Annotated in this window: 38 protein-coding genes; 18 read left to right on the plus strand and 20 right to left on the minus strand. The window is 46.8% G+C overall.

The features are described 5' to 3' along the window. The first annotated feature begins 131 nt into the window (after positions 1-131). The 5 genes from JNN12_12295 (at position 132) to JNN12_12315 (ending at position 2,819) form a co-directional block, all read left to right on the plus strand. Positions 132-323, plus strand: coding sequence for a hypothetical protein (locus tag JNN12_12295; protein MBL7979113.1), 192 nt, complete (start codon positions 132-134; stop codon positions 321-323). Then, positions 323-742 carry a hypothetical protein gene (locus JNN12_12300; protein ID MBL7979114.1) on the plus strand — a complete coding sequence of 140 codons (420 nt, stop codon included), beginning with the start codon at positions 323-325 and terminating at the stop codon, positions 740-742. The genes JNN12_12295 and JNN12_12300 overlap by 1 nt, the downstream gene beginning before the upstream one ends. After that, positions 732-1,571 carry a hypothetical protein gene (locus tag JNN12_12305; GenBank protein ID MBL7979115.1) on the plus strand — a complete coding sequence of 280 codons (840 nt, stop codon included), beginning with the start codon at positions 732-734 and terminating at the stop codon, positions 1,569-1,571. Before JNN12_12300 ends, JNN12_12305 begins: the two co-directional genes overlap by 11 nt. Positions 1,572-1,648: 77 nt before the next feature. Beyond that, positions 1,649-2,329 (plus strand): hypothetical protein, encoded by a 681-nt coding sequence (locus JNN12_12310; GenBank protein MBL7979116.1) that lies wholly within the window; start codon positions 1,649-1,651, stop codon positions 2,327-2,329. Positions 2,330-2,435: 106 nt separating this feature from the next. Further along, positions 2,436-2,819, plus strand: a complete 384-nt coding sequence (locus JNN12_12315; protein MBL7979117.1) for a hypothetical protein — start codon at positions 2,436-2,438, stop codon at positions 2,817-2,819. 174 nt (positions 2,820-2,993) lie between these two features. Here JNN12_12315 and pyrR read toward each other — a convergent pair whose 3' ends face one another. The 5 genes from pyrR to JNN12_12340 form a co-directional block, all read right to left on the minus strand. After that, positions 2,994-3,503, minus strand: coding sequence for a bifunctional pyr operon transcriptional regulator/uracil phosphoribosyltransferase PyrR (pyrR, locus tag JNN12_12320; GenBank protein ID MBL7979118.1), 510 nt, complete (start codon positions 3,501-3,503; stop codon positions 2,994-2,996). 92 nt (positions 3,504-3,595) lie between these two features. Beyond that, positions 3,596-4,006: a hypothetical protein gene (locus tag JNN12_12325; protein ID MBL7979119.1), complete on the minus strand. Its 411-nt coding sequence runs from the start codon at positions 4,004-4,006 to the stop codon at positions 3,596-3,598. 56 nt (positions 4,007-4,062) lie between these two features. After that, complete coding sequence (locus JNN12_12330; protein MBL7979120.1) at positions 4,063-4,551, minus strand: transcriptional repressor; 489 nt, start codon at positions 4,549-4,551, stop codon at positions 4,063-4,065. Between the two features lie 106 nt (positions 4,552-4,657). Continuing rightward, positions 4,658-5,281, minus strand: coding sequence for a dTMP kinase (gene tmk / locus JNN12_12335; protein ID MBL7979121.1), 624 nt, complete (start codon positions 5,279-5,281; stop codon positions 4,658-4,660). 25 nt (positions 5,282-5,306) lie between these two features. Next, on the minus strand, positions 5,307-5,708 hold the full coding sequence (locus JNN12_12340) for a hypothetical protein (GenBank protein ID MBL7979122.1): 402 nt from the start codon (positions 5,706-5,708) through the stop codon (positions 5,307-5,309). Positions 5,709-6,023: 315 nt separating this feature from the next. Between JNN12_12340 and JNN12_12345 the strand changes: the two genes are divergently transcribed. Continuing rightward, entirely contained in the window at positions 6,024-6,275 is a 252-nt protein-coding gene (locus JNN12_12345) for a hypothetical protein (GenBank protein ID MBL7979123.1), read from the plus strand. Positions 6,276-6,449: 174 nt separating this feature from the next. On the opposite strand, the gene ftsZ is transcribed toward JNN12_12345, so the two are convergent. The 13 genes from ftsZ to JNN12_12410 all read right to left on the minus strand — a co-directional run bounded on the left by ftsZ (position 6,450) and on the right by JNN12_12410 (position 22,172). After that, entirely contained in the window at positions 6,450-7,892 is a 1,443-nt protein-coding gene (ftsZ, locus tag JNN12_12350; protein MBL7979124.1) for a cell division protein FtsZ, read from the minus strand. Between the two features lie 79 nt (positions 7,893-7,971). Next, a complete protein-coding gene (gene ftsA, locus JNN12_12355; protein ID MBL7979125.1) occupies positions 7,972-9,240 on the minus strand; it encodes a cell division protein FtsA in 1,269 nt (422 codons plus the stop codon). Between the two features lie 64 nt (positions 9,241-9,304). Further along, a complete protein-coding gene (locus JNN12_12360) occupies positions 9,305-10,174 on the minus strand; it encodes an FtsQ-type POTRA domain-containing protein (protein ID MBL7979126.1) in 870 nt (289 codons plus the stop codon). After that, on the minus strand, positions 10,155-11,585 hold the full coding sequence (locus JNN12_12365) for a UDP-N-acetylmuramate--L-alanine ligase (protein ID MBL7979127.1): 1,431 nt from the start codon (positions 11,583-11,585) through the stop codon (positions 10,155-10,157). The genes JNN12_12360 and JNN12_12365 overlap by 20 nt, the downstream gene beginning before the upstream one ends. A 28-nt stretch (positions 11,586-11,613) precedes the next feature. Continuing rightward, positions 11,614-12,729 carry an undecaprenyldiphospho-muramoylpentapeptide beta-N-acetylglucosaminyltransferase gene (gene murG / locus JNN12_12370; protein MBL7979128.1) on the minus strand — a complete coding sequence of 372 codons (1,116 nt, stop codon included), beginning with the start codon at positions 12,727-12,729 and terminating at the stop codon, positions 11,614-11,616. Beyond that, positions 12,726-13,940 (minus strand): FtsW/RodA/SpoVE family cell cycle protein, encoded by a 1,215-nt coding sequence (locus tag JNN12_12375; protein MBL7979129.1) that lies wholly within the window; start codon positions 13,938-13,940, stop codon positions 12,726-12,728. Before JNN12_12375 ends, murG begins: the two co-directional genes overlap by 4 nt. A gap of 5 nt (positions 13,941-13,945) precedes the next feature. Then, positions 13,946-15,304, minus strand: coding sequence for a UDP-N-acetylmuramoyl-L-alanine--D-glutamate ligase (locus JNN12_12380; GenBank protein MBL7979130.1), 1,359 nt, complete (start codon positions 15,302-15,304; stop codon positions 13,946-13,948). A 19-nt stretch (positions 15,305-15,323) separates the two neighbouring features. Then, positions 15,324-16,496, minus strand: coding sequence for a phospho-N-acetylmuramoyl-pentapeptide-transferase (locus JNN12_12385; GenBank protein ID MBL7979131.1), 1,173 nt, complete (start codon positions 16,494-16,496; stop codon positions 15,324-15,326). 28 nt (positions 16,497-16,524) lie between these two features. Next, on the minus strand, positions 16,525-18,003 hold the full coding sequence (locus JNN12_12390; GenBank protein ID MBL7979132.1) for a UDP-N-acetylmuramoyl-L-alanyl-D-glutamate--2,6-diaminopimelate ligase: 1,479 nt from the start codon (positions 18,001-18,003) through the stop codon (positions 16,525-16,527). Between the two features lie 29 nt (positions 18,004-18,032). Then, positions 18,033-20,204, minus strand: coding sequence for a PASTA domain-containing protein (locus tag JNN12_12395; protein MBL7979133.1), 2,172 nt, complete (start codon positions 20,202-20,204; stop codon positions 18,033-18,035). Between the two features lie 56 nt (positions 20,205-20,260). Then, positions 20,261-20,752: a hypothetical protein gene (locus JNN12_12400; GenBank protein ID MBL7979134.1), complete on the minus strand. Its 492-nt coding sequence runs from the start codon at positions 20,750-20,752 to the stop codon at positions 20,261-20,263. Further along, positions 20,749-21,717, minus strand: a complete 969-nt coding sequence (rsmH, locus tag JNN12_12405; GenBank protein ID MBL7979135.1) for a 16S rRNA (cytosine(1402)-N(4))-methyltransferase RsmH — start codon at positions 21,715-21,717, stop codon at positions 20,749-20,751. The genes JNN12_12400 and rsmH overlap by 4 nt, the downstream gene beginning before the upstream one ends. After that, positions 21,714-22,172, minus strand: a complete 459-nt coding sequence (locus tag JNN12_12410) for a division/cell wall cluster transcriptional repressor MraZ (protein MBL7979136.1) — start codon at positions 22,170-22,172, stop codon at positions 21,714-21,716. Before JNN12_12410 ends, rsmH begins: the two co-directional genes overlap by 4 nt. Positions 22,173-22,466: 294 nt before the next feature. Here JNN12_12410 and JNN12_12415 point away from each other — a divergent pair, with 294 nt between their 5' ends. Next, positions 22,467-23,108 (plus strand): hypothetical protein, encoded by a 642-nt coding sequence (locus tag JNN12_12415; GenBank protein MBL7979137.1) that lies wholly within the window; start codon positions 22,467-22,469, stop codon positions 23,106-23,108. Positions 23,109-23,228: 120 nt separating this feature from the next. Continuing rightward, positions 23,229-24,653 carry an isochorismate synthase gene (locus JNN12_12420; GenBank protein ID MBL7979138.1) on the plus strand — a complete coding sequence of 475 codons (1,425 nt, stop codon included), beginning with the start codon at positions 23,229-23,231 and terminating at the stop codon, positions 24,651-24,653. Here the strand turns inward: JNN12_12420 and JNN12_12425 are convergent. Beyond that, positions 24,650-25,375, minus strand: coding sequence for a methyltransferase domain-containing protein (locus JNN12_12425; protein ID MBL7979139.1), 726 nt, complete (start codon positions 25,373-25,375; stop codon positions 24,650-24,652). The genes JNN12_12420 and JNN12_12425 overlap by 4 nt on opposite strands. Before the next feature lie 434 nt (positions 25,376-25,809). Here JNN12_12425 and JNN12_12430 point away from each other — a divergent pair, with 434 nt between their 5' ends. The 9 genes from JNN12_12430 to JNN12_12470 all read left to right on the plus strand — a co-directional run bounded on the left by JNN12_12430 (position 25,810) and on the right by JNN12_12470 (position 40,962). Next, complete coding sequence (locus JNN12_12430) at positions 25,810-26,505, plus strand: hypothetical protein (GenBank protein ID MBL7979140.1); 696 nt, start codon at positions 25,810-25,812, stop codon at positions 26,503-26,505. A gap of 595 nt (positions 26,506-27,100) precedes the next feature. Continuing rightward, positions 27,101-29,002 (plus strand): glucosamine-6-phosphate deaminase, encoded by a 1,902-nt coding sequence (gene nagB / locus JNN12_12435; protein ID MBL7979141.1) that lies wholly within the window; start codon positions 27,101-27,103, stop codon positions 29,000-29,002. Positions 29,003-29,384: 382 nt separating this feature from the next. Continuing rightward, positions 29,385-32,492: a carboxypeptidase-like regulatory domain-containing protein gene (locus JNN12_12440; GenBank protein ID MBL7979142.1), complete on the plus strand. Its 3,108-nt coding sequence runs from the start codon at positions 29,385-29,387 to the stop codon at positions 32,490-32,492. A gap of 66 nt (positions 32,493-32,558) precedes the next feature. After that, positions 32,559-34,649, plus strand: a complete 2,091-nt coding sequence (locus JNN12_12445) for a hypothetical protein (protein MBL7979143.1) — start codon at positions 32,559-32,561, stop codon at positions 34,647-34,649. 84 nt (positions 34,650-34,733) lie between these two features. Then, positions 34,734-35,741: a PorV/PorQ family protein gene (locus tag JNN12_12450; GenBank protein MBL7979144.1), complete on the plus strand. Its 1,008-nt coding sequence runs from the start codon at positions 34,734-34,736 to the stop codon at positions 35,739-35,741. 53 nt (positions 35,742-35,794) lie between these two features. After that, positions 35,795-37,120: an IPT/TIG domain-containing protein gene (locus JNN12_12455; protein MBL7979145.1), complete on the plus strand. Its 1,326-nt coding sequence runs from the start codon at positions 35,795-35,797 to the stop codon at positions 37,118-37,120. Positions 37,121-37,175: 55 nt separating this feature from the next. Next, on the plus strand, positions 37,176-38,459 hold the full coding sequence (locus JNN12_12460; GenBank protein ID MBL7979146.1) for an MFS transporter: 1,284 nt from the start codon (positions 37,176-37,178) through the stop codon (positions 38,457-38,459). Between the two features lie 140 nt (positions 38,460-38,599). Beyond that, positions 38,600-40,111, plus strand: coding sequence for a trigger factor (tig, locus tag JNN12_12465; GenBank protein MBL7979147.1), 1,512 nt, complete (start codon positions 38,600-38,602; stop codon positions 40,109-40,111). Between the two features lie 170 nt (positions 40,112-40,281). Further along, on the plus strand, positions 40,282-40,962 hold the full coding sequence (locus tag JNN12_12470) for an ATP-dependent Clp protease proteolytic subunit (protein MBL7979148.1): 681 nt from the start codon (positions 40,282-40,284) through the stop codon (positions 40,960-40,962). A 145-nt stretch (positions 40,963-41,107) separates the two neighbouring features. Here the strand turns inward: JNN12_12470 and JNN12_12475 are convergent, their stop codons facing one another. Next, a complete protein-coding gene (locus JNN12_12475) occupies positions 41,108-43,030 on the minus strand; it encodes a M1 family metallopeptidase (GenBank protein MBL7979149.1) in 1,923 nt (640 codons plus the stop codon). 393 nt (positions 43,031-43,423) lie between these two features. Here JNN12_12475 and JNN12_12480 point away from each other — a divergent pair, with 393 nt between their 5' ends. Continuing rightward, positions 43,424-43,813: a DUF1801 domain-containing protein gene (locus JNN12_12480; protein ID MBL7979150.1), complete on the plus strand. Its 390-nt coding sequence runs from the start codon at positions 43,424-43,426 to the stop codon at positions 43,811-43,813. The last annotated feature ends 146 nt before the right edge of the window (positions 43,814-43,959 follow it).

The following is a 43,959-nucleotide window of genomic DNA, read 5'->3' on the forward strand; positions in this document are numbered from 1 at the left end:
TGAGCCGAAGTTCTTTACTAAAAAAATCTTGTAGCTCACTATATTGAGCCAGCTTTTTCGCTTTTGTTGCCATAATCTTGTAGATGTCAGAACCCACAAGATAGGCAACATGGCGGAAAAGCTTTTTTGTCATGTACTTAGGTAATAAACTTGTCAATTATGGTATTATGAATGTTGCACTTACTGTTTACGGTGAGATGAGTGGAAAAAGTAGAGAATTAATGCAGGTTGTTGCAGAATCAATACGTAATCGGGTTGTTGCTGCGAATGAAAAAAGCAAGGAGCCGAAGAATATGGAGGAAAAACCACATTTGATATTGTAATGGCTAAAGGTAGTGATGAAAAATCTAAATACCGCACATGGGATGACCATAGGGCAAAACTGGATTTTGCAAAAGAAGGGAAGTTTAGTACTTTTAGTGACAATGACACCAGAGCCCGTAAAAGTTTTGTACAAGCATTGTCTGTTTCATTGATGGTTTTTACCGTCAAAACAAATATTGCGGATGGGGCGACAGAGTACAACTCGCCAAGCAATGCCAACGTAGCAAAAGACCTCAGCACAATACCAGCCTATACAATTGTATATCCTTCTAATTTTTATAGCCTTACACCAGCACAACAAAAGGCATTACACATAGTAGGCGCTAAATATGCTAACGGGAAATATGATAAAGCAATTCAAGACTTTATGGGAGACCCAAAAAAACAAGTAAATCTTAATGGGGTATATGTTCATTAATAAACTACTTTTTACTTTCTGCATAGTGTTTAGCGCTCAGCTATTTACGAGTATTTTGGCGCAACCTATTTGCAAAGAAATACGTTTTGAAGAAGGATATGGGTTGGGCTACAATCGTATTGAATATGCCTCTTCCCAACAGTATTCTGAAAGATATGGAAAATTTTATGCTTATACCCCTTCTGCATTTATTTGGGGCAAATGGGGAAAAAATGTCGCAGATACTACATTCGATGCCCGTGCCCACTGGGAAAATGTAAAATTTTCTTGCGAAAGTAATGTTGGTATTGATAAGGATAAGGAGGATTCATCTTTTTTTGTGATCCATATTTTATCCGGACATTTCGGTCTGAACGAAGGAGAAATATTGTTGGTTAAAATAGATCCTAAAATTCAGTTCCCCCTATTAGGGCGTGTAAAATATCGTGAACCTTTAGGTGCTATTGAGAAAGTAGAACGTCATCAGCAAGATGGTATTATGTATTTATTTGTAACCACGCTTAATGATGAAGATACACTTGATAACGAATGGGCTAAAACACGTCCTTTTTGTGAAATCAGAAAAGAATTACATATTTACGCGATAGATGAAAAATTTAATATACACAAGTCTCCTTCTATTATTTTAAGCAAGACACCTTTCTATTCTATGGGTTGTATAAACCCTAATACTGGGCATGGCCTTAAAAGTTATTACTTTTTAAATATGTCTAATCCTCTTGAATTAAATGTTTTTTATGTGGATACGGAACGTCTTGAAAACAATAGCTATGAAGTGAAGTATGTCTTTAACAAAAAGGATAAGATATTTATAGAATATACCGATTAATCATTTAAGTCACATGAAGCGCCCCTTAAGTGTCACGTTTTCGCTCTATCAATCGGCTACACCCGCATAATTATGTGATGAACAACCCACTCGGCATGGTGGATCCGGATGGGAAAGAGGTAATTATTACTATAAAAAATGAGAATGGCACACGGTATGTGCATATCCAAGTTACAGCGACCTTAATAGACCTAACTGGAAACGCAGGTTTGAATAAACCAAGCTCTTTAACCAATGAGCAACAAGAAAAGATGGGTGGATATGCAGACCGGATAATGGAGTCTTTTAACGAGCTATTTTCTTTCGAGGATAAAGACGCTAAAACGGTTATTACAGCGAATTTGCAATTAACAGTTGCCAGTAGTGTGGACGATATAAAATCTACAGATCATGTACTTGCAATACGTGAAGGATTAGGAGCACACGGTTCTGCTGAACCCGGACAACGGTTTATTGAAGTGTCCAGTAAAATCTTGGATAATGCACGGGATAAAGAAAACAAAAGCGGGAAGACAAAAGACGGTAAAGCATCGCTTGAGCGGACAGCCGTTCATGAACTTGGGCATAGCATGGGGCTTGTGCGTCATCCTGGGGAGCGATATACGATGCCTAAAAATATTGATCCTAAAGGGAATCTTATGACCTCTACAGTTAAAAAAATAGCAGGGCTAAATCTTGTAATACCACAGATAAACCACATTATAAACCAATATGAAGGAGGAAAACTAAATGGGCGGAAACAGTTGCCATGGCATTAAGAAGAGTAAGTATATTCTTGTACTCATCTTTTCGTTCAGCCCTTTTATCAGTTGGGGGCAGTCTTTAATTTTCGAGATTGATTTACATGATACTATGGACAATAGAATGGTTACATTTGACCTAAATGGCCATTCTTTTTGGACCGTTTCTTCATTTAAGCGTACTGGACATGGCTATCTTTACATTAAAATAAAGGCATTTAAAATAGATGAACATACGATTTTAATCAGCATTAAAAATCAAATTCCTACCCTGAATGACGGAGTAGCCCAGAACCGTAATGAAAGGTTCCAAAGAAGCGAGCTTATTTTCCTCAAAAGACCTATAAAGGCATATAAAAAAAGGTTTGAAATAGGGATTACAGAAAATGGGTTCCGTCATAAAGTGAGATTAAATGTAAGGAGGGAGTTGTATTTTTTATTAGGCTACGTTGACGAGGAAAAAAAGTATTATGGGGACGCTTTGGGGTACTCTTTAGGATATGAATAACCTTCCGTAACGCACTAACCCCAGCAACGGGGTTGGTTAGATGGCAGGGCTACGCCCCTTTTTTGTGTCTTGTGGCCGTGTTTCCTACGAAGATGTCGGGGTTATTTTGCCGAACCCCCTATTGTATATAGGATTGCAAAGCATTTGGGTCGGTAAAATGTTCTTACAGGACGTCTATTCCTCCAAAAAAACGGCCAGATTCTGAGCGTCATCCACTAAAATTTGTTCTTGATGTTTGGTTGGGATATAACGTCCACAATAATCTGGCTGCAAGGGCCATTTTCGGTGGCCCCGGTCTATCAGGACAGCCAGTTGCACTGAATGGGGTCGTCCACTGGGTTTAATGGCTTCGAGGGCCGCCCGAATGGTTAGACCAGAGAACAATACGTCGTCCACCAATAAAAGATCTTTGCCTTCGGTAGAGGCTTGAAACGCGGGATAGGGTTTGCCGGAAGGAAGGGGTTGATACCGAAATGGGTTAACGTCTAAGGTCAATATTTCTGGCCGATGTCCGGTGATTTCGAAAATAGCTTGGGCAAAATGAAATGCAACAACAGCGCCACGTGGGATAATACCTAATAAAAGTATGTTTTCTGCACCACGGTTACGCTCCACCACTTCGTGTGCCATTCGGGCAATCATGCGTTGTACGATGGAAGCAGGAATCAAAAGATTTTTAGACACGTCTTTTTCTCCAAGTTTTTCACAAATCTACAACATAAACGGAGGTATTGAGTCGGGAAATCTGTAAGAATTGGAAAAACGATTGTGTCCAATTATTGGAACATGGCCTTGATGCTGCCCCAAGTGCGACGAATGGCGGTTGGGAAGTAATTGACATTTAAAATGGGACTGGTTGTAAGGGTTCCGTCTTTTTCGAGTATGCGCAGACGATATTGGACTTGTTCTGAAGAAAGCACATTGTCTTTGTAGAGGTCCGCATCTCGGTATTGATAAGAGCGTGAACCATCTGCATTGAGGCGTTTTATTTCGCGAAAACCGTTTTCGTAACGTGATTTCCGTTCCAAGATGTATTCACGTATAGGCATATCATCGCTCACTTGCCAGAATATGGTAACCTCTTCATTTTGGAAGCGCCCTTCGAATCGGGTGAGCGAAACCCCAAAAAAAGAGGCTCCTGTACCGATTGCGCTCAGGAATAATATGATCCAGAGATGTATTTTCATATCGCAGATTAAATTACGGAAAAGTTCCTTCGGGTTGCAAGTGAAGTAACAAAACATTAACCTCCCGCGAGTCCTTTTCTTGCCCTAAATTCGCAGTTGTCCCGTTTACAATGTCCGTACATATGAAGGGCATGGTGGGTGATTTCGAAGTTCAGGATTTGTGCCACCATTTCTTGTATGGCTTGGATGCGCGGGTCGCAGTATTCCAAGACGTGGTTGCAATCCAGACAAATCAGGTGATCGTGTTGGCGATACCGATAAGCCCCTTCATATTTGGCCTGATTTTGTCCAAATTGATGTCGGACCACTAAGTTGGAGGCCAAGAGTAGTTCTAAGGTATTGTAAACGGTTGCCCGGCTAATGTTCACGCCTTTGCCCTTTAGGTGTACATACAATTCATCGGCATCAAAGTGATCATTCAACTTATATATTTCCTCCAGAATGGTAAACCGTTCCGGTGTTTGTCGTTGGTTTCGGTTTTTCAGGAATGCCCTAAAGTGCTCGCGGATGTTGATCATGCGGGCCTCTTGTGGACTTGGGGACATATCGGGTAGGTTCATGGAGAAATCGGTTCTGGGCCAAAAAGTCTTGGGTGTAAGCACAGGTGAATTGGTATGCTCATTCATTTACGGACGATTTAAAGAATAACCTTCAATCCCGGTCTTCCGTTCCGAGCAGTGATTGAACATCCTGCCAAATTAAGTTGTGAATGGCTTCTGGAGACAAAGTTCCATCCAAAGACCTGAACCGATCCGCTTCTTGTTCTGCCATTTGGATATATGCACTTCTTACCCGTTCAAAAAAAGCTTGACCGGATTGTTCAATGCGGTCTGCTGTGCGGATCCTGCGTCTTTGGGTAGCAAGTGTAATCGGTACATCTACTAAATACGTGCGGGAGGGCAGTAGGTTGTCGGTAACAGCTAATTGGAACTGGTGCACCCAGTTGGGATCGGCCACCGTACGTCCATACCCTTGGTATGCGATGGTGGAGTCTAAGTAACGGTCGCAAATAACCACTTTTCCGGCATGAAGTGCGGGAAGAATGACCGTTTCGCACAGCTGCCGACGGGCAGCGGAGAAGAGTAGCATTTCGGAAAAGGGGACAATATGCAGGGAGGAATCCAACAAAATGGCTCGTACCTTCTCAGAAACGTCGGTTCCACCTGGCTCTCGTAATAACAGTACCTCCTTTCCCGACGCTTGTAGTCGTTTCGTAAGCAAGTGGGCTTGTGTGGTTTTTCCTGAACCGTCTATACCTTCAAAGCTGATAAACATGGTGATTTTAGGGGCTGGCTTTGTTTTAGGGGGTTGATGTAACAAGTTTACCGCCAGCATAGGCTGCAGGTATATACCCAATTCCAGCCAAGATCATCATCCAGATGGGGTGGGGCAGCATGGTCATATTCAAGAGGGCGCCAAACAATAAGATGCCACCACAGATCAGGCTGAGGGTTCTGGCAGCCGCCGGGGCAATACGTGCCGAGACATAGCCGGCTACAAGGGAGGAGGAAAGCCAGAAAAGCAGCATGAGCGCTAAAATAGGGTCAGGGATGCCTTGGATGTAGGTTTTTAGTGTATCCGGGTTTTTTAGGTCTGACCCAAAGGGTGGGGGGGCGAGGTATCCGGCTACTGCGTCTCCGATGGTAACGATGATGATGGCTGAAAGCAGCCCGGCCAACACGGCCAATATATTTTTAAGCATAGACAACCCCATATTTTTAAGCGGACAACGCTAAAATACAACATTCACCAGAGATTGTTTTCCGGATAGGTTACGTTTTTTAGGGAGCGTTCTTTTTTAGACACCACTGCCCATCAAATTATACACCTTTTAATGATCTGTGAGCCGTTGGTCTTCCTAAAAGAGGAGTTGACCGAAAAAAAAAGGGCTTTCACGGTATTCAGAAGGTCGTTTTGCAACCTCGTTTTTAGTTTCTCCGTAGAGAACGCAAAAAATGGCAGGGAAATTGAAATATTAACGGTAAAACCAATTGTAAACCGAAAAACCACTACGACCATGACCACTTCCTATCCTGTTTCGATGGATGCCGTAGCCGGCTCCGCCATGACCCTCCTCTTCGCCCGTTATCTGGCTGGCCAAATCTCGGAAACTGCCTGGAATAAATTAATGGGCTTTATGGATTCTGGTCGGCTGACTAAGGCCGAAAGAGAGGCACTTATTGCATCGGTCAATAAGGCACTGTCTGAAAAAAAAGGGGACTCCGACCGCAATGCGTGGCAGCAAAACATGATGGGAATCGCCGCATAATCTGAAAATTACTTCCTTTTGGTGTTTGGGTGAGAAAAAAGCCGTCGGGAACCAATAATGGCCCGATGGCTTCTTTTTTTATGTACAAGAAGCCCCGCTTGTGGAGGGATGGGCGGGGCTTCCTTCTTTGGAGGGTCCTTTTTTGAAGGAGAGGTGATGTACGGGGAGGCGGGCTTAGTCCATCATATTACGCAAGAACGTAGGATTGTCATCATCCCGCTTCGGTTGTGCTTTTTTTGCGTTCCGGTCTTCGGCGCTTAACCGGAGTATTTTCATGGCTGGGCTACGCTCATCTGGTGTGGGGGCGGGAGGCGGTTGAGGCGTTTCTTCCGCCGGATTCACGCCGAGACGGCGCTGATAAGCCGGGACATCCAAGTCTTTGAGCGCTTGCTCTCCTTTATACGCAGGAACTGTATGGTAAAACTCGCGGCGCGGCAAGGTTTCGGTCCGAGGAGCATGTTGGCCTGTTGTCGGCGGTTCTTGAACCGAAGGAGGCATCAATGGTTGGGCAGGGGCTGATACTTCTGGTATGGCAGTGGGAGTCGCCACTTCGGCGATGGATTTTTTAGGCTGTATCAGTATATCTTCGACTTCATCAAAGCGTGTTGCCACGACGGTAACCCGCAAGTCATCTCCCATCTCTTCTGAGACCACCATACCGAAGATGATTTCATCTTCGCCAATGTCGTCTCCCACTTCTTTCTTAATGATTTCGGTGGCCACCGTGGCTTCTTTAATGGTGAGTGAGCGGCCCGCTGTAATATTGACCAAAACACTTTTGGCATTTCGGATGGAGAGGCCATCTAATAGTGGGCTGCGAATGGCAGCCATAGCTGCTTTTTCGGCGCGGTTTTCTCCCGAAGCCACTGCCGAGCCAATCAAAGCCATTCCGCCATCTTTCATGATGGTTTTTACGTCTGCGAAGTCGAGGTTAATCAGACCATGCGTGGTAATGAGGTCACTGATGCCGCGTGTAGAATTATAGAGGACTTCGTCCACCTTTGCCAGGGCAACTTCCACAGGGGTGTTGGTCTCGATCACATCTACCACGCGGTCGTTTGGAATGACGATCAGGGCATCCACGTATTGTTTTAGGGCATCAATTCCTTGCATGGCAAATTGCATCCGTTTTCGTCCTTCAAAAGTGAATGGGCGGGTGACGATGGCCACGGTCAAAATGTCCATTTTTCGGGCGATCTGTGCAACGGCTGGTGCCCCTCCTGTCCCTGTGCCTCCCCCCATTCCGGCGGTAATAAACACCATATCGCAGCCTTTCAGGGCTTGCTCCACTTCCTGTCGTGCTTCTTCAACGGCTTGGGCGCCGATATCTGGTCGTGCGCCTGCACCCAATCCCTTGGTCAGGGATCGTCCGGCTTGAATCTTTACGTGGGCTTTATTGGCCATCAGGTCTTGGGCATCGGTATTTACAGCCACAAACTCGATGCCCTTAATGCCTTGTTTGGCCATGTTATTTAGGGCATTACCGCCCCCCCCACCTACGCCGATGACGCGAATTACCGCGTCTTTGTTCAGTTCGTCTCCCACATAAGTGAACATATTACTGATCGGGTTGTTCGGACGCTCTTCCCCCGTTGAGCGTGTGTTATTGGTATTCATACTCCCTCCAAAGAAACGATATAGATTGCTGATAGTCAGCTTTTTTGCAAAATTATTAGATTAAAACAGTTTTTAAGGTTTAGAACTCACGAAACCATAGCTTCATGCGGTTCCATATTTTTTGGGTTTGGCTTTCCTCCTGACCTTCATGGTCTTCTGTGGCCTCCAATCCACGAGAAGAAAACGCAACACCCCCAATGGTTTCTGGTTTAAGGCCATACAAAGTGAGGCCAACAGCGGTTGCATATTTTGGGTTTTGGACCTCATCTACCAGTCCTCCACCCAGTCCTACCGGACGTCCGATGCGGGCTGTATTCATCCCTAATACCTCCATAGCCAATTCTGCTGTTTCGGGAATTTGGGAACCACCGCCTGTTAGTACAACGCCTGCCATGTGTCTTCCGTGACCACTTCGTTTGATTTCGATCTGGACAAATTCCAAAATTTCTTCAAGCCTTGGTTGGATGATTTGGGCCAATGTACTTTGTCTAATCCGTTTTTCGCCATATTCTCCTACACCAGGGATTACAATTTCCACTTCCTCATCCACAAATCCGGCAATGGCTTGTCCGAATTGTCGTTTAAGTTGTTCGGCATGTTCACGCATCACGCCCAGTCCTTTCCGCACATCATCCGTCACTTTATTTCCCGCGACCCCAATCACCGCTGTATGACGTATGGTATTGTCCTCGAAAATGGCCACATCCGTTGTTCCTCCGCCAATGTCCACGAGTACCACCCCAATTTCTTTTTCTTCCGGATACAGTACGGCATGTGCGGAGGCCAGTGGTTCCAATACAATATCGGCAACCTGATAGCCAGCACGTTCTACACAAGTAAAGATATTACGGGCTGCCGTGACGAGGCCAGAAATGATGTGTACATTGGCTTCCAAGCGTACCCCACTCATGCCGACGGGGTCCAACACGCCATCTTGGCCATCCACAATAAATTCCTGAGGCACTACATGTAGGATGCGCCGATCTGTTGGAAGGGCAACATGTGTGGTATCTTCCAGCAAACGGGCCACATCTTTTGGGCTAATGATGCCATTTTTACTGGAAATGGTGACCACGCCACGGCTTTGAAAACTCTGGATGTGGTCGCCAGCAATGCCCACCACCACGCTTTCCACCTGAACACCAGCTGCATGGGCGGCATCGTTTACGGCTTTGCGAATGGCCTGAACGGTTTTGTCAATATTCACCACCACGCCACGGTTAAGCCCCTCGGATGGTGCTTCGCCCAGTCCCAGAATATTTACACGGCCCATTTCATCAGGGGCAGCCACCACCGCACAAACTTTGGTGGTTCCGATATCTAAGCCAACTACGATTCGCTCTTGCATGATATAATTTTTTTTGTCTGATTTATGTCATCAGGAATATAAAAAAAACATTAATCCAAACCGATTATTTCTGCTCATTCGGTTCATTCGTAACCACCTGTCCTTCCCAACGCAAATCTATTTCACGAATATTTTTTTGCGGGTATGGTAAAACAGACTGGTTCCAGAAAGCTTTTAGCGTGAGCAGTCTATCTTCAAATCTATTTTTGCCCAGTTCAATTCTGGGTGGAATGTTTTGGTTAATAGACGCGGCGCGTCCAACGACACGACCATCAGGCCGTAGTTCAAGGGAAGCGATTAGGGCGGTGACTTGGTCTGATAATTTGGCTAAGTCTTGAGCAAGCGTCAATAAGGTGCCATTGGGTACTTTTTTACCGGGTTGATATCTTGGTGTATTACCGGAAATAGGCAACACGTCAAAACTTGCACCCCGCACCCAGTTCATAGGGTAGCCACTTTCATCCATATAATATTGGGGGACGCCATCTTGGTTTAACACCAATAAAACGGGTTTTTTTTCGGTGATTTCCACTTCGAGAATACCATTTAATCCTTTACTAACCGTGGCATCTTTTACCCAAGGGTGTCGTTTTACCAGCGTGATGATCGCGTCTGCCTCCACCTCGGCCATGGTTTTTTGTCCGTCGGCGATCGGGATTAATTTACGCAGTTCCGTGAGATCGGCATATTGTGCATTAGTAAATTCAACGCCTTTCAGCGGTACGAAGTCCTGCCAAAGGTAAAACACCCCCAATACAACGATCAGAAGTCCTACCCCTACCAACCACATTTTCCGGTTTTGCAACCATACGCGCCCGTCAAAACGTCGGGAAGGCTGCGTTTCCACCGGGGGAGTGGTATCTGGTGGGGGAATCCGGCGGTTGCCCAGATGGGCCGGCCGTGCTTTGAATACATCAAGCGGATCCTGTGCCATCGTTCTCTCCATTGGAAATCAATTGCAGAAAGGCTTCGCCATACCGCCAAATATCCCCGGCGCCCATGGTAATCACGACATCACCGGGCTGGGTCAGGTCTTTTAGGTATTGCGGAAGTTCTTTTTTGTCCTCCACATAATGAACATGACGATGCCCGTAATGTTTGGCCAAGTCTGCAATCAGGGCACCTGTGATGCCTGGTCGGGGGGCCTCTCTCGACGGAAAAACATCAGTTATGACCAGTAAATCTGCATTGAAAAAAGCCCGTGCAAATTCCTCTTTAAAGTCCTCGGTTCGAGAGTATAGGTGTGGTTGGAAAACGGCTACAATCCGTTTGGTACGCCAACCTTCATTGGCGGCTTTTAGGGTGGCCTTTACCTCGGTGGGGTGGTGGGCATAATCATCTATCACATAGATGTCATTTTCGACCCCTTTTAGTTGGAATCTTCGCTGCACCCCCGTAAATTTATCCAGCCCTGATACAATGCTCTCAAAGGGCATTTCCATCTCTAAGCCAACAGCAATAGCGGCCAAGGCATTTCGGACATTATGGATTCCTGGTACATGAAGGTTGATTTCACCGAGGAAAGTGTCGTTGTGCCATACCCCAAAATGTTGTTCCATGCCGTCTTTCCGGATTTCGTCTGCGCGGATATTCGCTTGCCTTGCTGTTCCATAGGTGACCACCGGGCGATCAATATTACCTAAGATGTCTTGCACATTTTCATCGTCTAAACAAGCAATAACCCGGCCAAAGAACGGGACTTTGTTTGCATATTGTGTAAAGGCATCTTTAATATCGTCTAAATCTGCATAAATATCTAAATGTTCAGCCTCGATATTAGTGATTACAGCCACAATGGGAGTGAGTCGAAGAAACGTTCGGTCATATTCATCGGCTTCGATAATGATGATATCGCCTTCACCAGATACCGCATTGGAGCCAAAAACAGAGACTTTCCCGCCAACAATAATGGTTGGGTCGAAGTCTCCTTCCGAGATCACCAGTCCTGTAAGCGAAGTGGTGGTGGTTTTGCCATGCGTCCCTGCAATGCCGATGCCATATTTCATCCGCATCAATTCACCCAACATCTCCGGGCGTCCGATGAGAGGAATGCGTAATCGGTTGGCCTCTTGGGTTTCGGGGTTTTCTTTTACTTTTACCGCCGATGAATACACTACAACGTCTGCTCCAATTACATTTTCGGCAAAATGGCCTTCAAAAATTTTGGCGCCACGTTTTTCCAACCTACGAGTGGTCTCGGTGGAAGCAAGGTCGGAGCCGGAAACTTCAAATCCGCGTGAAATCAATACTTCGGCAATGGAACTCATGCCAATTCCACCGATTCCAATCATGTGGATTCGTTTGATGCGGCCTAATGGCTTTTGTTTGCGTCTGGGTCTTGGCATTTTTTTATTGTTTCAGGAGGTTGATTTTTTAAGATAGACACAAGTTTAGAATGTCTTTTGCAATGGTTTCGGCAGCATCTGGTTTTGCAAGATTTTGGGCTGCGGTGCGCATTCTGTTTCTTTCCGCTTCATGATGGAGCAACGCTTGAATGGTGGCTAAAAAACCATATTCAGTCTGTAGTTCTGTTTCTGGCAAGACTTTGGCTGCACCTGCCCTTTCCATCGAGCGGGCATTTTTGGTTTGATGATCCTCTGCAACATGCGGGGAAGGAATCAACACAGCAGGACTTCCAGTTACCATCAATTCACTGCACGAAATAGCCCCAGCGCGGCACACTACAAGATCGGCAGCGGCATAGGCATATTCCATACGATCAAGGTATTTCATCAGGCGCAGTCTCGGATGTTGGGGCAGTTCCGCGTGTAAGCGATCATACCATTGTTTCCCGGTTTGCCAGAGCAGGAAGAGGTTCTCCTCTTTAAGGAGGGTTTCATAGGCGCGTTGCATGGCTTTATTCAGTACGGGGCTTCCCAGAGAGCCGCCAAACATCAAAAGAACCGTTGCATGGGCAGGCAGGTCCCAGTGTTTTCGGGCCTCTTCCCGATTCAGGTCTTGAAGGATTTTACGGGTTGGATTGCCGCTCAACACACATTTAGCCGCTGGGAAGTAGGATTTGGCCTCCTCGAATGCCACATGAATCCGGGCGGCCTTTTGCCCAAGCAGTTTATTGGTTACACCGGCATAGGCATTTTGCTCTTGTAATACAATGGGTTTTCCTTGAAGGCTCGCCATGCGCAATACCGGTCCGGAAACATACCCACCAGTTCCAACAACAATGTCCGGATCAAATCCCTTCACCAACCGCCAACTCTGCGCCAAGCCTGCGGCGAGTTTAAATGGGAATTTTAGGTTCCGTTTGATGCTCTCGACCGAGAACGACCGCTGAACCCCGGAAATAGTAATTGGATGGATTTCGTATCCAGCCTTTGGAACCGCTTCCCATTCTATCCGGTCTTTGGTGCCAGCGAACGCAATCACAGCATCGGGGGCCAGTACTCGGATGGCATCTGCGATCGCAATCGCGGGATATACATGGCCTCCGGTTCCGCCGCCAGCGAGGAGTATTCTGGGGGATCGTTTCATGCCTCTTTGGTTTTTTGTTCCCGTTTTTTAGGCGCAAACCGTTGTCCGGAAATATTCAACAAAACGCCCACCATGATTCCGGTGACAATGAGTGAGGTGCCTCCCCAAGACACAAATGGGAAGGGGAGGCCGGTAACGGGCATCAAACCGATATTTACGCACACATGTACCAAGCCATAAAGGCCAATGGTAAGTGAAATACCCGATGCCAGAAAAAATCCTAATGGATCGGGGGCATTTCGGGCAGTGTGTACAAAACCACGATAGAGAAAAATGCCCAAAAGGGCCAGAACAATCAGGGCGCCAAGAATCCCAAATTCTTCTGCAATGATTGCAAAAATGAAATCGCTATATGCCGCAGGAATCCAATCTTTTTGGGTACTTTTGCCGATTCCTTTTCCGGTTAGACTGCCGTTGGCGATGGCTATTTGGGCTTGTAGTATTTGGAAGCGCTCTCCCCGATTACTAAACACCGTTTCTTCGTTGGTGTGGGAAAAGAGCCGGAGGCCCAAATAGCTCTCAACACGTTCTGCGCGTGCGGGGAATAACAAGAGCATCACCACTGCGAGTAGCAGACCAAGGCCCAACAAACTGCCCAAATGAACCAATTTCATGCGTCCGATAAACCCCATAATCAGAACAGTTATCAGCAAAACCATTGCCGTCGAAACGTTTTGTGCACCGATCAGGATGGTAATAATTACCCCCCAAGCCATAACGGGTAGGAAACCGCGTCCAAAGTGTTGTATATACAACTGCTTGCGGGTAAGGAGTACCGCAACATGGACGATGAGTGCAAAACGCGCAATGTCTGAAGGACGAAAGCCAAAAATAGCCCGCCGTGCACCGCCTTGCCAGTCGCCTTGAATCAAGACCCAGATAAGCAAGAATACCGATGCAAAAATCCCTAATTTACTAAAACGGGCTACTACATGATAGTCAATCTGGCTAAATACGATCATTGCCCCGATAGCAATGACCAATCGAACCAGGTGTTCTAATAACAAGCCCTCGGTACTGGTACCGTTGGAAGCAGCCAGATAAGCCGTTGCACTGTAAACGGCGACAATTCCGACCAGACTTAGGGCCAGAATAGTACCCAAAATGGTCCGGTCTATCTGTGTAGGACGCCATGCCGCTGATGGCCAGCTCCGTATATCCGGCCATCGGTTTTTTATGGTAGCTAAAAGATTATCGGCGGTGAGGTTCATGTGATTCAAAGATTAAGAACCGCTGCTTTAAAGACATCTCCACGATGCTCATAATTTTCAAAGAGGTCGAATGATGCACATGCAGGACTTAGAAGTACCACTTCTCCCGCCTGTGCTACTTGGTGAGCCAAGGCTACAGCTTCCTCCATATTGGTGGCAAACCGTGCTTCTTGGGCCGCGCAGCCCAGTTCCGATACCACCTTGTGTCCGCTTTCATCCCCCACCCCAATCACCATACGCACTTTCTCGTGTACCAAATGGTGTAATGGGCCATAGTCGTTTCCTTTATCGCGCCCACCTGCCAAAAGAATAATAGGTTCCTCGAAACTTTCCAAGGCATACCATACTGCATTTACGTTGGTGGCCTTGGAGTCGTTGTAGTACCGGACTTGGTTCAATTCCCGAACAAATTCAAGCCGGTGTGGTACCCCCTCGAAGGTTGAAAGACTTTCTCGGATGACCTCTGACCGAATTTCCATGACCCGTGCGGCAACAGCAGCGGCAAGAGAATTGTAGAGGTTGTGACGACCCCGGATGGAGACTTCATCAGCTTTCATGAGTACCTCCTCTCGGCCTTCCAGGCGCAATATCAGGTTTTGATTGCGTAAAAAGGCGCCTTGGGGCACTTCCTTTTCTATACTCAGTGCAAGGGAAGTAAAAGGTGCCGTCTGCACAATCGGGTTAAAATGGCGATTCAAAAGCTCGTCGTCGGCATTGTAGATCACGTAATCACCCATTTGTTGATTTTGGTGAATACGAAATTTACTGCCCGCATAGTTCTCGAACCGATATTGGTACCGATCTAAATGATCGGGAGTGATATTTAATAGGATGCTTACTTTGGGTTTAAAGCGGTCTATATGATCTAATTGAAAACTGGAGACCTCCAGAATAACGGTCTGTTCGCTGGTTAATTGGTCTGCACGATCAGAAAAAGGAATACCAATATTCCCACCAATAAATGGTTTATGTCCAGCTTTTTCAAAGATATAGCCTGCAAGGGTTGTCGTGGTGGTTTTACCATTGGTGCCCGTAATGGCGACAATGGGGGCTTTACAAAACCAAGAAGCCACCTCGACCTCGGAAAACACCGAGATGCCTTTTGCCAATGCTTGCTGAATGAGTGGGGTGGTGGTAGGTACCCCAGGACTGATCACCATCCAGTCTGCAAGAAGCGCCCGATCCGAGTGCCCGCCAAATTCGAAGTCCACGCCAGCTTGTTCGAGTTCGAGGGCGATCTTTTGGGTGTTTTCGCCCCGATCTGTCACAAAAACGGTTGCAGCATGACGAGCAAGCAATTTCGCGACCGCAAGACCACTTCGTGCGGCGCCAACAACTGTTATATGTTTGTCCTTCAAGTTCATCAAATCTGTTTTTTTGCAGCTATCGAATCCGGAGGGTAAGCAAACTCATAATGACGGAGATGGCGGTGATAATCCAAAAGCGGGTGACGATTTTGGTCTCTTTTAGTCCCTTTGCTTCAAAATGATGGTGTAAGGGTGCCATTCGGAAAATTCTGCGCCCTTCCCCAAACCGTTTTTTGGTGTATTTGAAATACGAAGTCTGAAGAATGACCGAAATGGTTTCCATGAAGAACACACTGCATAATAAAGGGAGCAAGAGTTCTGTTTTGACCATGAGGGCCAGTGTGGCAATAGCCGCACCCAGTGCCAACGACCCTGTATCGCCCATAAAGACTTGGGCGGGATGGCTATTGTACCAGAGGAAGCCCATGCACGCAGCCGCAAGAGCAGCTGCAAAGACGGTTAGTTCGCCTGCACCAGAGAGGTGTAGAATCCCCAGAAAATCGGCGTATTTGACATTGCCAGCCACATACGAAAAGACGACCAGTCCTGCCGCAACAAAGGCACTAACCCCACCCGCCAAACCGTCTAAGCCATCGGTTAGGTTCACGGCATTGGAAACGGCCATCATGATGAATATGACCACGCCAATGTACACCAACCAGCCCAGATCAAAGCCCAAGAGATTGGCAAGGGTGTCGGGGAAGTAATCAAACACACGGTCTTTCACAAAAGGCAGGTTAGTGATCGTCTGAACATCTTCATGTGACTTGTTAAAGGGATTGTGGAAATACAACACATAGCCTACCAGCAAGCCGATGCTGAACTGTCCCGCAAGTTTGGTCCGTCCGGCCAAGCCTGCCTTGTTTTTCTTGACAATTTTAATATAATCGTCTGCAAAACCGAAGCCACCCATCCAAATGGTAGCCAACATTACCAATAGAATGCCCATTTCGGCAATGGCCCCCCATAAAATTGTGGCGCCCAGTACAGAAGCCAGAATGATAATACCGCCCATCGAAGGGGTTCCTCGCTTGTGCGAGTGATCCACAACGCCAGCATCTGCACCACTGCGAACGGTCTCTCCAAATTGTCGTTTTTGCAACCAACCAATCATTTTCTTGCCAAAGAACAAGGAGATCAGCAAGGCGGTGACAGCCGCAAGGGCCACCCGAACCGTGATGAAATGAAACATCTGGAATCCGGGAGGTTCGTATGTTTGCTCCAGCCAAATCAAAAAATAATACAGCATACCGTTTGGGGTTGGTTTTCCGGGAAGGTTAGGGGTTGTTTTTTATGTTAAAAGCGTGCCTCACTTCTTCCCGGTCGTCAAAGTGATGCTTGGTGGTGCCTATGATCTGGTACGGCTCGTGTCCTTTACCTGCAACAAGGATGATGTCTTCGGGTTGGGCGTGTTGGACCGCGTACCGAATGGCCTCCCTACGGTCGGGTAGCCAAAGGGCGTTTTCTGGACGTTGGAAGCCGCGTTTAATATCTTCCAATATTTTATCAGGAGATTCTGTACGTGGGTTATCGCTTGTGGCGACCGGAAAATCGGCGTACTGTTCGGCAACCCGCCCCATGATGGGCCGTTTATCCGGGTCTCGGTCTCCACCACATCCAAAGACACACCAGATTTTGCCTTCCGGTTTTTTTATGGCATGGATGGTTTGAAGCACATTCTCTAGGGCGTCAGGCGTATGGGCATAGTCCACAATAGCCGTAATGGGGCCTTCAAAAACTTCTTGTTCAAACCTACCAGGAACAGGTGGCGCGGTGGCTAAAACGTCCAAAACCTCTTTGGGTGTAAAGCCCAGTGCCAGTCCCACGGCATACGCTGCCGTGAGGTTATACGCGTTAAATCGTCCGACCAGACGGAACGTGCAATCGTGTCCATCTAAGCGTAGATGAAGGCCGGAAACCGAGTCCTCCAGCAGTTGAAACCGAATCTGAGCCGCATCGCTCGTACCGTAGGAAATTTTTCGGGCGGGTGTATCTATGAGCATGCCAGGTCCTGTTGGATCGTCGGCATTTGTGAGTGCGGTTGCACTTTCGGGCAAGTCGTCAAACAGTTTTTTCTTGGCCAGCCGATAGGCTTCAACCGTCCGGTGGTAGTCTAAATGGTCATGGGTGAGATTGGAGAAGACAGCCACGTCAAAATCTCGCCCCATCACCCGGTATTGGTCTAAAGCGTGCGAAGAAACCTCCATCACGGCATACGAACATCCGGCAAAAGACATTTGGCGTAGCAGTGCATTAAGGGTTACCGCAGAAGGAGTGGTATGGGTGGCAGGGATTTCTTTATCGCCAATTCGATATGAAATGGTGCCAATTAATCCTGTTTTATGCCCCAATTCTTGTAATAGGTGGTGAATCAGCCATGTGGTGGTGGTTTTGCCATTTGTGCCCGTCACCCCAATCAGGTTGATTGAAGAGGCGGGATATTGCCAAAGTGCCGCCGAAAGCTCAGCCAAGGCTTTTCTGGTATCCGAAACACAGGCGAAATGGATTGTGGCAGTACGGTCTTCGGGCATTGTTTCACAAATAATACCCAAAGCGCCTTTCTCGATGGCTTTATGAATAAACCCATGACCATCGGCAGCTATCCCGCGAATGGCCACAAATAAGCCGTTTTCACCAACTTCTCTGCTGTCATCGGAGAGGTGGTTTATGGTTGTCTCAGCCACTGTTGGACTAAAAGTGGAGGCAACGAGTAATCCACGGTCCCGCAAAACATCCAATACGTTCTGCCAAGTCATTTCAGGGGCGGTATGTGTTGAATTAATTTTCACTCGTATCCAAATAATACGGCGGCTTGCGGTACTGCTGCGCCCGGTTCGGGAGATTGGCGAATAATGCGTCCACCTCCTTTTAATACAACTTTGATGCTACGTGCGGTTAACCAGTTCATGGCTTGTCGGGCATCCATTCCACGTACATCCGGCATTTCTTTAAGGGGCTTAGGTGCTTCATTGTTTACCTCCAATGTCACAACCGTTCCCAATTTCTGGATACTGCCAGCTTTCGGTTGTTGACCAACAACCGTTGACCAAGGGGTGACCGAAGGTGCTACCTTAAATCCCGAAGCAATAAGACGGGTGGTGGCGACTGTTTCTGGTACGCCCAAAACATTCGGAACGGGCGCCTCGGCACGTTTAGGGATATGCTGTGCGGGGCTAAGTCTTTGGCCTACATTCGGTAGTAGCGGAATGAGCCGCTGGGCCATATTCTTAAAAATGGGAGCGGCTGTTTCGCCCCCATAAATATTGGTTTTAGGTTCATCCAACACGATGACAATAACCACTTCTGGCTTGTCAGCAGGGAAGAAACCAGCAAAAGAAGCCCGATAAAGGCCATCCGTATAGACACGGTTAATGGTTTTTCTGGCGGTTCCTGTTTTTCCGCCAATGCGGAGTCCTTGGATATATGCAGGATTTCCGGTCCCTGAAGGAAGCTCGACGGCCCGTTCAAAAACGTTTTCCCGAAGGCTTTGCGCAACTTCCGGTTTACAAAACTGGCGAACCATCTGCGGCGAGGATTTCCAGAGAAGGCGGCCATCGGGGGCGCGGCGTTCCTGTACCAAGAAGGGTCTCATTAGCTTGCATTCGTTGGCAAGGGCTGCGTAGGCCATAGCCATTTGTAGAGGTGAAACATCTACATTGTACCCGCGACTCATCGAGTTTTTGGTAATGCGATTCCACTTCCCCGGCCTCCTAAAACCACCACTGGCTTCGCCGGGCAGGTCCACCAAGGTCGTTTGGCCAAATCCCATCAGGCGAAGAAATTGATAAAATTCATGGTCTTTGAGCCGTTCAGCTACTTGACCGATACCGATGTTGGAAGAATACACCAACACATCCGCAAAACTCAATTTGCCTCGTGGATGATCGTCACGAACAATATTTCCGTGGAAGTTCCACCGTCCGCCACCTGTCGCAAACGAATCGCGGTAAGAAACACGGTTCATCTCTAAGGCTGCGAGTGCTGGGACCAATTTAAAGGTGGACCCCGGTTCTATCTGGGATTGAACGGCATGATTGGTTTGGGCCTTGTTTGGGTCCCAATTGGGGTTAATTACTCTGGATGGCAAGTTCGGATCAAAGGTCGGGACATTGGCCATTGCCAAAATACCACCAGTTTTAGGATGAACAGCAATGGCTGTTCCCCAAGTTGCGCCTACACTTTGTACACCTTTCAGAAGTTCATCTTCCAAAATGGTTTGCCAACCAAGGTCTAAGGTTAATACCACCGATTCGCCGTGGCGAGGTTCTGTAACGGGGCCTTCGGAGATGGCTTGTTGTCTAACCGTATAGGTACCATTCGGGAGGAGAATTGGGCGGCTCTTTTGTAAAGGGCGCTTACCATCTTCCCCGCTTAGAAGATGGTTGTATTGGCGCTCAAGACCCGTTTGGCCTTCGCTATTTACCATAAACCCCAATACATTGCTCGCTAAAACCCCATTGTTGTAGCGTCGCGACATCGTTTGACGGAACATTAGGCCCGGAATTCCCCACCATTCAATTTTCCGTTTTTGTTCTTCTGTTAGTTTTTGTGAGACCAAAATGTTTCGCTTGTTTGAGGCACTTCGTAGCAGTAACGCATAATGCGCTTCGGGACGCCCCGTTAAAGCGGAAAGGTATCGTACAAACCGGACCCGTTCATTTTCGAAGCTGAGGGTTTTTTGGTTTTTTTGCAGTTGAATAGACGTAGTGGCATCTACATAAAGGTCATACCGTGCTTCATTGGCCGCAAGGGTCCGGCCTTCACGGTCTAAAATTGCGCCACGCATGGCGGGAATTACCTCTAAGGAATTGGCTTGTTCTTCGCCGCGTGCCCGTAATTCTTCACCTCTAAACCATACAAGCCGTACCATCTGCCCCAGAATAAGGAGGGGCAAAACACCGAGCAAGGCCAGCGTCACCGTCAAGCGGTTAAAGATTTGATTTCTGATGTCAGCCATAGGTGGTTAGGTGGCCGTTTATAAATCTGTTTGTCGCCCCATTAGGGTTGCGAACATTATGGGATTAAACCCGATTGCGGAATAAGGATGTCGTCTGCATAATGGTATCCTTCCACCAAGCCCAGTCGCTTTGCTGCTTCAACAAGGCTTTGGGGCTCGGTAATCCGGTCGTATTCGGCAGTTAACCGATTGCGTTCCAAGTGCAGACGAATGTTATCTTTTCGCAGTTGTTGTACATGACTTAACAACTTTTGCGCATCATAAACATGACGTACGTACAAAGTACCGATCATTGCAAACAACAACATGAGTAAAAAAAGCGGCAAGCTGCGGAATTTATCTGCTTTTTTAGACTCCGCCTCAATGACAGCATCCGTAATGGCCTTACTTCCTCGGTTCGAAAGGTCGTCCCAAGTGGGCAAGGGTCCCGAAGCCACTTTAGGCCCAACAACAATTCCATCCGGTCCAATACCCCAACTCCGCTTTTCATCGGCGAGTGCACCCATGAATTTACTCTCTTTACGCTTTTTCTTGAACCGATTGTTCATGCCGATGGTGTTTCGGTTCGTGTTGCGATGCGCAGTTTTGCACTTCGAGCACGAGGATTTGTAAAAATTTCGTTTTCGGTTGCCTCAATAGCTTTTGGCAGGATTAATTGCCAAGGCGTTATTAGATTTCCAAAAAAATCTTTATATGGTACTCCCTCAAAGTTTCCAAATTTCAAGAATCGTTTCACGGGGCGGTCTTCCAGTGAATGATAAGTGATTACGGCGAGTTTACCACCGGGCTTCACAAGGGTGAGTGTTGCACGCAGAACGTCTTCTAAAACGGTCAATTCTTCATTTACGGCAATCCTAAATGCCTGAAAAACACGTGCAAGCGTTTTATGCTGTTCTGGTCCCTTAACAACCTCCCTAATACAATCCGCAAACGCTTCTGTTGTCTCGAAAGGACGTTTTTTTAGCATATTCCGCACTATTGTAACCGCACGCTTTTCTTCTCCAAACGTCCAAATGATGCGCCGGAGCGCCTGTTCGTCCAGATGATTGATTAAGGCTGAGGCTGGCATACCCGTTTGGGAATCCATTCGCATATCTAAAGGGCCAGCTCCTTGAAAACTGAATCCTCTGGAGCGGTTGTCTAACTGGTGAGACGAGACGCCCAGATCCAGCAGAATCCCATCCACTGTGTCAATTTCGAGTTGTTGCAAGAGTGCCTTCAGATGGCCAAAATTGCCATATAGTGGAGTGAAGCGTGTGTCATGCTTCAGCCTTTCACCTGCAACACGGAGGGCCTCTTGGTCTTGGTCAATGCCAATGACCCGTGCTCCCGACGCTAATTGGTCTAAGAGTGCCGCTGTATGACCACCTCCCCCCAAGGTTCCATCCACATAGATGCCATTAGGATCTCCTATCAGGTGCAAACAAACTTCTTTACAAAGAACAGGGGTGTGGTATGGGGTCGCGTATGGTTGAGGCGCTTCCTCTACGTTGCCCTTGGCGGAGCGCTTCATTCGGCCTCCCGTTTTCCCATTACCGACTGGATTCGGGTGCCATATTGGGCATCTTCCTCGGCCAGTTCGGCGATTAGCACATCCGGATTCCAAATTTCGATACGGTCTAATGCACCGATAATGGTCACTTTCTCTGCAATGCCTGCAAATTCAATGAGCCGTTTGGAAATGGTGACGCGTCCTTGTCCGTCTAAAGTTTCCTCATCTGCCCAGCGATACATCGAGCGAAGCATGGCACGGGTCTCTGGCTCGTATTGATTTAGGTGCTCAAATTCAGCAGTTTCTTTCTTATTCCAGACATCCAAAGGGTAAAGATATACACATCGCTCAATGCCCCGCGTAAGGACAAATGTATCGTTGGCAGCGGGACTTAGGGCACGGCGCATCTTTGCTGGAAGGGCTACTCGCCCTTTCGCATCTACTGAATAATCTGCTTGTCCTTTAAATCCGGCCATTGGAGCCTATTTTGATACTATTGATGGATTTTTTCCCCACTGCTTGGGTTTATCCCCCACATTTCCCCACAACCTCAAACTATTAACTTTCCCATTGAAATGCACGCCTGTTTTTCAACATGTCCAACGTTATTATCCACATATGACTCGCACAAACATATTGTTTACATTTTTATTTTGATAATAGGTGGATATATAATCACCTGTTATGATATAATATTGATTTTATATTCACCTATTAGAATCTTATTTTTGTGACTAACTTCTTAAATTTTCGACAAAAGATCAAATTCAATGGCCGATAGACGATTGACGGAACGCCAACTTCAGGTTCTCGGATTTATTCGGGATTATATACGCTCCTTTCAGAAACCACCCACGTTGAAAGAACTGGCAGGCTTAATGGGCATTCAATCTACCAATGCGGTACACAAGGTGATCCGTATTTTGGTGGACAAAGGGTATTTGCAAAAAGAAGGCCACACTTCTCGCGGCATTCGTCTGGTAGAGGATGCTGGGGGGATGAAAGATGGGGGAGGGGTGCCCGTTTTACCCGTGGTATCAGTGCCGCCACGTTCCGGTGAAACGTGGTCGTTAGGCCGATACCGTACAATGGCGGTGGATGCCCATTTGCTACGGAATGCCCGCGAACAACATTGCATGGTGGTGGTTGTGGGAGATGATGGCATGGCAAAAGAGGGCATCCGGGTTGGTGATTGGGTGGTTGTCGAGACGGGACCACTCTCTATGCTTCAGGAGGGTGAGATGGTTCTGGCCATGATACGTGAGCGCCCGGTTGTTCGTTACTTATATGCTGCGCGTTGGCAAGTGATGCTGCGCCCTGCGGAAAAACGCTATACAGAAGAAGTGTTTAATACCAATTCGCCTGATTGCTACGTGGTTGGTCGGTTAATTGGCTTGATGCGGCGATATTAAACAAAGGGCAGGCGTTAATTTGTTTGTAGCTTTTATAGGACGATGTGTGAAGCCGTCTTTGGTATCGTATCTTATTTATCTTTAATCTAATTTTACGAAACCGGAAAGCAACGAGATCGTTTGGATAACAGATTTGTTGCAACTGCTTATGATTTGGAATTGAGATTTCCTGTTTTGCCATATCAGCCGGAGGTTTTGTCTCCTGTCGCAAATTTGTGCCAGCAAATAGAGCGATTGTATGACGAAATACCGAGACACCGCAAGGTGCTCCGGTTGGTGCGTTTAGAAGCCCAGGCGTCTGAAATAGATGTCTTCTCTTGGTTATCAGCACAAGAACAGCATCAGAAATTGTTTTGGGGAGACCGCGACCGAAAAGGGCGGGTTGCGGCAGTGGGAGTGGCTCATGCCATTGTATCACAAGCCTCAGGATTCCCCTTCCGCCGTATAGCCGAGGCGCAACGCTTGTTAAAAAGTGAGCCCAGTGCCCGTTTCTACGGAGGATTACGGTTTGAACATACTGTACCCGATGAAGAATGGGAGCCTTTTGGTCAGTTCAGCTTTTTTCTTCCGCGTTTCGAGATGATACAAGTGGCCGAGTCGTATAAATTGGTCTGTAACCTTGTATTTCCCAGTGATTTTGGCCAGCTCGAATCCATCAAAGCTGAGTTAAATGCCCTAACGTTTCCTGAAACGCCCCTGACGGGTCATTTTTCATTGCCCATAAGCCGCGATAATGAACCCAAAGTACGGGCATGGCAGAAAAAAATTCTGTGGTTGTTGGAAGCCTTTTCCAAAGAAGAGTTGCATAAAGTGGTACTGGCACGAAAAGCCGTCTTCCGTTTCCCCGAACCCCTCAACCCAGTATTATTGCTCAAAAAACTCTATGAATGTAAGCCGGATTGTTTTCATTTCTTCTTTCAACCAGACCATGGAATCTCTTTTATAGCAGCCACACCGGAACGGTTGTATGGCCGTGATGGGCAACATATCCTGAGCGAAGCCGTTGCCGGTACACGGCCCAGAGGCCAAGCACCCGCACAAGATGCGGCCATTGCACAAGAGTTATTACACTCCGAAAAAGACTTGCGAGAGCATAATTACGTTCGAACCTTCATCCGAGATGCCCTTTCCGGATTCTGTGATACCCTGCAAACAGACGATCAGGCCACCCTCATGACCCTTACCCGTCGGATGCACTTATATGCCCGTGTAGAAGGAACACTTAAACCCAATGTACGAGATGCCGACTTGCTCCGTGCGCTCCATCCCACACCCGCCGTAGGCGGATACCCGACCTCGGAAGCCGTTTCTACCATTGCCGCATTAGAGCCGTTCGATAGGGGCTGGTATGCTGGCCCCATTGGCTGGATTGGCGCAGAGGCTGCCGAGTTTGCGGTCGGTATTCGTAGTGGCCTTCTCCGACGGGATACCTTATCGCTGTATTCGGGGGCTGGGATTGTTCTGGGTTCGACGCCGGAAGACGAATGGGCAGAAATTGAGCAGAAGATTTCCGATTTTCTCGAAGTGCTTGGATTAGAGGTTTAGGCGGGGCCAAAGGGTTTTTTACACACGAACAGGGTTCCAGCCAAGCGATTGTGCTGCACAAGACTGGCTGGGAAATGGTTTTCAGCCTGAATAGTCCGTACATCAAATCCGATGCTTCCCAGTGTTTCAGGAAGGTCTTTGCCATAGTGATGTTGGTATTGATCTGCGTATTTACCCCATAAATGATGTCGTTCTGCCAGAGTGAGGTCGTCTGCATGAAGGGTGATGGGCGACATTGCATCGTAGGGGTTTTGCATCAACAGGCAGCCACCGGGTGTTAAAATCCTATAGAGTTCTTTAAGTGCTTGTACATCGTTTCGGACTTCCGGTAAAACGTGGTGGCACATTACCAAGTCGTATGAGGCATCGTCAACGGCTAAATTTTCTATGTCTAAGTGAATATCTACTCCTTGTACATAAAGATCTGTCGTAACGTAAGTCCAGGGTTTCCAATTACGAAAAATCTTCTCAAAACAAGCTTCGGGTGCAAAGTGCAGCACCCGCAGTGGTTGCTTTGGCAACAGAGAATCCTGAAGAAACAGCCAAAATGCGCGGTGTCTTTCTAAGGAGCCGCAGACAGGGCATTGGGCATTGGCGCGTTTATTGGCGCCACCGGGCAAGAATTTCCTAAAGTGCCCGTCGCATACCGGGCAATAATATGTGTGGCCACGTAAAAAATGAGCCACGATTCGGCGAATCACCTTTTTTATGATTACATTCATAAACGATATAGACCCATTGGGTTAAAAAGATGACTATTCACAAATATATGATCTGGTCTGGCTTTCATATAAAGAATATTGTCTTATAAACTAGACATCTGTGTTTACGATACTATACCAAAAAACAGGGCGGCTTGGGGAAAGAAAGAGGATTGTTGCCGCCGTGTTTTTCCCAAAGACAAGTACGATAGTGTCTATGAAGGATCATACGCAATAAAAGGTAAGTTATGGGTAAAATTGAACATGAGCGGATATCGGGTGTAAAAACCGCTCTCTTTTCCGATCTGTAATAAAAGGATTGAAAGGCGTGATAAGTTGTTAAGTTTGGTCAAAACCCAAAGAAAAGGCATTGTGTTTGCGAAAAACAGAACAAAGGAACTTTCCCACCCCAGCTACCAAAAAATTATGTAACCCCACCTTAAATCTTACTTCCCATGAAAAGATGGTTTATTGGATCTGTCATGATCCTATTGGTTTTAACGACCACCGCTGGCTGTACGTTGAACAAATTACCAGAATACAATCTTCGGGACCAGAAAATGGCGGTAATGGCTGCCATTCCTCCTTCCCCTAAAATTTATTCGGATTTTTGGTACGACACCCGTATTGATTATCGTAACCCTTGGCGAGCAATGTTGCGGGTTGGAACAGCCGTCGCGAAGTATATTCAGGTGGACAAAGCCGAGGCGCGCTTAGACAGTGCCTTGCAACACGTAGATGTGTCGGAGATTATGGCCCGGAAAACGTTGTTATCGGCTGCTGAACCTATTGGTTATGCGCCAGTTAACAGGGTAAAAGACGCTGACTTTATTATGGACCTGCGTATTCAACAGTATGGTATCCGTGCCGATTCTTGGTTTGGTGCAACCTACCTTTTTGTCGAAGGGGATGTCTTGATTTACGATAACCAAACCAATAAGGCCATTTGGAAACGGGGAATTCAAGTTCGGGAACGGGTATCCCGCCATTGGTTTGGTTTGGGAGGGGGCGCTGGAAACATCTTTACGGCTACCGATCTGGCAAAACTCTCTGTGAAAGACATGGAAGCCGGGTTCCGAAACTTGGCCGAGTTTGCGGGCGAACGGATTGCCCGTTCCATTTTGGACGACTACCAACGCAAGCGACGTTAAGCAAAGGCCGTTTTTGAATAAACTTGTTGCCCTTCTTCCAAAGAGTAGGGCATTTTTTTTAGCCCTCGAAGAGCATAAGCGGCATTTCAGCCATGCCCGACGGTGGTCTCTTACATACCATAAACTGTTATGGTGGAGTACCCTAGACATAAACCTATAGTGATAGTGCTTCAAGAAAATCCAAACCAATTCCCCAATATGGGTATATCTCCAAGCGGCTTGGTGGTGAAATCAAGCCGCCTTTCTCTTTTGGCAAAAGGGTATTCGTTGCCAAGGTAGCGTTTGAAGTGATTCCAAAACATGCCTGAATTTTACAGAATAGGTCAAAAGGATGGGGGTCTGTAAGTAATTGATTTTACACATTAACCATCAACGTCCAAATACCCCCTGTTTTCTAGGGAGCCTAAAAAGAAAAAAGCCCATTCCACTTCTTTATGGTTTGGTTAATTTACCGGAACCTCATCCGCCACATTAAACATTGTATGGGTTCATGTCCTATTTTATACCAAACGTTAACGTATGCTTGCTCCGGCAAACTTTGGCTTTTCCAAAAGTTTTGCTTGGTCGGCCTTGTCCCTAAAACCATCGTTTACCCATGTCAAACACCACACGAATTCAGGCCAGATCCAGTCATGCCATGCGCTTGGAGAGATTGCCTGTCCTCATTTTTGATGATCCGGCACAAATGGCGCGACAAGTTGCCAGAAAAGTGGCCAACCTTATCCAAGACCGTGCCGTTACCGGAAGAATGGCCGTATTGGGCCTTCCGACAGGTTCTACACCTATTGGCGTTTATCGTGAATTGGTTCGGATGCACCAAGAAGAAGGGTTGGATTTTTCCAATGTCATCACGTTTAACCTCGACGAATATTACCCGATGAAGCCCGATGCGCTGCAAAGTTATCATCGGTTTATGGAGGAAAATCTTTTCAAACATGTCAATGTTCCTCGTAAGAATATCCATATTCCCCGTGGCGATATCCCCCGTGAAGAAGTGGACACGCATTGCGATGAATATGAATGGCAAATTAAAAAGGCGGGTGGAATAGACCTGATGTTATTGGGCATAGGTCGAAGTGGGCATATTGGCTTCAATGAGCCGGGTTCTCGCCGCGACGATCGTACCCGAATGGTTGTTTTGGACGAAGTGACACGCCGAGATGCTGCTGGGGATTTCTTCGAAGAGAAAAATGTCCCTCGCGAAGCCATCACGATGGGGGTAGGGTCAATTCTAGAGTGCCGTGAAATCATCCTAATGGCCACGGGTGAACACAAAGGTTATATTATCCGAAAAGCCGTAGAAGAAGAACCCAATAGCAGTGTGACCGCCTCGTTTTTGCAGGAACACCTCCAGTGTACCTTCTATGTGGATCGGGCGTCGGCGAGTGAATTAACACGCGAAAAAACACCTTGGATTGTGGGTGATGTTTCATGGAGTGCCGAAATGGCCCGTAAAGCGGTTGTTTGGTTGGCTAAAAAAATCAAAAAACCAATCCTGCATCTGGAAACCGCAGACTTTCACCACCACCATATGCACGATTTGGTCAATGCTCATGGGACTGCGGATGAACTGACGTATAAAATCTTTATGGAGCTTCGGGATCGTATCAAATACCAGCCTGAATTGCCCAAGAAAAAGTCTTGTATCTGCTTTAGTCCCCATCCAGACGATGATGTCATCTCGATGGGAGGGATGCTCGGAAAATTAGCCCAGAACAAAAATGATGTGACCGTTGCTTACATGACGAACGGATCGGTTGCCGTATTTGATATGGATGTGGAACGCCATCTGAGGTTTCTAGAGATGTCTGCACGGCTCCACGGCGGTGCGGAAGGAGAAGCCCGTATCAAAGCCTTTACACGTCCGATTTTTGATTTTATCACCCACAAAAAACCCGGCCAAATAGACACTGCCGAGATTCAACAGTTGAAGGCTTATATCCGATACACCGAAGCCATTGCCGGAATTGAAGTAATGGGCTTGCACGAAAAGGACGCACGTTTTCTGGATATGCCCTTTTATAAGACAGGGGAGGTAAAAAAAGCCCCCATTGGCGAAGACGATGTTCAGATTGTTTTAGACCTCTTCAATGAGCACAAGCCAGATCATATTTATGTGGCAGGGGATTTGTCTGATCCGCATGGAACACACCGAATGTGTTATACGGCCATCAAGCGGGCATTAGAGAAATATAACCAACAAGAAGGGGTGAAGAAACCACTCGTTTGGCTATACCGTGGGGCTTGGCAAGAATGGGAAATTGAGAAAGCCGATATCTTTTTACCCATGTCTAAAGCAGACCTAAGCCAAAAAATTGACGCCATCTACAAACATGAAAGTCAAAAAGACCGGGCCCTTTTTCCTGGTTCGGATGCCCGTGAATTTTGGGAACGGGCGCGCGACCGCAATGTGGGCTTAGCCCGCGAAATGGATGCCCTTGGTTTACCAGAATTTTATGCGGCGGAGGCCTATGTGACCTGCCACGAAATGCCATAAGCCCATCTGATCTAAAGAAAGGGGGTCTGTTTAGATAGATTCCCTTTTTGATTTTTTATGAAGTTAATCTGGTTAACGAAGTGGTAAAAGGTTTCTGTTTGGGGGGGGCGTTTTTTAAAGCCCACCAATTTGGGTTCTGTTAACCTCACGGATAGACTAAGTGTTGAAAAAACAGAGACCATTTCTGAATCGAAAGGTGATTTTTTGGGAGAAGTGTACGCCAAACGGATGGCCTTGGTCACCCATCAAAAAATGGTACACCAAAAAAGCGCTTGCGGTATGGGATTAAAATTGGTACTATTCCCCAAAATGAGGTCATATTTTTGGATTTGTGCTATACATTATGAACTTTCTCTCATCTCCCGATAAAACCCGATCAATCATGAAACGCAAATGCTGGAGTATCCTGCTTTTGCTTGTGCTGTACACTGGTACGGCTTGGGCACAAAGCGGAAAAATTGCCGGACGGGTTACTGATGCCGCAACTGGGCTGGGGCTTCCCGGTGTTACATTGCAGGTACTTGGAACCACGCAGGGCAATGTGTCGGACACGGAGGGTTATTTCTCCATTATTAATGTCCGACCGGGAACGTACACGATTCGCGTCTCCTTCATTGGTTACGAGACCGTAAATGTGAGCGATGTGCGGGTGAGTACCAACCTGACTACCCCGCTGAATGTACAACTAAAAGAAGAAACGACCCTAACGGAAGTAACGGTTATTGCCGAACGTCCCGTAGTCCAAAAGGATGTTTCTAACTCGACCGCCAGTATTGGGGCACAGGAAGTGGCTCGCCTACCCGTAGCCTCGGTTACAGGAGCTGTGGGCCTACAAGCTGGTATTCAAGGACTCTCGTTTCGGGGTTCAGGCTCCGACGAATTGTCTTTTAACGTCAATGGCCTCACCCTGCGCGATGAACGCGACAACTCGCCGATTACCAATATCCCGCTGTCTTCGGTAGAGGAAATTCAGGTGCAAACAGGGGGCTTTAATGCCGAATATGGCAACGTAAGGTCTGGTGTGGTAAACGTGATCACGAAGGAAGGAAAGCGGGATCGCTATGAAGCCAGTATTAATGTGCGGTATAGTCCGCCAGCACAAAAAAATATTGGGCCAGCAGCCAATGACTTAAATTCGTACTGGATTCGCCGTTTCATAGACCCACAAGTGGCGATGACCGGAACAGGCTCTTGGGACCAAGCCACGCGGGACCAATATGGAACCTTTGAAGGATGGATCGCCGTTTCCGAAAAACGATTAAAGGACGATGATCCAACCAACGATATGACGCCGGAAGCCTTGCAAAAAGCATTTTTATGGCAGCATCGGAAGAATATGCAGATCAATCGTCCTGATTACAATGTGGACTTTGGATTTGGCGGTCCTATTCCTGGCCTGAACAAAATCGGGAATACCCGCTTTTATGCTTCTTTTATCCAAAACCAAGACATTTACATGATTCCACTCAATACCGATCGGTATCGAGATTATAATGGCCACATTAAAGTTACATCGGACGTAGCGAAAGGCATGAAGTTCTCGCTGGAAGGCATGATGGGGCGGCAAAGTGGGACTTCTGCAAGCCGTTCGGGTGCTCCAGGCTTTTTCCGTTCTGCCTCTGGTATCGCCAGCAACCTGACAAGTGTGAGTTTTATTGATTCGCGGATTTTCTCGCAGGATTATTGGAACCCAACCGAGGTAAATAGCAAGATGTTTGGTGCTACATTCAACCATGCATTGAACGGTAAAAGCTATTATGAAATTCAGGCGGCTTATTTGGCTACGGAATACGATACGGTTCCGGGAGAAGGTCGGGATATTTCGATTATACAAACCTTTGGGGGTGTTGGTTTTGACGAAGGCCCTTATGGCTTTATGCCCAATCCTTCTAATGGCGTAGATGGGATGCGGATGGGTGTAGGGATGTCTAACGCTCGCGACTCCAGTTTTGTTGGGGTCTTTAACCTAAAGGGGAACTATACCAATCAACTCAATCGTTTTCTACAAGTTCGGACTGGTTTTGAGCTAAACCAGAGCAACACCAAAGTGAATTATGGCAACTTTGACTCATACTTGCCCTCCAGTAATTCACAGTCCAAATGGGATCGCTCGCCCATTCGTGGGGCACTGTTTGCACAAACCAAATTGGAATTTAATGGAATGGTAGCCAACCTCGGTTTGCGTGCAGACTATTTCCATGCGGGCGGAGACTGGTATGTTTTAGACCCATTCTCGAATGTATTATCTTCCAAAGGGTCTCCCGAATTGGAAAATCAAGAAAAGGCCCCAACGAAGAAGATTTTGGAGTTTAGCCCGCGCGTAGGTGTTTCTTTCCCCGTCACAACGCTTTCCAAGTTGTATTTCAACTACGGCCACTTCCGCTCCATGCCTGCCCCCGAGAACTTGTTCTTGGTGCGGTATGCCACCACAACCGGACAAATAACCCGCATCGCCAATCCGAATAACCCATTACCCAAAACGGTTGCCTACGAATTGGGCTACGAACAGTCGGTTGCGGAGCAATTCTTGATTCGTGTTGCCGGATATTATAAAGACGTATCTCTCCAGCCTTATCTGGTAAACTATGTCTCTAAAAACAATACCGTAAACTATACTACATCCGAACCCAATTTGTATGAAGACATTCGTGGCTTCGAAGTGACGCTTTCTCGGAATCGCGGTTGGTTGCAAGGATTTGTCAACTTTACCTATATGGTGAATTCTTCAGGCTACTTTGGCTATGGAACGGTTTATCAAAATCCGCAAGCCATGCGGAACTATGTAAACGACGATGCGGTACGCCGTGCTGCCCAATCCAAACCGCAACCATACCCCTATGGGCGGTTGAACATAGACTTGATTTCGCCGGATGATTGGGGGCCTAAAGTGGGAAATATGAACCCCTTGGGTGGATGGAAGACTAGTGTAATTGTGTCTTGGCAAGATGGCGGTAAAGCAACCTGGGTGGGCGGGGGCTCTAAACCAGGTGTCGAGCGCAATGTGGATGTGGTGGACTTTTGGAACATGAACCTGCGGTTTGCCAAGTCCTTTTATATCGGAAAGAGGGGGGTAGAGTTTTTTGCTGATGTGTTTAACGTATTGAATACCAAACGCTTATCCTCATATGGCTATTTCGATGGCGTGGACATCAACAAATATCGCCTTTCCTTACATTTGCCGGAATCGCCCGACTATCCCAACATCCCAGGCAATGACAAATTCGGAACGTTCCGTAAGCCAGGAGTGGCTTACCAGCCCACGACTGGCATCCAAAATCGAAGCAGCGTCACAGCTTCCGGAGATGTATTGTATTATGAGTTCGATACCAAGTCCTATATCCAATTCAAAGATGGTCAGTGGGTGGATGCGGATAAAAGTTTTGTGGACGCTGTACTGAACGAAAAACGCTACATTGACATGCCAAATCAGGAATTTCTGAACTTCTTAGACCCACGTGACTTCTGGTTTGGACTACGGATTAAGTTGTAATACAGTTTAGGCCTGTCTGCAATTGCAGAACAGGACTGGTTGAAACATCAATAGGCGAAAATTTTTATGCGTAAGTATTTTAAACTCCTGCCTTTGTTCTTGTTGCTGGTAGGAGCCTTCCAGATGACAAAAGCTCAGTTTACCAATAGATGGCTCTCTGCCGGCAGTTTCCATAACTGGTATGCCGAAGTGGGGAGCGAGGTAGAATCAGCCGGATTTGTTAAAACCCAGCAAGATGGATGGCGTTGGCCCGGCATTTATCGCTATACCGATATGCAGGCTGCCCGAGGCATGTGGATTGGTGCGAAGAATGTCACCGATGACAAAGGCACTAAATTTGATACCCGCGTGGTTCATATCGGGCCACGGGTGAGTGGTGCCAACGAGTTCTTCCCGATAACCTTTAAGTTGATCAGCCGTTTTGAATTGCCCTCTGTCTTTGTAGATGGAGACCCCTCCGAGCCAGAAGCGGCCATGATTGTGGATGAGGTGGATCCTAATTTGGATGCCGATTTTGCCCTCGAAAACGTGGTGAACAACCTCTTGGGCCTGACCATGAAACGCAGGGTTTTGCAATTCTCTCAGGAGTTCAATGATAACTACCACGTGCAGGAATATACCTTTACCAATACTGGCAATACCGATGGGGATGCCGATATCGAATTGCCAAATCAGACCCTTACCGATGTCATGATTTATTTCCAAACCCGGATGGCTGTTGCAAAAGAAACCCGCTATGTGGTGGGCAACGGCTCTGGTTGGGGGATGAATACCATGATTGACGCACGGGGCGACGGACTTCGTCCAGACCCAGCCAACCAAAATTTCCGTGCACAGTTTGCGTGGCATGGCAAATTTCCTGCTTTTACCCGATACGATAACATTGGAGGGCCGATCCTCAAGAGTGCGCTTCCGGCACTACAAATTGCCTCGGCGGATACATTAGGACGTTTGGGCGCTTCCCAGTTTGCGGGAACCGTGGTGCTCCATGCCGATAAGTCGGCCACCGACAAGGCAGACGATGTGAACCAACCGTTTACCATGAACTACATTGGTTCGGATGACAACTACCAATCCCGCAACGACGCTTTTAATGTTTCCCAAATGGAAACCGAGTACCGCGTTATGACCCAAGGTAAAAAACCACGTCATGCCTTTATTGTAGAACCCACCGGAGATCCGGGCTTTAAGGCGCCCACCGGAGACCCTGCATTGGGTACGTCTGGCGGATTTAGCAATGGGATGGGGTTTGGCCCCTATACCCTGAAGCCAGGTGAAAGCATTAAGATTGTCTTGGCCGATGCGGCGGCGGGCTTAAGTCGGGAGGAAAATATCCGGGTTGGTCGCTTGCTTCAAAAAGGCCAGATCAGCGTAGCACAGAAAAACGATATTGTTTTCCAAAGCCGCGACTCATTGTTCCAGACCTTCCGGCGGGCGATTGACAACTACAAAAGTGGCTTTAAAGCACCAAAAGCCCCCTTACCACCGAAGCAGTTGGAGGTAAAGTCTGGTGGCGATCGTATCCAGATTTCATGGACGCCGTTTGCTGGTGCACAAGTAGATGGTTGGGAAGTGTATCGGACCAAAAATAGCTATGACTCTACCTATACAATGATCAAGCGGTTGGGTCCATCGGAAACCAGTTTTGATGATACTACTCCTATTCGGGGGTTGGATTATTTTTATTACGTGCAAGGTTATGTGGATAAGGCTAAGAATACCGGTGGGCCGGGTACGCCAGCTAACCGTGTCTTGAGAAGTAGCCGCTATTTTGCCCAATCTTATGCACCAGCAAAGCTTAAACGGCCTGCCGGAACAGCTTGGGATGGTGTACGTATTGTACCGAACCCCTATACCATCGCGGCTGGAACAGACCTACGGTTCTCGCAACGAGACGCCTTGGGCTTCTTCGACATTCCGGGTATTTGTTCCATTGAAATTTATACCGAATTGGGCGAATTGGTGGACAAATTTGAGCATACCGATGGGTCTGGAGATGCTTATTGGGACCACACTACCTCTTCCCGGCAGTTGATTGTTTCTGGCATCTATATTGCGGTCATTACTGCCAATGAAGACCAACTCAACAAAACGACGGGGGCCGTAGAGTTTCGGAAAGGTGAGCGTAAGATCATGAAATTTGTCGTTATCCGCTAACCATTTAACCATCAGAGGAAAAAAATGAACACAACTGATGCATCCAAATGGTTCGTAGAGAACGACCATGAAACGAGGAACACCATGAAAATGACCAATATCTTTGTCTTTTTGTTGCTCGTGATGCCTGTAAGCCTGTGGGCACAAAAAGACAATCAACAAAAATTAGCCCAAACGGGGATGAAGTTCTTAGCGGCTTCGCCTGATCCGCGTGCCGCTGGTTTGGGAGATGCCATAACGGCCTTGGAAGGTGGGGCGGAGATGATGTTCTACAATCCAGCAGGGATGGCCAATATGAATGGTAAGTTGAGCGCCTCATTTGGTCAGATGGCTTGGATTGCCGACATCAACTACAACCTAGCAGGTGTGGCCTTTAAGGCTGGAAACATCGGAACGTTTGGTGTAAGTGTGATGAATGTGGATTATGGTGAAATTAAAGCCACTGTTCGTGCAGATAATGATCGTGGCTATTTAGATTTACCGAACAGCATTCATCCGGTGGCCATGTCGGTTGGTTTGAGTTATGCGCGTTCTTTGTCGGATCGCTTTGCCATTGGAGGCAGTGTAAAACGTGTTACCCAAGACCTTGGTAGTGCTGCTACACAATTCGACAAAACGTTGGGCGATTATGTGTACGAGTCCTACAAGCAATCCGTCATGGCCTATGACTTTGGCGTTTTATATAAAACAGGATTTAAAAGCCTGCAATTTGCTTTTAATGCGCGCAACTTTGCCAAAGAGATAAAATATGAAGAGGAAACCTTCCAACTCCCTCTTTCCATGCGCATGGGGATCTCGATGGATTTGTTGGACTTCTCGGCGATGGGCCAAGACCATAATTTATTACTCTCGGTTGATGCTGAACACCCCCGTGATTTTCCGGAGGTTCTTAAAGTTGGGACAGAGTATTCTTTCCGGAATTTGCTCTCTTTACGCGCCGGATATGCCTTCCCTTCAGACCAACAGGGCCTTACTTTTGGTGGAGGGGTACAATTGAAACGGGGCGACCGAAAGGTACAGGCGGATTACTCGTACACCCAATTTGGGATATTCAATGCCGTTCAGCGGATCGGTATTAAAATTGGACTCTAACGGCAGTTTACGGCCTTTTGCATAGGCCGGAGCGCTATCAAGCCTTTACAGACATGAAGTACATTACACGTAAATTTCCCCTCTTCGCATTGCTGACCATTTTTTGGGCAGGCTGCGACTTTAACGGCGATAACTCGCTGTTTAATGAAGAAAACCTCGGCTCAGATCCTGACCCAACGGTTACAAGCATTACAAGTGTAGAATCGCCACCTTTTGCCGGAATTGATGTAATCTCCATCAAAGGGTCGAATTTTTCTTCGGATCCGACAAAAAACATGGTCTATGTTACATTCTATCTCCCCGCTGTAGATGCTGCTGGTAATATCATCAGCACAGGTGGAAAACCCGATCGGGGCAAGGTGCGAGATGCCATTCGTGCTACTGTCCTTACGGCAAGTGCAACAGAACTAACGATACGGGCGCCCATCCGCCCAACGTTTGACCCCAAAGACCCGAAAACCCGTCCATTGGAAGAAGTGGATATTCGGGTGGGAACTTTGGGTGCGGAAAATTTCTCGGCAACGTCTAAGGTCCTTATTGCGCCATCGTTTGAACCTGTTAATACTTTTGATGCCAAGACAGAAGAACCATTTGGTATGACGAACGACAAGGCCAACAATATTTATGTCTCGCTCTTTGTTAGTGGAAGTGCAGCGGGGGTCTTTACCTATGCGCCAGATGGAACCCGTTCTCAGTTCCTTACCGCTGCCAATGTACAAAGCCAGAAGTTTGATGACATGCAGTATCGCGACGATGAAGGTTATCTTTACGCGGTTCGCGGGTTGAGGGCTGTTTTCCGGTTCAAGAAAAACAGCAACCAAGAGACCTACGTGGCCATTCCGACGACCTTGGAATCAGCTCGTCTTGTGACCTTGGATTTTGATGCGAACAATAACCTTTGGGTGGGCGGCAATAATGCAAACTTATATCGGGTGAAGCCGGATAAGACTACGAAAAACTATGCCTTCGTCGGCGACGTCCGTTCTATTCGTGTTTCCGGCACAAATTTGTTCGTATTGGCCAAAAAAGACAACCAATTTAGCGTTTTCCGCTTCCCAATAGACGGCAACAGCGACTTAGGTACACCTGTGAAAGTCACAGACCTGAATCTCGGAACAAATGAAGCCTTTGCGATTGACCTTGCAAAAAACGGAGACATTTTTGTAGCAACCAACCGAAATCCAGATCCTTTGTTGCTCATTAGCAATGGCCAAGTCTCCACGCTCTATCCGGGCACTTTCATTGGAATGGCCCGTTCCTTTGCTTGGGGTGCAGATCCGATCCTCTATGTTGGACAGGGGGTTTTGCCTTTGGGAACCTCTACTTCCATCGCCGCAAACTTCTTGATGATGAACACCCGAAAGCAAGGGGTTCGATAAACAGTTTGATCTAAAAAGTTGTATTTTAAGGGCAGGTTAATACTTGCCCTTTTTTATGTCCAATAAAACCTCTCAGAGCCGTACCGTTTGGCTCCTTGCCCTGATGTCGGCTTTTTTATATGCCGACCAAAACTTGATGGCCCCCAACCTAACCCAGATTGCCCAAGAGTTTGGATTTTCTGAGACAGAACGAGACGTGAAACTTGGGGGGGATATCTCGTTGGTTTTCTGGATGTTAGGCGGGGTGGTTACGCTGTTTATTGGTCATTGGACCGATCGCGTTGCTCGGAAGCCATTGTTTCTGGCCGTTGTACTCATCGGAACGATACCATGCCTGTTGACCGGATTTGCCCAAAACTATACACAATTGTATTGGCTACGTGCTTTTACAGGAATTGGCATTGGCGGTGCTTTGCCATTGGTCTATTCCTTGTTGGGCGATTTGTTTCCTGCAACACATCGTGCAAAAGCTACCGGGATTATTGCACTGGCTATGGGGCTGGGCGTGGCCTCTGGGCAATTGATGGCGGGCTTTCTGGGACCCGTTTATGGCTGGCGATTACCTTTTGTGGTGGTGGCTATTCCCAATTTATTGCTTACCTTTGTGTTTGCTTGGTATGTGACCGAGCCCAAACGTGGTGCTTATGAAGTAGATAGCGCAGATATCCACATCTCCAAAAAAATAACCTTTTCCTCTATCCGAGAATTGTTTCAGATTCCCACCAATCGGCTAATCTTTGCACAAAGTATTTTGGCAACCATTCCTTGGGGGGTGTTTTTTACTTTTTTGAATGACTTTTATGCGCAAGACAAAGGTTTTTCGGTTGCACAAGCCACCCTTGTGGTGATGGGAGCCGGAGTGGCCAGTATTATCGGGAGTTTTGTGGGGGGGCTTTGGGGAAATCGTCTTTACAATGAATCAGCTGCAAAATTGCCAAAATTAGCTGGTTGGACCACTTTGGTGGGCGTATTGCCTGTTTTAATGCTCTTAAATTATCCTTCTCAGAAAGGCTTCTCAACACCTGGGATAGGCTGGCCACTCTTTTTGGCGGCTGTTTCAGGGTTTTTGGTGATTATTGCCAGCCCCAACATCCGGGCAATGCTCATCAACGTAAACCGGCCTCATGCCCGAGGATCCGTTTTTGCCCTATACAACTTAGCCGATGATTTAGGACGTGGCTTTGGCCCGGTCGTTATTTCACTGATGGTCGTTTGGTGGGGGCGGACCTATGCGTTTTCCGTAGCGGCTGGATTTTGGTTGATGGCTGGCCTGATTATGTTACAAATGGCGAAAACTTTTCCCACCGATGAACAGAGAGGGGGCAACCTACGCGATTAATCAGGCAGGGTATTGAATTTTATGAATCTTTATTATTCCCGAATTGCCATTTAGATATTCATTCGCTATTTTGATAAACTTAATTCTTCTATGTACTTTTAAGGTCTCTGTTTTATACATGCCAACCGAATGAACGTTTTATGAACACCACAATTACTCCTGTCAACTCGGTGGAATATGATTTTGTACTTGAAATACCTGCTACCGAACTGACGCCTTTTATTGAGAATAAACTTCGTCAAGTGGCCAAGAAAGCTACCATGCCGGGGTTTCGTCCGGGCAAAGTACCAAAACAGCTCATCAAAAAGTTGTATGGTGAAGCAGCTGCATTCGAGGTGGTAGATAAACTTGTGAAAGACACGTTTGAAGATGAAGTGTTAGACAATCCTGCATACGAAACGTTTGGTCAGTCTAAAATGACGGTTTTTGAGTATGCAGATGGTCAAGACCTTAAAGCCGTTATTCGTTTTGGGATTTATCCGCAATTTGAATTGTCAACACTAGAAGGGGTTCAGGTTTCTCGTCTTGTGAATCCGGTTACACCAGAAGACGTGCAGGGGCAGCTTGACTATATGCTCCTCCGCCAATCTACCTTGGAAGACTCGGATGATGCGGTTGGTGAAAAGTCTATCCTTACAACCGATATGGTGGAGTTGGATGCCGAAACCAAAGAAGTGAAAGATTCGGGTAGAAATGAGGAAAATGCAACAATTGTGATGAATGACCCCAATCTGTTGGAGGTTTTTAAAGCAGCATTATTGGGCAAAAAATCAGGCGATGTGGTGGAGGTTACCGTAACACACGAAGATCCTGCACACGCACATTCGCACGTTTGGCAAGTTACCATCAAGAACATTCAGGAACGAAATATTCCGGAGTTGACCGACGAGTTGGCCGCTAAAATGTCTCAAGAGCAAGCCAAGACGGTGGAAGAATTGAAACAAATCCTTGAGAAACAGGAAACTTCTGCCCGAGAAAAACGCTCCAACGATTTGGTTGATAATAAGGTCATCAGCGAGGCGCTGAAGGCGAATATATTTGAAGTGCCAGAATCGGTTGTGGAGTCTATGTTAGACCATTATGTCAAAACATATAGGGAAGAACAACTCCGCAAATTTAATGGAAAACTTCCTGATTCATACAATGAGAACCATTATCGGCTTTCGCAAACGAAAAATGCCGAGCAGGCAGCCCGTTGGATGGTTATCCGTGACAAAATTATAGAAGAACAGAATTTTGATATTTTGGACGAAGATTACCAAGCCTATTACAATGAACTGGCCTCCGCATTAGGTTTTGTTGACGTGGATATGATTCGTAGTATCTTTGAACAAAACAATAAGGAGGCCTTCGTGAATGAAATGGAAGATAAAATCTTGTCCCAAAAAGCCTTAGACTTTCTCAAAAACAACGTAGCCGTTGTGGAAAAGTCGCGTGCAGACTTCGAGAAAGAGCAAGCTAAGGAAGACCTCTCGTATTTGGAAGGGCAAGAAGCCAAGATCAGTGCCCAGGTAACCGAATTGCAAGAAGGAGGGGAAGAGGACGTTGCCCGCGATTTGCAAAAAGACTTGGCTAGTATCCGAGCGGAGATTGAAGAAATGAAACAAGAACTGACGAATGTGTCGTCGGAAGCAGGCGTAAAAGCCGAATAAATACCCGCTGGGGAACCAGTTTGAAAAGGGTTGGTTGTGATGTGTTCAGACCAGCCCTTTCTTTATCTGGAAAGGGGTCTGTTATCAAATAAATGTGTTTCACCAGACAAATCCGCTGAGTCTATCAATACTTTCATACCATCAGTAGATTGTCTTTATTCCAAAGCCCAATGGTGCAAGATTTCTTTAAGTTTACGCGCAGTTTAACGTCTATTCCAGAAGGTATCTACAGTAAGCCCTTTCAGAATACACCCATTCAGGCGGTGATTCCAACCGTTGAGGAAGTGACGTCGCGTGGTTCTATCCGATATGATATTTTCAGCCGCTTGCTCAAAGAGCGCATTGTGATGATTGGTACGCCGATAGATGACTGGACCGCCAATCTGGCCATTGCGCAGCTGTTGTTTTTGGCCAGTGACGATCCCGACCGCGACATCAGTATATACATCAATTCACCTGGTGGAAGTGTGGATAGCGGCTTGGCCATTTATGATACCATGCAGTTTATTACGCCTCAGGTAGCCACCATATGTGTAGGCTTGGCTGCCTCGATGGGTGCCGTATTGCTGGCAGCGGGTGAATCTGGAAAACGGGCGGCATTGCCTCATTCCCGAATCATGATTCATCAGCCGCTTGGAGGCGCACAAGGGCAGGCGTCTGATATAGAGATTACCGCCCGGGAGATTGCCAAGATCAAAACAACCCTTTATGAAATTCTGAGCCATCATACGGGTAAATCCCTCGAACAATTGGAATCTGATGCAGACCGTGACTATTGGCTGTCTGGAAAAGAAGCCCAAGCGTATGGGTTGATAGACCGCGTTTTATTACCCGAACCCAAGCACAAATAACCCGTCGCCGGATGGTTGTTTGCCCCTTCAATAACCCATGAAAGATTTAGCTGGCGAAACGGTATTTGACACTTGCTTCACGAATCAAAAAATAGCCCCTGTTCAATCACACAACAGGGGCTATTTTTATGTTCATCAAAAACAATTAGTTTTTACTCTTCCAAGCGTCGTTTGCACGGTTTTGGTCTGGCAATAGTTTATCTGGATCTAATTGCACCTTTAAAACCTTGCCTTTCACGGGTAACGACTTGGTAAAGGTATCTCCCATATGCCAGATGATGGCGGGTAGTTTTATGCGCTCTTTGGTATTGTTTTGATAGGTGATTTCCAATAGCTGTGGCAGTATCAAGGGCTTGTTTTTTTTGAGGGTAAGTATCATTTCACCTGATCCCATCTCAACGCTTTGAATCCCCACATCATACCGTTCATTGGAATAAAACCAACCCCGCCAAAACCAAGCAAGGTCTTCTCCAGAAACATCTTCGATGGTGCGGAAAAAGTCTTGTGGCTGCGGGTGTTTATATTTCCAGCGCTCGGTATAGGTACGGAAAGCGGCATCGAAAGACTCCGGGCCAAGAATGTATTCCCGAAGGAGCGTAAGCCCATAGGCGGGTTTGTAATACGCCAAAAGACCTAATGCCTCCGGAACAGTGAGGTCTGGTGCGGTGGTTAGAGGCTGGTCCCAATAACCTATTTGGCTGTAGAAGGTGATTTGCTCTGCGGTATTTTGCCAAAAGGACTTTGGATCTTGTTTGTAATAAGAAAGGGTGGCATAGAAGTTGATAAACGTGTTAAATCCTTCGTCCATCCATGCATGACGGCGTTCGTCGGATCCAACGATCATGGGGTAATAAATGTGGCCGAATTCATGATCAGTAACCCCAAACAGGCTTTCTCCTCGGTCTCCAACAGCACAAAAGATCATCATCGGATACTCCATGCCGCCAACAACACCTGCCACATTGGTCATAGAAGGGTAAGGATATTTCATCCAACGGGTGGCGTATTCTTTTAGGGAATGGGCCATCATCTGTGTAGATTCTTCCCATCCGGGGTTTTCCGAATTGCCCAGCCCTTCTTTGGGATACGCGGAGGCCAGCCAGACGCCATCCACGGTGGCGGCATCCCAGATAAAGGCCGCCGAGGCTGCCCAAGCCACATCACGGACATTTTCTGCCCGGAATTTCCAAACCAAGACCTCTTTCCCTTGTGGCCTGCTTGTGGGTGTGCCCACTTCTTCCGGCTTCACAATCCTTACCGTGATGGCTGTGTTTTTGGCTTGTTGATAACGTTGAAGTTGGGCAGTGGTTAAAACGGTTTCTGGATTTAATAAACTGCCGGAAGCGACAACGATCATATTTGAGGGTGCGGTAATCTCGAAGTCATAATTTCCGTAATCTAAATAAAATTCGCCTTGTCCCAAGTAAGGCATTGTATTCCAGCCATCGGTAGCGTCATATACGCACATACGTGGGTACCATTGGGCCAATTGATACACCATGCCTTGTTCGGCATCAAAACGTCCCATACGGTCTGCGCCATATTCCGGTATAACAAAAGACCACTCTATTTCTAATTGTACGATTCCGCCTTTAGCGGCCAAAGGGGCTTCAAGGTCCACCCTCAAGCGTGTATCGTTGAGAAAGGTCTTCGGGGTGTATCTTTTTCCATTCATGATTACCATAAGAGATGGAAGTTCCAAACCACCATCCGCAAAACTACCGCGCCAGCGCGATTCCGGTGGTTGTTTTAGTTGGCCTGCACTATTAGGTTTAAACAGGTTTTGCTCCATATGCAGCCATAAAAAAGGCAGGGCATCCGGTGAATGATTGGTATAGGTGATGGTTTGTCTTCCGCGAATGGTATGGGCTTCGGGGATAAGGCTGACCTTGATCTGATAGGAAGCTGTATTTTGCCAATACTCGGCGCCTGGGGCTCCGGATCCGGTTCGGAGACCGTCTGCGGGCGGAAAAGGCATTGGAGCAAATTGGGTGTGGTTGGGGCCTTGTGCCCATGCAAGTCCTGAAAAATAGGCGGTGATGAAGAGCAAGCGAATGGTTTTGAGCATCTTAGCGTAGTTGAATTGAGCATAAAAAATAAATTACAAAATACGGCAAAAAAGGTAGATACCACCGAGAACTTGTCAAAAAAATGTATTGGTATCGGGCTACACCCTTGGAGAAAGCCGCTTGACTTACACTAGTAAGAATTTTTATACTATGCAAATGTTAATTTGTTAATTTTTTATCATATAGGTAAACAATTTTAAAAAGGTTTTTCTAATCTGTTATGTACAGACAAGATAATTCTAAATAAACTAAATGATTATACCAATATTTGTGATTAACATAATTATATTTGTATATGGTATTTATAAAATATTTTAAAGAAAATTTTTATTTAAAATTTATAAAACACTGAATTTTAATTTAAATAATTCTTGAATTAATCATAGTTGTTTATGAGAAACATGTATTCAGAGGTTGATCAATTCATAGATCAATATGACGGGCCCCAGCGTGAAGTAATGATTTACTTACATCATCTATTGGTTTCAACATATAATTTAACTGATAAAATAAGATATAAAATCCCTTTTTATTATAATAAGAGCTGGATTTGTTATTTGAATCCGCTCAAGAATGGTGTTGTAGAGCTTGCCTTTATCCGTGGGAATGAACTTTCAAACTACCAAGGTCTGTTAGCGCATAAAGGCAGAAAACAGGTGTACGGTATTGAAGTAAGTGACCTTTCTAAAATGCCAAGGGAAAAGATTGTTGAAATTATTCAGGAAGCCATTCTTTTAGACGAAACAAAGCTATATGGGTCGAAAAGAAAACCTATATATTAATTTTTAGTAACTGGTTAGCCTGCGGGGCCCCGATACTCTGGGATACCGCCAGATAGCACGGTATAGAGTTCATTGAAAGGATTGAATTGGAGTTTTCGGACAGTGGAGATAAAGGATTGAATACGGGCATAGATTTCCGCTCCGTA

This window comes from Bacteroidetes Order II. bacterium, assembly GCA_016788705.1.
Taxonomy (GTDB): domain Bacteria; phylum Bacteroidota; class Rhodothermia; order Rhodothermales; family UBA2364; genus UBA2364.

What these genes read in the sequence shown, in the direction of transcription:
- JNN12_12295 (MBL7979113.1), top strand. Translation starts at nt 132, where the DNA reads ATGTACTTAGGTAATAAACTTGTCAATTATGGTATTATGAATGTTGCA.
- JNN12_12300 (MBL7979114.1), top strand. Translation starts at nt 323, where the DNA reads ATGGCTAAAGGTAGTGATGAAAAATCTAAATACCGCACATGGGATGAC.
- JNN12_12305 (MBL7979115.1), top strand. Translation starts at nt 732, where the DNA reads ATGTTCATTAATAAACTACTTTTTACTTTCTGCATAGTGTTTAGCGCT.
- JNN12_12310 (MBL7979116.1), top strand. Translation starts at nt 1,649, where the DNA reads ATGAACAACCCACTCGGCATGGTGGATCCGGATGGGAAAGAGGTAATT.
- JNN12_12315 (MBL7979117.1), top strand. Translation starts at nt 2,436, where the DNA reads ATGGTTACATTTGACCTAAATGGCCATTCTTTTTGGACCGTTTCTTCA.
- JNN12_12325 (MBL7979119.1), bottom strand. Translation starts at nt 4,006, where the DNA reads ATGAAAATACATCTCTGGATCATATTATTCCTGAGCGCAATCGGTACA.
- JNN12_12330 (MBL7979120.1), bottom strand. Translation starts at nt 4,551, where the DNA reads ATGTCCCCAAGTCCACAAGAGGCCCGCATGATCAACATCCGCGAGCAC.
- tmk (MBL7979121.1), bottom strand. Translation starts at nt 5,281, where the DNA reads ATGTTTATCAGCTTTGAAGGTATAGACGGTTCAGGAAAAACCACACAA.
- JNN12_12340 (MBL7979122.1), bottom strand. Translation starts at nt 5,708, where the DNA reads ATGCTTAAAAATATATTGGCCGTGTTGGCCGGGCTGCTTTCAGCCATC.
- JNN12_12345 (MBL7979123.1), top strand. Translation starts at nt 6,024, where the DNA reads ATGACCACTTCCTATCCTGTTTCGATGGATGCCGTAGCCGGCTCCGCC.
- ftsZ (MBL7979124.1), bottom strand. Translation starts at nt 7,892, where the DNA reads ATGAATACCAATAACACACGCTCAACGGGGGAAGAGCGTCCGAACAAC.
- ftsA (MBL7979125.1), bottom strand. Translation starts at nt 9,240, where the DNA reads ATGCAAGAGCGAATCGTAGTTGGCTTAGATATCGGAACCACCAAAGTT.
- JNN12_12360 (MBL7979126.1), bottom strand. Translation starts at nt 10,174, where the DNA reads ATGGCACAGGATCCGCTTGATGTATTCAAAGCACGGCCGGCCCATCTG.
- JNN12_12365 (MBL7979127.1), bottom strand. Translation starts at nt 11,585, where the DNA reads ATGCCAAGACCCAGACGCAAACAAAAGCCATTAGGCCGCATCAAACGA.
- murG (MBL7979128.1), bottom strand. Translation starts at nt 12,729, where the DNA reads ATGAAACGATCCCCCAGAATACTCCTCGCTGGCGGCGGAACCGGAGGC.
- JNN12_12375 (MBL7979129.1), bottom strand. Translation starts at nt 13,940, where the DNA reads ATGAACCTCACCGCCGATAATCTTTTAGCTACCATAAAAAACCGATGG.
- JNN12_12380 (MBL7979130.1), bottom strand. Translation starts at nt 15,304, where the DNA reads ATGAACTTGAAGGACAAACATATAACAGTTGTTGGCGCCGCACGAAGT.
- JNN12_12385 (MBL7979131.1), bottom strand. Translation starts at nt 16,496, where the DNA reads ATGCTGTATTATTTTTTGATTTGGCTGGAGCAAACATACGAACCTCCC.
- JNN12_12390 (MBL7979132.1), bottom strand. Translation starts at nt 18,003, where the DNA reads ATGACTTGGCAGAACGTATTGGATGTTTTGCGGGACCGTGGATTACTC.
- JNN12_12395 (MBL7979133.1), bottom strand. Translation starts at nt 20,204, where the DNA reads ATGGCTGACATCAGAAATCAAATCTTTAACCGCTTGACGGTGACGCTG.
- JNN12_12400 (MBL7979134.1), bottom strand. Translation starts at nt 20,752, where the DNA reads ATGAACAATCGGTTCAAGAAAAAGCGTAAAGAGAGTAAATTCATGGGT.
- rsmH (MBL7979135.1), bottom strand. Translation starts at nt 21,717, where the DNA reads ATGAAGCGCTCCGCCAAGGGCAACGTAGAGGAAGCGCCTCAACCATAC.
- JNN12_12410 (MBL7979136.1), bottom strand. Translation starts at nt 22,172, where the DNA reads ATGGCCGGATTTAAAGGACAAGCAGATTATTCAGTAGATGCGAAAGGG.
- JNN12_12415 (MBL7979137.1), top strand. Translation starts at nt 22,467, where the DNA reads ATGGCCGATAGACGATTGACGGAACGCCAACTTCAGGTTCTCGGATTT.
- JNN12_12425 (MBL7979139.1), bottom strand. Translation starts at nt 25,375, where the DNA reads ATGAATGTAATCATAAAAAAGGTGATTCGCCGAATCGTGGCTCATTTT.
- JNN12_12430 (MBL7979140.1), top strand. Translation starts at nt 25,810, where the DNA reads ATGAAAAGATGGTTTATTGGATCTGTCATGATCCTATTGGTTTTAACG.
- nagB (MBL7979141.1), top strand. Translation starts at nt 27,101, where the DNA reads ATGTCAAACACCACACGAATTCAGGCCAGATCCAGTCATGCCATGCGC.
- JNN12_12440 (MBL7979142.1), top strand. Translation starts at nt 29,385, where the DNA reads ATGAAACGCAAATGCTGGAGTATCCTGCTTTTGCTTGTGCTGTACACT.
- JNN12_12445 (MBL7979143.1), top strand. Translation starts at nt 32,559, where the DNA reads ATGCGTAAGTATTTTAAACTCCTGCCTTTGTTCTTGTTGCTGGTAGGA.
- JNN12_12450 (MBL7979144.1), top strand. Translation starts at nt 34,734, where the DNA reads ATGAAAATGACCAATATCTTTGTCTTTTTGTTGCTCGTGATGCCTGTA.
- JNN12_12455 (MBL7979145.1), top strand. Translation starts at nt 35,795, where the DNA reads ATGAAGTACATTACACGTAAATTTCCCCTCTTCGCATTGCTGACCATT.
- JNN12_12460 (MBL7979146.1), top strand. Translation starts at nt 37,176, where the DNA reads ATGTCCAATAAAACCTCTCAGAGCCGTACCGTTTGGCTCCTTGCCCTG.
- tig (MBL7979147.1), top strand. Translation starts at nt 38,600, where the DNA reads ATGAACACCACAATTACTCCTGTCAACTCGGTGGAATATGATTTTGTA.
- JNN12_12470 (MBL7979148.1), top strand. Translation starts at nt 40,282, where the DNA reads ATGGTGCAAGATTTCTTTAAGTTTACGCGCAGTTTAACGTCTATTCCA.
- JNN12_12475 (MBL7979149.1), bottom strand. Translation starts at nt 43,030, where the DNA reads ATGCTCAAAACCATTCGCTTGCTCTTCATCACCGCCTATTTTTCAGGA.
- JNN12_12480 (MBL7979150.1), top strand. Translation starts at nt 43,424, where the DNA reads ATGAGAAACATGTATTCAGAGGTTGATCAATTCATAGATCAATATGAC.